Origin of the sequence: Saccharopolyspora sp. SCSIO 74807, assembly GCF_037023755.1 — a bacterium.
GTDB classification, from domain to species: Bacteria; Actinomycetota; Actinomycetes; order Mycobacteriales; family Pseudonocardiaceae; genus Saccharopolyspora_C; species Saccharopolyspora_C galaxeae.
Genome location: NZ_CP146100.1, coordinates 1,933,225 through 1,989,893, shown reverse-complemented (window position 1 = coordinate 1,989,893; position 56,669 = coordinate 1,933,225). Strand labels below are relative to the sequence as shown.

Here is a 56,669-nt window from a genome sequence, read left to right as displayed (position 1 = left end):
GCTGATCGGAGGGGCGCAGCATCGGCGCCCGCCGAGCGACCCACCGCGCGGAGCTCCGCCTGCGCTGACGAAGATCACCCGGTCAGCGGTTACCGAGAGCGATCAACCGGCGACAGCATGAGCCGGTTGCGGCACCGCCTGCTGGGGAGGATCGGGTCATCGCCGAACGAACGAACTCCGATGCCATCGAGTGGCCGGACGCCAGCCTGCTCGCGCGGTTGCGCCCGCCGACCCGGGACGCGCTGCTCGGGCTGGGCACGGTGAAGATCTTCGAGGCGGGCGAGACGATCCTGCGCCAGGGCGACGAGAGCACCCACGTCGTCCTGCTGCTGCACGGTTCGGCGAAGGTGCAGGCGGTCTCGGCGGCCGGCGGGTTCGCGCTGCTCGGCGTGCGGTTCGGCGGCGACCTGGTCGGCGAGATGGCCGCGATGGAGCAGCGCCCCCGCTCGGCGATGGTCACCGCGGGCACGCGCGCACGCACGAAGCTGGTCAAGTCCGCGGACTTCAACGACTTCCTGCACCGGCACGCGGACGCTTCCTTCGAACTCACCAGGATGGTCAACGAGCGGCTGCGCTGGGCCAACCGGCGCCGGGTGGACAACGCGCAGCACAGCGCGCCGGACCGGGTGCAGCGCGTGCTGCTGGAGGTCATGCAGACCTACGGAGTCCTGGACCGGGACGGCAGCCACCGGCTCGGCACCCCGCTGAGCCACGACGATCTGGCTTCGCTGTCCGGAGTTCGGCGCCGCACGGTGGAGAAGGTGCTGCACGGCTTGGAGAAGCAGGGCATCGTGCTGCGGCGCTACCGGCAGGTGATCGTCACGGACCTGGACGAACTGCGCCGCCTGCTGGGCGACTCGGGCTGAGCCCGCACCCGCACCGAACTCGGCAGATCAAGTGACCTGAGTCACCAAACCGTCTCCGCCGAATCGCGGAATCGGTTGATCCATTGATCTGTGCGATGTTGCTCAGGAGGTGTGGGTTCAATGCCGAACCTGACTCGCCCGCGAAAGATCGGCAGCCTCGGGACCGCGGTGGCGGCGATGGCGCTGGCCACCGCGGGCACGTCGATCCCGGCAGCCGTCCAACCAGCGGCTGCCGATCCGGCGGCCGACGAACTCCCGGTGGTCAACTCCGGGGTGGCCGCGCTGGCCAACGCGACCGCCCGGCCCGGGTCCGATCCCGCCGGTGCCAACGACTTCACCTGCAAACCCTCCGCGGAACACCCCCGGCCGGTGGTCCTGGTGCACGGCACCGTCGAGAACATGACCTACAACGGGTTCTCGCTGGCACCGCGGCTGGCCAACGAGGGCTACTGCGTCTTCGCGTTCAACTACGGGCAGGACACCGGACTCGGCGTCGGGCTGCCCGGCGCCTTCCCCACCGGGGGCACCGCGCCGGTGCCGCAGTCGGCCGCTGAACTGTCCGGGTTCGTCGACGAGGTCCGCGCCGCCACCGGCAGCGATCAGGTCGACATCGTCGGGCACTCGCAGGGCGGCATGATGCCGCGCTACTACCTGAAGGAACTCGGCGGCGCGGACAAGGTCCGGCACTTGGTGGGTCTCGCGCCGTCCAACCACGGCACCGACGTGGACGGGCTCGCGCACCTGCCCGGCGTGCCGGAACTGCTGCAGGCCGGACTCGGTGACTCGGTGCGGGACCAGATGCACGACTCCGCGTTCCTGGCCGACTTGAACGCCGGCGGCGACACCGTTCCCGGTGTCGACTACACCGTCGTCGCAACCCGCTACGACGAGATCGTGACCCCGTACACCTCGGCCTTCCTCGACGGCCCGAACGTCACGAACGTCCTGCTGCAGGACGGTTGCGAGATCAACGCCACCGACCACTTGGGCATCTCGTTCGACCGCCGCGCCGAGCAGTACGTGCTCAACGCACTCGACCCGGCCGACGCCGAAGAACCGCCGTGCGTCCCGAGCCCGCCGGTGAACGGAAATAGCAGAGAAGAGGGCTGAAGCTACACATGCACCCCGGCCTGCGCCCTTACGCGGGCACAGCTTGGTTCGGCTCCATTTCGGCCAGCCTCCGCAGCGATATCGGGTCCGCGGAGGTCAGGTAACGGTAGCTCTGCGGTGGCTGGAAAGCGGCTTCGTCACGGAGCCAAGCCAACGTGTACGGAATCGCCAACGCCTGAGCCTTGCCGATGGACAGCGCAGTGGCCAAGCCGCTCCCTGCGAAGTACTCGTCGTATTCCCGGCGTCGTACGCCTGCGTGCTGCTTGTGCTTACGCCAAATCGAATCGGGGGTGCCGGATTCCCGGCCCAACAGCGTCGCAACGCCCACGACGGACATGACCGGCGAACTGGCGTAAAGCACTAGCTCGGTGCCAATCGGGGCAGCGACCCGGGTACGACGCAGCTCGACGGTTTTGGAGCCGGTCAGTATCGCTTCGGCGAACCGCGGCCGCAACGAAAGCAGCAACGGACGCGACGTGGGTTCCACCGGGGAAATCGTGGGGGCACTCATAGCATGAGATCCTAGACTATTAGCACAGCAGTGCGAAGCGACTTGGGGAAAGTATCTCGGATATCACCTTTACGGGTGGTCGTCAGCCTCGCCCGGAACCCCACGGCGGTAGATCTCCGCGAAGAGAGCAGGGCTGACCCGCACCGGGGAGAGGAAGTTCCTGGGACCACCCATCGCCGGACCGAAGGTGTCATAATCCGCGCGCCATACCGGATTTGTGAACAGTTCCGTGTTCGAGAACCGCAAGACTTGCACCCGCCCGTCCTGATCGGCGGCCCCTTGCACGTCCGCCACCCTGAAGACACCGTAATTCCGCAGGGCAGTATGCATCTCCGCAGCGTCTCCAACATTGACCGCGTATAGGAGCGATGTACCGATAAACCGAGCCTTCCCGGTCATCTTAATATTTTCGCTCATGTACCACAGAATTCGAGCCGGGTAAGCGAGCGAGCCGTTTTTGGGGCTGCGATAATATACATGGTCCACCCCCAGGGAAAGCTGATCACCGCGCGGGGTTAACGTGCGTGGCTCACCGAACAATTCTGCACTCCACCTGGGCTGAATGGCGACAGCGAAACACGGCAGCTCACCGTCGATGACCTTTGCCGGCCAATGCGAACGTTCGAACTCCGCGACCGCATGTCGACCGAGGTTGGGTTGCAATGGCACCCCGCTGCCCACCTTGACGACATTACGGGCGGCGTTCATCTCCGCGGTAACTTCCAAGCTCGTTCCACAGCGGTTAACGATCCACGCGTACCAATGACCGTCAATGTGCCGCAATCCATCATACTCGGCAAAACGTGCAACAAGCGAAGGTAGGGCAGCGTCACTGATATCCACCACTTTGGCCCCTTGCCTACGCGCCGCTTGCCGAATCTCCCAGATGAGGTGCCGCGCCAGGGTGTCGACGATGGGGTGATCCACGATCCGTAGCAGCGGAACGTGATACACAGACCCCTCCTTGAACCCCGCGTAGCACGCGACCGCTCGCTGATCCGGGCCATGGATGATCCAGTGCGGGAACTGTGATCGAGCCAGCCACCGAAGGTGGTCTCGAAATTCTTTCTTGCGTTCCCCTTTATCGGCGTTCAAGAAGCCAAGCAGCTCATCTTCGGAGTCCGAAGCCGCCTGCACCGTCGTGTACCGTCCGTCGTGCAGAGCTTCCGGTTGGTAGGCCATGAAGTTCGCCAGCTCGTCGAGACGAGTGATCACGCGGTCCGGAGACATCACCCGAAGACCGGTGCGCTCTCGCACGATGGGACCGAACCGCCTGATCAACGCCTCATCCCAAGTGACGAAGGCTCCAGCACCGCAGACGGCCGCTTCCGCGAGCTGCCACAGGTCTCCTACGTCCTGATCGTTTTTGGGAAATCCGGGATTGTCTCGAACGACGTCGGATAACAAAAGTTCGTAAAGTTGCTCGGCTTCCCACGGTGGACCTTCCTTGCGCGGACAAGACGCCGCCGCCTTGCGAAGATTTTCCTGATCATCGGATGGGTGCCGGGCGAGATCGCGATCCAACCCTCTGGTCGTGACGACCTCCAAACGATCTACCAGGTGGTCCGCAAGCAGCATTCGCGAGTCAGCGGCACGCGGATGCTCAGGCCGGATAAACAGGTCCAGCAAGACATTCACATCAGCCACGACCGCCAGTGGGCTCAGTTCATCGTACTGAGTGAACAGGTCCGGATGCCCGTGGTCTCGCCACCATACCGTCATCGCCGCTGCATCCTTACCGCGCCCGAGCGTGGAAGCGCGCTTCGTGAATCCCAACGATCGCCAAGTATCATCCATCTCGTAGTCATCGCGACACTTCGCCCGAACCCCGAGCTTGTCCGAATGTCGCCTGCTAATCTCGGTCACGAGCAACTGCGCGACACCTCGGCGGCGATTCTCTGGGTGGACGCAGAGATGGGTCAGCGAAACTTCGTTCCGCGGAAATTGGAAGAGCGCGTAGCCGACGATCGCTCCGCCGATGACTGCGGTCAGCAAACCACCTTTCTCCGCATAACCATAGTAGGCGGCGTGCGGAAGCATTCCGAGCGTCTTCTTGGACCGGTTGCCCAAAGCAATTGACGCTTCGACCGTCTCGATGTCATCCGGGGCAACCTTGGTGATCACGATCTCGTCGGCGTTCGCTGCCATGCGATGTATGGTGACTTCAGCAAGCCGTTCTCGGGCATTTTTCGAGATCTTTCACCCGTTGAGGCCACGAGCTGAGCGCGCGCGGGTCGCGTGTAGCCAGGGGCGGGGAACCCCCCTGATCCGTCCAGGGCAACCTACGCCTCCCGCGCTGCTCGCTAGACTTCGGCGACGGCGCGGCGCATCGCGCCGCGCCCACCCGAGCGACCAGTGAAGGATCGTCGATCGCCATGTCCGAGAACGCTCCTGCCCGCCCGGCCGCGCGACCCGCGGGCAGGCGGCTCGCGATGATCGCCGGTGCGCTGCGCGGATCCGCTTCGCTTTCGCTGGCGGAGCCGGAACTGCGGGGGCTGGCGGAGCTGGTGCGCCCGGGTGATGTCTGCTTCGACATCGGCGCCGCCTACGGGATGTACAGCTTCACGCTGGCGAGCCTGGCCGGGCCCGCGGGCGCGGTGTACTCGTTCGAGCCGCAGCCGAAGCCCCGGCGCGTGCTGCGGACGGGCGTTCGCGCGTGCGGCTTGCAAAACGTGCGCGTCACCGACGCCGCGGTGGGCAGCGAACCCGGGTCGCTGGAGATGGCGCTGCCGGTGAAGTTCGGATTCGCCCCGATCCACGGGCACGCGCACGTCAACGACGGCGTGCGGCAGACCAGGCCGGACACGACGTTCACCAAGACCCGCTCCTGGCGCACCCCGATCCGCGTGGTCGACGAGTTCTGCGCGCAGCAGAGCGTCGAGCGGGTCGACTTCATGAAGGTGGACGTGGAAGGTTTCGAGCCGAACGTCGTCGAAGGCGCGGCGGCGACCGTCGAACGCCACCACCCGACGCTGCTGCTGGAGATCGAGGACCGGCACCTGTCCCGCTACCGCACGAGCGCCGCCGAGTTCACCGACCACCTGCACGGGCTCGGGTACGCGATGTACACCTGGAACAAGCGTTCCTGGGTGCGCACCGCGGAAGTCACCACCGGAACCCGGAACTACCTGTTCGCCGTCGACTCCGCCTGGGGACGCTGACCGGACGGCCGGTGGCGGGCCGGCTCAGCCGAACTCCCGCCGCACGTGTCCCAGCAGATCCGGGTAGCGCCGCAGGTGCGCGCCTCCGTTGAGGTCCATCACCTCGCCGGTCATCCATTCGTTCCGGCTGATGAACACGGCAGCGTCCGCGATCTCCTCCGGCCGTCCGGATCGGCCGAGCGGCGTGTTCGCCAGGTAGTCCTCGTGCACACCAGGAACGTCCAGGGCGGGAGCGGTCAACGGTGTCGCGACCAGGCCCGGCGAGATCGCGTTGACCCGGATGCCGCGTGCCGCCAGCTCCAGCGCGGCCACCTCGGTGAGCATCGCCAGACCGGCCTTTGCCGAGCAGTAGGCCGCCATGCCCTCGGCGGGCTGGCGCGCGTTGAGCGAGGCCAGCGACACGACGCAGCCGCCGGACGACATGTTCCGGCCCGCGTGCTTGATCACCAGGAACGCGCCGCTCAGGCACACGTCGAGCACCCGGCGGAATTCCTCCGCCGCCAGGTCCGTGATCAGCGCGAGCGTGCTCACGCCGACGCTGTTGACCACCACGTCCAGCCGCTTCTCGTGTTCGGCCACGTCCTCGAACAGCGCGCGCACCGATTCCTCGTCGGTGACGTCCACCGCGACGTCCGGGGTGTGCTGCGCGGCGGCGAGATCGGCGGTGATCACCCGGCAGCCGTCGTCGCGCAGCGCCTGCGCCGTGGCGGCCCCGATGCCCGAGGCGCCCCCGACGACCAAAGCCACTCGTTCGCCGGTCCGGTCCGCAGCACCCATCTGGACTCCTGTCTGGACAAGATTTTCGGCTGCTGCCAACATACGATCCGGCCACCTGCGTTGACCAGGGGCGAACCGGCGGATCGCCGGAAGCGCTCCGCGAGGAGTGCTCATGGCCCCCACCGCCGCGATCATCGGAGCAGGGATCAGCGGGTTGACCGCGGGCAAGATGCTCGGCGACTACGGGGTGGGCTACAGCTGCTTCGAATCGTCCGACCGCATCGGCGGCAACTGGGCGTTCGGGAACCCGAACGGGCGCAGCAGCGCCTACCGGTCACTGCACATCGACACTTCCAAGCACCAGCTGTCCTTCCGGGACTTCCCGATTCCCGCGGAGTTCCCGGACTTCCCGCACCACACGCAGATCAAGCAGTACCTGGACGGCTACGCCGCCGCGTTCGGGCTCACCGACCGCATCGAGTTCGGCAACGAGGTCTTGCACGCGCGACGAGTTCCGGGAGGCGGCTGGGAGCTCGACACCCAGCGGGGGCAGCGCAGGCACTTCGACCTGCTCGTGGTCGCCAACGGACACCACTGGGACCCGCGCTTCCCGCAGTTCGACGGGGAATTCACCGGCGAGCGGATCCACTCGCACGCCTACGTGGACCCGCACGATCCGCTCGAGCTCACCGGGAAGTCGATCCTGGTCGTCGGCATCGGCAACAGCGCCGCGGACATCGCCGTCGAGCTGTCCTCGAAGACGTTGCGCAACGAGGTGACGCTGTCCACCCGCTCCGGCGCGTGGGTGGTGCCCAAGTACATCGCGGGCGCTCCGGCGGACAAGTACTTCCGGACCACGCCGCACCTGCCGCTGTCGTGGCAGCGCAAGCTGGTCCAACTGCTCCAGCCGCTCGCCGCGGGACGTCCGCAGGACTACGGGCTGCCGACGCCGAACCACAAGCTGTTCGAGGCGCACCCGACGCAGTCCGTGGAGCTGCCGGTGCGCCTCGGCTCCGGCGACCTGGTGGCCAACGGCGACGTGGCGCGCGTCGACGGGCGGACCGTGCACTTCCAGGACGGCTCCAGCGGTCAGTTCGACGTCATCGTCTGCGCCACCGGGTACAACATCACCTTCCCGTTCTTCGACGAAGAGTTCCTCAGCGCCCCGGACAACCACTTCCCGCTCTACAAGCGGATGTTCAAGCCCGGCTTCGACGACCTCGCGTTCGCCGGGTTCGCGCAGGCGGTGCCGACGCTGTTCCCGTTCGTCGAGTGCCAGGCGCGGCTGCTCGCGGCGTGGGCGGCCGGGCTGTACCGGTTGCCGCCGATCGCCGAGATGCAGCGGGTGATCACCGCCGATGAGCGCCGGTTCATCGGGCACATGGTGCCCTCGGCGCGGCACACCCAGCAGGTGGACTACTTCATCTACGAGCACGACCTGCGCACTCGGGAACTGCCGGAAGGGCTGCGGCGCGCACGTGCGGCGGGGACCGCGCCGTCCGGTGGCGGATGAACCCGCATCCCGCGCTGATCGAACGCACACCGGCCGCGGACCGAGAAAGGGACGGAGCATGACCGAACGCCTGGAAGAAGCGGCGTCCCCGTACCGGCCGCTGACCTTCGACTCCGGCGGCGACCAGTGCCACGCCTGGCACTTCCCGGCCACCGACGACTCCTGCAGCACGGCCGACGGCCGACCGTGCGTGGTCATGGCGCACGGTTTGGCCGGCACCAAGGATTCCGGGCTACGCCCCTTCGCCGAGGGATTGGCGGCGGCCGGGCTCGACGTCCTCGCGTTCGACTACCGCGGCTTCGGCGCGAGCGCAGGGACGCCTCGGCAAACGGTGTCGGTGCAGCGGCAGATCGCGGACTACCGGGCCGCGATGCGCGCGGCCGCGAAGCTGCCCGATGTGCACGCGCAGCGCCTGGTGCTGTGGGGCGTCTCGCTGGCCGGTGGACACGTCATCACCGCGGCGGCCGGGCGCGACGACGTCGCGGCGGTCGTGTCGCTGACCCCGCTCGTCGACGGGCTCGCGGGCGGGAGGCAAGCGCTGGCCACGCATCGGCCGACCGCGCTGCTGCGCTCGTTCGCGGCCGGGATCGGCAGCAGGCTCACCGCTTTCACCGGCGGGACGCCGACGACTATGCCGGTCGTCGGCAAGCCCGGTGAGCGGGCAGCGCTTTCGCTGCCCGGTTGCTACGAGGACTACCTGTCGATCGCAGGCCCCACCTGGCGCAACGAGACCGACACCGGCATCGGCCCGGAACTCGCCGCGCACCGCCCGAACCGCCACGCGGCGCAGCTGCGCTGCCCGTGGCTGGTGCAGATCGCCGACCTCGACCGCAGCGCCCCGCCGCACGCCGCCGCAAAAGCCGCGTTCAACGGCGGCGCCGAGGTCCGGCACTACCCGTGCGACCACTTCGACGTGTGGTCCGGCCGGTCCTGGCACGAACCGGCCGTCGCCCACCAAGCAGCCTTCCTGCGCAGACACCTCATCCCGGCGACCTGACCCGCCGCTGCCATGATCGATTGCATGGGCGAACAAAAGGACCGGATGCTGCGCGGTGAGTGGTACCTCGACGAACCCGACCTGGCCGCGGACCGGCGACGCTGCTGGCGACTGCTCGACCGGTTCAACGCGACGGGCGCGGATGACGATTCCGAGCGGGACCGGATCCTGACCGACCTGCTCGGCGAGCTGGGCTCCGGCGCGGCAGTGCTCCCGCGCTTCCAGTGCAGCTACGGTTTCCGGATCAGCATCGGCGCCCCTGTCGACGACCTCCGCCGATCCTGTTGACCGCACCGGCAGGGCACACTCGCGGACATGTCGGAGTCGCCATCGACACCGGCTGGCTCCTGCACGCAGGAGCCGCATGAAGGGCCGGCACGGCAAGCAAACGGAGGGATCCGGCGTGACAGGCGGACAGGGTGAGCCCGGCCCGGTGCTCTACCACTACGGGCCCGAGGACGACCACGTCGGCGATCTGTGGCTGCCCGAGGGCTCCGGCCCCCATCCGGTCGCGGTCGTGCTGCACGGCGGCTATTGGCGGGCGTACTTCACCCGTGCCCTGATGGACGAGCTGTGTGCCGATCTGGCCAGGCGCGGATGGGCGGCATGGAACCTCGAGTACCGCCGAGTGGGCGCCGGTGGGGGCTGGCCCGCCACCTTCCGGGACGTGGCCACCGGCGTCGACCACCTCAGCCTGCTCGCCGAGCGCTATCCCCTCGACCTCGGGCGTCTCGTGTCGGTGGGCCACTCCGCCGGTGGCCAGCTGGCGCTTTGGACGGCCGCCCGTGCGGGACTCCCACCCGGGGCGCCCGGCGCGGAGCCGATCGTGCGGCCGGTCGGAGTGGTCGACCTGGCTGGGCTCGCCGACCTGCGGTTGGCGGAACAGCTCGAGCAAGGCAGCCATGCCAGTGCCGAATTGCTCGGCGGCACCCCGCAACAGCACCCCGACCGGTACGCAGTCACCTCCCCGGCGCAGCGACTCCCGCTCGGCGTGCCCCAAGGCGTCGTGCACGGCGATGCGGACGTCAACGTCGCCCCCGAGATCAGCGATGCTTACGCCACCGCGGCCCGGACCGCCGGAGACGATGTCGAACTCGTCCGGGTCCCGGGCGCCGACCACTTCGCGCTCATCGACCCTGCCGGTCCGGGGTGGGCGGCCGCGCTCGCACAGCTCGACCGAGTCGCCCGCAGCGCGACCTGACCCGGACCGCGGCGAAAACCGCTGCAGCTCCAGATGACGGGGTAACAGTGTCGCCGAGCTGGCGTAGCGCTGCCACGCTGGCTCGATGACGCTCGACATCCACAACGTCGTTATCAACTGTGAAAACCCACAACGACTGGCCGAATTCTGGACACGAGCTCTGGAGATGGACGTGCTGGAGGACCACGGCTCGTTCGTCTTGCTCGGACGCCGAGGATCGCCGGTCACCCTTGGCCTGCAGCGCGTTCCCGAGCCACACATCGGCAAGAATCGTGTCCATTTCGACATCCACGGAGAATCCCGCGACGTCGCGGTACAGCGCTTGGTCGACTTGGGAGCCGCGCTCCAAGGTGAACAGCGCCCACCGGGTCTAAATCTGGTGTGGACCGTGTTGACCGATCCGGACGGCAATGAGTTCTGCATCACCGGCTAGTGACCCGTTTCGTGGATTCCCGGGCGAACCCTGCCGCGCTGACTTTCGTGGACTCTGCGGAGCAGTTCCGAAAAGGCAACCGGCTTCGGAAACCGCCAACCCGACCCCTGTGAACTGGGTTTTGTTGTGGACCTGACGCTTCCGAAACACGAATACCTCGGCCAACGCTGTTAGCACCGGAAGGCTGACCCAAAGAGCAGTCCGGGAACAAAAAAGCGGTGCGGAGCCGACGGAAATCGGCCACCGCACCTTGGGGCCGCGGGGGCTAGGCCCCGCGACCAACACAACGGGCAACGGCGAAACCGCAGCTGCGGCCAGCAGCATGCACCGCCTCGTGGGGCGCCTGGGGATCGAACCCAGAACCCACGGATTAAAAGTCCGTTGCTCTGCCAGTTGAGCTAACGCCCCGTCCGGGTCAGCCTACAAGCACGCGGCGATCTTGTGGGGCGCGGGCGGGAGGTCGTCGCCCGGGAACGTACGGCTGCTGCCGGTGATCGGGTCGGGTCGGGGACAATGGGCGGGATGACCGCTCTTGACCTGCCCGCCGCGCCCAGCGCGTCCGGTGCCGCACCGTTGCGGATCGGCCCGTACCCGGTCGATCCGCCGGTGGTGCTGGCGCCGATGGCGGGGATCACCAACGTCGCGTTCCGCAGGTTGTGCCGGGAGTACGGCGCGGGGCTGTACGTCTGCGAGATGATCACCAGCCGGGCGCTGGTCGAACGGCACCCCAAGACGCTGGAGATGATCACGTTCGACGCGGCCGAGCGGCCGCGTTCCATGCAGCTCTACGGCGTCGATCCGCAGACCATGGGCGAAGCCGTCCGGATGATCGTGGACGAGGACCTCGCCGATCACGTGGACATGAACTTCGGCTGCCCCGTCCCGAAGGTGACGCGCAAGGGCGGCGGCTCCGCGCTGCCGTACAAGAGGCGGCTGTTCGCCGACATCGTGGCCGCCGCGGTGCGCGCAGCCGAGCCGGCGGGGATCCCGGTGACGGTGAAGTTCCGGATCGGCATCGACGACGAGCACATCACCTACCGCGACGCAGGCCGCCTCGCCGAGGAGAACGGAGCCGCGGCCGTCGCCCTGCACGGGCGAACCGCCGCCCAGCGCTACTCCGGGGAGGCCGACTGGTCGGCGATCGCCGATCTGAAGGACACCGTCCGCAGCATCCCCGTGCTCGGCAACGGCGACATCTTCAGCGCCGCCGACGCACTGCGGATGATGTCCGAAACCGGATGCGACGGGGTCGTCGTCGGCCGCGGCTGCCTCGGTCGGCCGTGGTTGTTCCGGGATCTGCAGGCCGCGTTCGCCGGTCTTCCCACCCCGGAACCGCCCAACCTCGGCGAAGTGCGCCGGGTGCTGCGCAGGCACGCCGAATTGCTCTGCGAGCACATGGGTGAGCAGAAGGGCATGCGGGACCTGCGCAAACACATGGCGCAGTACCTGCGCGGCTTCCCCGTCGGGTCGGACCTGCGACATCGGTCCGGCGTCGTCGGATCGCTGGCCGAACTCGACGACCTGCTCGCCGATCTCGATCCGGACGTCCCGTTCCCCGCCGACGCGGAAGGCCCACGCGGGCGGCAGGGCTCCGCGGGCAAGGTGGTGCTGCCGGAAGGCTGGCTCGACGATCCGGACGACCGCTGCGTCCCCGCGGGCGCTGAGATCGACCACAGCGGCGGCTGAGCCGGGAATGCGCACGATCGCCCTGTGCTCGGCGGCGCTCGCGCTGGCCGGATGCTCAGCGGCGCCGCAGGAGCCGTCGCCGCAGCGGCAGGTGCAGGATTACTTCGCGGCGAACAACGCCGCCGCGCGGCAGGGATCCGCGGCGCAGCAGGAGTTCTTCGATCGGACCCAGCACCCCGAGTTCGGCGACCAGGTCTGCGAGCTCGACGGGCTCACCGTGCAGCTCGAGCCGGCGCTGTCCACGCTGCGCCCGGACCCCGGCTACTCGCCGGACGGCGCCGGGCCGCCGCGCGGAAAGGTGTTCGTGGTCGGTGTGGAGGTGACGGTGCGCCGGGACGGGACGATCACGGGCAGGCAAGTCGGCTCGCAGCACGTCGTGCTGCTGGACGGAACGACGCACGGTTTCGCGCCGTGCCCGAGCGGATCAGGGTCGTGATGCGCGGACTGGAAACCTCCGATTTGCATCGGCGTGACAGAAAACACAGACTGCTCGGCTCCTCCGTGCGGGTGGGGCCGCGCCGTTTCGCTTCCACCGGCCCGCACGGCCCGGTACACACCAAGACAGCCCGACGACGTGAGAAGCGCTCACCAATTCGGAGCAAAGGCTGGTAAGCCGGATGAGCGAATTACAAGATGCCCGCGTCCCGGCGCCTCAAGGCACCCGCCGCAGCCGACGACACCACGGACGGGAGGTGACAGCGATGACCGGACCGCGCGACGGTTTCGCCGGACCCGATCCGCTGCGCGAAGACGTCGCGCGGGCGTGGTGCCCGGCCGCACCGCCGGAGTTCGGGCCGCGGCGCACCCGCCAGGACCTGGCCAGCGAGGGCGGCATGGTGGAGCTGCACGAGTCCATCGCTGCGCTGCTGGCCTCGCGCGGTCAGTGGCGGCAGGCCTACCACCACCTGCGTTCCGCGCTCGACCTGCTGTCCACCCAGGACACCCCGCGCGTTCCGGAACAGCTGCGGCACGAGGTCAACCGGCTGCGCAAGGAGCACGCCGAAGCCCGCGAGCAGAGCCTGCGGGACAGCCTCACCGCCAGCTACAACCGCCGCTACCTGGACGAGCGGCTGGCCGACCTGCTCGCGGTGACCGGCACCGGCGGGCTCGCCGTCGGCCTGGTCGACCTGGACTGGTTCAAGCAGGTCAACGACACCTACGGGCACCTGCTCGGAGATCGCGTGCTGCAGCGCGTCGTCGAGCTGCTGCAAGAGGCGCTGCCCTCGGGCGCGTTCTGCGCCCGCTACGGCGGCGAGGAGTTCGTGCTGGTGCTGCCGACCATCGACGCCGCACGCGCGCTCGCGGTGTGTGAGGCGGCACGCATCCGGATCGAGCGGTTTCCTTGGTCACAGATGGCGCCCGGGCTGCGCGTCACCGTCAGCATCGGCATGGCCCACGTTCCCGACACCGGCCACGAATGCGCCGAGGACACCGCGGAACAGCAGCTCATCGGCGCCGACGCGCTGCTGTACGCGGCGAAGCAGTCCGGCCGCAACGCGGTCGCCTACCGCACCGGGAACGAGGTGCACATCGCCGGGCGCAGCAGTGACCAGCACTCCGGCGCAGGCGCGCACGCCCTCGGGCACTGAACGGCCAGGAATCCGGCACGGACCGTATTTCCGCCGGTCAAGCTACCTATCACAGTTAGCGAGCTCGGCCTAGGGCAGCTGTTGCTTCGTGCACTTATTGTGAAGAAATTGTCGCCCACTATCGTCAGTTCGGGCGATCGGCCGTACTATCTCGGCAGCGTTCGGCGATACGGCTTCGGGGGGTCGGCCGCTGACGCCCAACACCAACGACGACACCGACGAGCTCGACGGTGGGGAGGGAACACAGGTGCCGCAGGACCCCCGGCACGGCCAGCATGGGCACCAGAGTCCCGACCCAGCAGGGGCGGCAGACGAGGGCGACAGCCCGCAGGCCGGCCGCAGGCGCCGCGCGTTAGGCGACGACGGAACCGGCGGGACGCGAGTCCTCGACCTGCTCAACAAGCACGGCAAGGCGCCCAGTGCGGGCACCGGCTCGCACCGCAGGGCCGCCGAACCGGAGCAGTCGGACAGCGGAGGCGGTAGGCGGTCACGCTCCGCGCCTCCGGTGCAACCCTCGCAACCTTCGGGATCCCGGAACGGCTCGCGGCCGCCCGAGACTCCGTCCGGCGAGTTCGCGCGGAACGGTTCGCAGGCGCCCGCCGGTTCGCCGCAGAACGGCGCACAGCCGCCGGAGGCGCCGCCGCGTCGGTCGGCCGGGCCGCAGCACGGGATGCAGCCAGGAGCTCCGCAACACGGATCTCCGCAGCACGACCCCCAGCCGGACGGGTACCAGCAGAACGGGCAGCAGCAGCTCGGCGCTCCGCACCACGGGCAGAACGGGCAGCAGCCCGGTCCGCAGCAGAACGGCAGCCACCCCGGGCCGCCGCAAGCACCGGCGCGGAGCCGCCAGTCCCGCAACGGTCCGCCGTCGGAGCGGCGCGCGGACTGGACACCGCCGCCGGAATCCCCGTCGCGTCCGCCCGCAGGGCACGCGCGCCCGCCCGCACCGTCGCGGCCCGGAACCGGCAGGTATCCGGAGCCCCGCGGCAACCAGCCCGCGTCGCAGGCACCACCGGCGCCGCAAGCCCCGGCGCGGCCGGCCCAGATGCCGCCCGCTGCGCCGCAGCCCGGTCCGGCGCAGCAACCGCGTCCGCAGCCCCCGCAGGAACCGCGCAACGGCACTCCGGCAGCCGCCGAGCCGAACGCAACGGAAGCGCGGACGGCCACACCGCCGCCCGCGCCGCCGCAGCCGGGTCGCCCCGCTCCCGGACCAGCGCAGCGGCCTCCGCAGGAGCAGCGGCCGCAGGCCACGCCGCCACCGCCGTCCGCAGCGCCCAGCGCGCCCGCTGCGCCGAACGACCAATCGACCAAGATCACCCAGGCGCTCTCCGGCGAGCCCGCCAAGCCGCAGCGCAAGCCGGACCAGAGCGGCTCGGGCCGACCGGCCGCGCCCGGCCGTCCCGCCGGCCGACCCGGGCGGCCCGCCCCGTCCGCTCCGTCCGGAGATCCCGAGGCGACCGCTCAGCACCCGGCGGTGCCCGCCGAAGAACCCGCCGACGGACCGGCGGAGCAGACCACCGTCGCCCCGGTCCCGCAGCCGGACAACGACGAAACGATGGTCGCCGCCCCGGTCCTCGACGAGGACGACGACGAGTTCGTCGAGGACGACGACGACGACGAGGTCCGCCAGATCGACGCGACGCTGGCCAGGTTCTCCGCCGTGCACGACCAGATCGCCGAAGAGGAAGCCGAGCGCCGCAAGAAGCTCTCCTGGCTGTTCGGGATGCGCAAGGAGCCCGAGCTCGGCCGCGACATGCCGTTCGACTTCGTCGAAGGCCGCGACGCGGGCGCTTCCCGGATGGACTGGAAGAAGGAGCAGCGCAAGCGCCGCAGCAAACGCACCTGGCAGGTCGCCGCGGTGGCCGCGGTCCTGATCATCTGCGTGGTGACCGGCATCGGGCTGATCGCGTAGGCGGTCGATCTTCCCAGCCGGACCTGGGCCGGGCGGTGGTTGGCCGCGGTGGAGCGGGGTGCGACGCTGGTAGCGGCGGGATCGGCCACGGACGAACGGCGGGCTGCGGAGCGCGGGCCGCGGCACCGCCGCCGCGGCGGAACCGAGCGCATCGACCCGAACACCGCTGGTGAGCGGTGCGCGCCCGGACGAACGGCGGCATCATGTTCGTTCACCACCGGTTCACCGTCGTGCGTCTTGTCCGATTCTTGCCGGAAGTAGGGTGACCGACATGCGTGAGGCTTACCAGGAACAGCTCGGCGAGCTCGCCGAGGAACTCGCCTCGATGTCCACCATGGTCGGAACGGCGATGGAACGCGCCACGCGTGCGCTGCTGGAGGCCGACCTGACCCTGGCCGAGCAGGTCATCGAGGAAGACGTGCAGGTCGACGACGTGCGCGCGCGTGCCGAGGAGCAGGCGTTCGGCCTGCTGGCGCTGCAGGCACCGGTCGCGGGCGATCTGCGCACGGTGATCTCCACCATCCACGCCGCCGAGGACATGGAGCGCATGGGCGACCTCGCGCTGCACGTCGCGAAGGCGGCCCGGCGCAGGCACCCGCAACCGGTGCTGCCGGAGCCGGTGCAGCCGTACTTCGACGAGATGGGCCGGGTCGCGGTCGACCTGGCCGGGCGGGCGGCGCAGGTGATCCGCTCCCAGGACGTCGATGCCGCCCGGGATCTGGAGAACGCCGACGACGCCATGGACGATCTGCACCGGCACCTGTTCAGCGTGATGATGGGTTCGGACTGGTCGCACGGCGTTGCCGCGGCCGTCGACGTGACCCTGCTTGGCCGGTTCTACGAGCGGTTCGCCGACCACGCGGTCGCGGTGGCGCGCCGGGTGGTGTTCACCGTTACCGGCAGCATGCCCACCACCAGCTGACCGTGCATCTCCGACGCCGCCCCGCGTTCCGCGGGGCGGCGTTCACTTGAGCGGGTGCAGCGCGCGGCGGCTGTCGCGCGAGTCGCAGTCGCGGCGGGTGATCGGCGGATCACGGATTCGTCCGGAACGGCGCCGAATCGGCAACCGACGTATTAATACTCGGTCTCAGCACCGGGTCGATCAACTGACGTGTGCGATCGTCGGGATCGTGAGCACCAGCGATGTACCGAACTCCGTCCCCGCCGCCGAGCCGCGGGAGGTCCGGGGTGCATAACAGCCCGACCGTGCACCGCCGCAGGCTCGGCAGCGAACTGCGCAAGTTGCGCGAAGCCGCCGGCCGCACCCACCGCGAGGTCGCCGCGCACCTGGACTGCTCGCAGGGCAAGATCAGCCAGATCGAGCTGGGCCGAGTGCCGGTGCGCACCTCGGACGTGCGGCTGATGGCCGAGTTCTACGGCGCCCCCGGCGAGCGGACCGGCGAACTGATCGACCTCGCCCAGGGCTCGAAGGAGCGCGGGTGGTGGCAGCAGTACCCCACGACCGCGCAGCGCCCCGGCTTCGAAACGCACCTCGGTCTGGAGACCGCGGCCAAAGCGGTCAGCTGCTTCGGCGCCGACCCCATCCCGGAACTGCTGCAGACCGCGGACTACAACGGCGCGCTGCTCGGCAGCGAACTGCGCGAACCCGCCGACGCCGAGAGCCAGGAACGGCTCACCGTCACCGCGACGCGGCAGCAGCGGCTGCTGGGCAACGAACCGCTCGAGCTGTGGGCGGTGCTGGACGAAGCTGCATTGCGCCGCTCGATCGGCGGGCCCGCAGTGATGCGCCAGCAGCTGGAGCACCTCGTGCTGATGGGGTACCGGCGCAACGTGACCATCCAGGTGCTGCCGTTCGGGCTGGGCGGACACCCGCTGATGGGCGAGCGGATCTCGGTGTTCTCGTTCCCCGACGACGCGGACCCGCAGGTGGTGCACGTCGGCGACCGGACCGGCTCGCGCTTCCTGGACAAGACCGCCGACACCGCGGACTACCTGGCGGCCTTCGAGCGGGTCTGCTCCGCCGCGCTGCCCCCGAAGGAATCCAGCGCGTTCATCTCCAGCGTCGCCGACGACTGGCAGAGCTGACCACCCCGGAAACGACCGCGGGCCGGCCCCCGCTGGGAGGCCGGCCCGCCGGGTGCAACCCGCTCAGCCGAAGCGACCGGAGATGTAGTCCTCGGTGGCCTTCTGGCTGGGGTTGGAGAAGATCCGCCCGGTCTCGTCGATCTCCACCAGCTCGCCCGGCTCGCCCACGGCGCGCAGGTTGAAGAACGCGGTCTGGTCGCTGACCCGCGCCGCCTGCTGCATGTTGTGGGTGACGATGACGATCGTGTACTCCTGCTTCAGCGTGGCGATCAGGTCCTCGATCGCCAGCGTGGAGATCGGGTCCAGCGCCGAGCAGGGCTCGTCCATCAGCAGCACGTCCGGCTGCACCGCGATGGCGCGGGCGATGCACAGCCGCTGCTGCTGACCGCCGGAGAGGCCGCCGCCGGGCTTGCCCAGCCGGTCCTTGACCTCTTCCCACAGGTTGGCGCCGCGCAGCGCCCGCTCGGCGATGTCGTCGAGCTGCTTCTTGTTCTTCTGCCCGGACAGCTTCAGCCCGGCTACCACGTTGTCCCGGATGGACATCGTGGGGAACGGGTTCGGCCGCTGGAACACCATGCCGATCGTGCGGCGCACCTGCACCGGGTCGACCCCGGCGCCGTAGATGTCCTCCCCGTCGAGCAACACCTTGCCGTCGACGCGGGCACCGGCGATGACCTCGTGCATCCGGTTCAGCGACCGCAGCACGGTGGACTTTCCGCAACCCGACGGGCCGATGAACGCGGTGACGCTGCGGGCCGGGACCTGCAACGTCGCGTCCTGCACGGCGTGGAACTTGCCGTAGTAGAGGTTCAGGTCCTTGATATCGAGACGCTTGGCCATGGGATCCGCCCTACTTGGTCTTGACGGCGAACAGCCTCGACAGCAGCGTCGCCGCGAGGTTGATCAGCATGATGATGAGCACGAGGGTCAGCGCGGCGCCCCAGACGCGGGCGTCGCCCGCCGCGGTCCCGGTGGCGCGCTCGGTGTAGATCACCAGCGGCAGCGAGGCCAGTTCGCCCTCGAAGAGGTTGAAGCTGATGGCCTTCGCGTAGCCCACCAGGATCAGCAGCGGCGCGGTCTCGCCCAGCACCCGGGCGAGGCCGAGCATGATGCCGGTGAGGATGCCGGACAGCGCGGTGGGCAGCACGATCTTCACGATCGTCTTCCACTTGGGCACGCCCAGCGCGTAGGAGGCTTCGCGCAGCTCGTCCGGGACGATCAGCAGCATCGTCTCGGTGACCCGCACGACCACCGGCACCATCAGCAGCACCAGCGACAGCGCCACCGCGAAGCCGCTCTTGCTGAACCCGAACGTGGTGATCCACAGCGCGTAGATGAACAGGCCGGCCACGATGGACGGCAGGCCGCTGAGGATGTCCACGGTGAACGTCGTGATCTTCGCGAACCGCGAGTCCTGGCCGTACTCGATCAGGTAGATCCCGACCAGCACGCCCAGCGGCACCGCGATGATGGCGCACACGAGCCCTTCGAGGACCGTGCCGACCAGCGCGTGGTAGATGCCGCCGTTGGTGTCGTTCGCGGTGAGCCCGTTGAACGAGTGGCTCCACCAGTCCGGTCGCAGCAGCGGTGCCGCGCCCTTCTGCACCAGCGTGAACAGGACCCACAGCAGCGGGATCACGGCGATCACGAACGCGCCGGTGAACACCACCGTCGCCAGGTTGTTCTTCAGCTTCCGCCCGAACCCGAGGTGCTGGAACGCGGGCGCGGTGGCGGGCCGTTCGACGTCAGCGGTGTCCGTTCTCATGCTTTCCCCTCGCCGCTGGCGTTCTCGATCCACCGCGCGAGCGCGTTCACCACGAACGTGAGGATGAACAGCACCAGCCCGGCCGAGATGTAGGCACCGACCTGCATGTTGTTGTTGAACTCGTTGGAGCCGAGGGCGATCTTCGAGGCGAACGTGGCGCCCGCGTCGAAGATGCTGTATTCCGGCCCGATGTTGACGCCGCTGAGGATGATCGTCAGCGCGACCGTTTCACCCAGCGCGCGACCGAGACCGAGCATCGAGCCGCCGATGAAGCCGTTGCGGCCGAACGGCCACACCGTGGTGCGCACGACCTCCCACCGGGTGGCGCCCAGCGCCTGCGCGCCTTCGATCTGCGCGGTTGGGGTGCGCTGGAAGACCTCGCGGGTGACGCCGGTGATCGTCGGCAGGATCATCACCGCCAGCACGATCCCCGCGGTGAAGATGTTCGAGCCGCTGTCCGCGGGCACGTTGCCCGCCGCGAAGATCGGCACCCAGCCGAGGTTGGTGTTCAGCCAGACCGCGACCGGCTTGAGCACCGGGGCCAGCACCGTGATGCCCCACAGGCCGTAGACCACCGACGGCACCGCGGCCAGCAGATCGACGATGTAGGCGAACGGGCGCGCCAGCGAGCGCGGCGAGTAGTGGGTCAGGAACAGGGCGATGCCGCAGGAAACGGGCATCGCCAGCACCAGCGCGACCAGCGAACTGGCCACCGTGACCCAGGCGAGGTCGGCGATGCCGAAGCTCAGGCTCTGCGGGTCGCTGGTGTCCCAGACCCGGCTGAACAGGAAGTTCACCTGGTCGGCCTGCAACGAAGGCAGCGCCCGCACCAGCAGGAAGATCCCCACCGCCGCGATCAGCGCGACGATGAAGACCCCCGAACCGGTGGCCAGGGACTGGAACACGCGGTCGCCGATGCGGACGACCCTCCTGGGCGCGTCCGCGGCGGGTGCTTCGGGAGCGGTAATGGGGGCCTCCGGTCCGGAACTGGCTGCCGGCTCGCCCTCGCGGGCACCGGCTGTACCGGTGCCCGCGGAGCGTTCGTCGGTCGAGTCGGTCACTGCTGCTCGCAGCCTCTCACTTCGTCGCTCGTGCGGAGGTTCAGCGTCAGGAGATCGCGTTGACCGCGTTCGTCACCTTCTCCTTGAACTTGGTAGGCAGCGGCACGTAGCCGGCCTTCTCCAGGTCCGCGGGGTTCGCGTTGGCGGCGACGGTCAGCGCGGCCTTGACGCCCTTGGCGGTCTCCGGGTCGTACCCCTTCGAGCAGACGATCTCGTAGGTGTTCAGCACGATCGGGTAAACACCGGCGTCCTTGTTGCCGTAGATCGATTCCAGGTCCACCCGCAGGTCGTTGCCCTGGCCCTCGATCTTGGCCTCTTCGATGGCCTTGCCGACGGTGCCGGTGTTGAGGTCCACCGGACCGGAGCCGCTGTCGATCTTGGCGATGCCCAGGCCGAGGTTCTTCGGGAAGGACCACTCGATGTAGCTGATGCCGCCCGGAGTGGACTGCACCGACTGCGCGACCTGGTCGCTGCCTTCCTTGCCCTGGCCGACACCGGGGCCGGCCTTGAACTGCTTGCCCTCGCCCTGCCAGGCGCCGCCGGTGGCGGTCTTGAGGTACTTCTGGAAGTTGTCCGAGGTACCGGACTCGTCGGAGCGGTAGAACGGCACGACGTCGATGGCGGGCAGCTGCTTGCCCGGGTTGAGCGCCGCGACCGCCGGATCGTTCCACTTCTTGATCTGGCCCTGGTACATCTTCGCGACGACGTCGGCGTTGAGCGTCAGGTCGCCAACGCCGGGCAGGTTGTAGGACATCGCGATCGGCCCGAAGACCATCGGGATGTTCCAGGCCGGGTTGTTCTGGCAGCGCTGGGCGGCCTTGGCGACCTCGCCCTCCTCTGCGTCCAGCGGCGAGTCGGAGCCGCCGAAGTCGATCTGCCCGGAGTTGAAGGCGGAGACGCCCTTCCCGGAACCGGACTTGGTGTAGCGCAGCTCCTGGCCGGGACACTTGACGCTGTAGTCGCGCGCGAAGACGTCCATCGCGTTCTTCTGCGCCGACGAGCCCTCGGCCGAGACCGGCTTGGTGCCGCACTCCACGTTCAAACCGGCCAGCGCCGGATTGACCTCGTTCTGCGGGATGTTCTGGTCACTGCCGCAGGCGGTGAGCACGAGCGTGCCCGCCGCGAGGAAGCCGAGCGCAGCAGTGTGCCGCTTCATCTTCACTTCGTTCCTCCAGCAAAGGGAAACATCGTGGACGCGGCGCGCTGCCGCTCGTATCCGAACGCTAAGCAGCCGGAGTGGACTGCCACCGTGCACAAGGTGAACGAGAAGTGAACATGGCACGCTAAGTAAGCAGCGCCACGTACCAACGGGTGACAGGTCATTTCGCCGTGATCCTGTCGTTTGCTCCGAGTGATCTCCCGGAGCCCGGCAGGCACCGCGCTACCGGGCCGGACGGCGCTCAGCGCCCGAACTGCACGTCGACATCCCACTTCTCGAACCCGAGACGCTGGTAAACCTTGACCGCCGGGACGTTGTCCGCCTCCACGTAGAGCAGTACCCGCGGGCACCCGATGTCCTGCAAATAGCGCATCCCCGCTACCGTGAGCGACCGGCCGAGCCCATTACCCTGCGTGTCCGGATCCACGCCGACGACGTAGACCTCGCCGGCGCCGTCCGGATGCACCTTGGTCCAGTGGAAGCCGAGGAGCCTTTCCTGCGCGTCCACTGCGAGCAGGAAACCGGCCGGATCGAACCAGTCGGTGCCTTCCTTCTCCCGCAGGTCGTGCTCGCTCATCTCGCCCTGCTCGGGATGCCACCGGAACGCACGGTGATTGACGCGCACGACGTCGGCTTCATCCTGACCGGGGCGGAATGCACGGATCGTGACGCCCTCGGGCAGTTCCGGCGCGGGCAGCTCGGCCCCGCCGACTTCCACGCCCATCCGCCACAACTCGCGCGGGCGCGCGAAGCGGAACCGCTCGGCCAGCGCCAGCGCACCGGGATGCTCGCCGTGCGACCAGATCCGCAACTTGCCGGTGTCGGCCCCGTCCATGGGGGCGGACGGCAGGTCCGCGCGGTCGAGCAGCGCCTCGACCAGCTGCGTCCCGGCGCCTTGCCGCCGGTGTTCCGGGTGCACCGCCAGTTCGGCGACCAGCAGGCCGGCGTCCTCGTTCTCGGTGTCCAGATGCGCGTAACCGGTGAGCGTGCCGCCCGCGTCGCGCACCACGTAGTGCTCCGAGCGCACGTCCGCCTGCACCGGTTCGATCTGGTGCACCACGTCCCGGTGCGCTCTCAGCCGCAGGATCACGTGCTCGCCGGCAGGCGCCACGCCGTCCGCCTGCTCAGCCGCCGCGAGCAGGTCGATCACCTCGGCCACCTCGGCCTGGTCCAGTCCGTTCCGCCACGTAAGCTGCACGGCCCTGACGTTACCCACCTCGCGCCGCGAGTTGGCACGAGCGGGATCGCGCAGCGGTCGCGGAGGATCGGCGGGCGGCACGACCGCGATCGGATGCACCGCAGATCATTCCGAGCCGCCGAGCGCGCTTTCCCCGCGCGCCGGGAAACCCGTTCAGCGCTGCGAAGAAGCGACGATGGCCTCGGCTTCGGCGACCGCGGAGGTTTCGTCCCGCGTCGCCGGACGCTGCCCAGCCTTCTGCGAACCGCGCGACGGGCGGACGAACTTGTAGCCGACGTTGCGCACGGTGCCGATCATCGAGTCGTACTCCGCGCCGAGCTTGGCCCGCAGCCGCCGCACGTGCACGTCGACCGTGCGGGTGCCGCCGAAGAAGTCGTAGCCCCACACCTCCTGCAACAGCTGTGCGCGGGTGAACACCCGGCCCGCGTGCTGGGCCAGGTACTTCAGCAGCTCGAACTCCTTGTAGGTCAGCTCCAGCGCGCGCCCCTTGAGCCGGGCGGTGTAGGTGGCCTCCTCGATCACCAGGTCGCCCACCGACAGCGAATCGTCCGAGGCGGCGTTCTCGCCGGTGCGGCGGGTGGTCAGCAGCCGCAGCCGGGCGTCCACCTCGGCCGGGCCGGTGCCGGGCAGCAGCACTTCGTCCACGCCCCACTCGGCGCTGATCGTGACCAGCCCGCCCTCGTTGACCACGGCGATCAGCGGCGCGTCCCCGGAAGCCAGCACGCGGCACAGGTCACGGGCGGCGACCAGGTCGGAGCGGGCGTCGACGAGCACTGCGTCGTGCGCGCCCGCGGACTGCATCGCGCCGGGATCCGCGGGCAGGAGGCGCACCCGGTGCGGCAGCAGCGCCAGCGCGGGCAGCACGGCATCGCCGCATCGCTCGCCGGTCAGCAGCAGAAGTTCCGAACTCATGAATGGGCCTCCCGTACCAAGGCCGGCGCCGAGAGCGCCGGCGCACGAAGGCCGCTCGGCACGCGCGAGGGGCCGGACGACCCGGCTTCGTTGCCTGTGGATGCCCAGCAGAATAACTGACGCGAGAACGAAAATCCCAGGTGAAGCTGCTCGGGTCACAAATGTGAAGCGCGCGGGAAGCCGTGTGAACGCCGCGTTTCGAGCGGCGCGATGCCCCCACGGCGGCACGGCGCGAGCTCGATGCGGGCGCCGTGCACCGCGAGTTCTGCACAGCGGTGCGACTCGGCAGCGCGGCCGGTGATCCGGATGTTGCCGAGCACACCTGTCGGCCCGGGCGGTGGAGGTGCGAAGGTGAGCACCGCCCGATCACGCCCCGGACCCGGCACAAGATCACCAGCACAGCGGCCTGGTCCACCGACCCGCCTGCCCCCGACAGAACGGACCGCTCGCGGTGAAGAAGCTCGCCATCACCCTCGTCATCGTCCTCGGCCTGCTCGTGGCCGCCGACTACGGCGCGGCGTCCTTCGCCGAGTACCAGGTCTCGCAGCAGATGAAGAAGCAGTTGAAACTCGCCGAGGACCCCTCGGTGCGGGTGCACGGCTTCCCGTTCCTGACCCAGGCGGTCGCGGGCGATTACAAGGACGTCGAAGTCGCTGCGAAGGCCGTGCAGGCGGGCCAGCTCAAGGAGCTCGGCGTGGAGGCGAACCTGCACCACGCGCGGCTCCCGCTGAACGACGTGCTCGCGGGCAAGGTGCACAAGATCGATGTGGACGAGCTGGTGGGCCGGATGAAGCTGAAGGCTTCCGACGTCGGGCGGATCATCGGCATCACCGACCTCACGATCAACCCGGCGCCGAAGGACGCGCTGGACGAGTCGTCCGGCGACGGCGGCAGCAGCAGCTCCGGCGACGGCAGCGGTGGCACCGGCCAGGGCGGCGCGACCGACTCCAGCCGGGCCGCGGTCGCGCTCGACGGCACGATCGGCATCGCGGGCACCAACGTGCGCGTCAAAGTGATCGCGGTGCTGTCGCTGCTCAACGGCCAGCTCAAGATCGAGCCGAAGAAGCTGGACCTGGCCGACCGGTCGCTGTCGGAGATCCCGATGGGCGACGTGTTCGAGGAGTCGATCCTGCAGCAGTTCACCACCACGCTGGATCCCGGGATGCTGCCGTTCGAGGTGACCCCGACCGCGGTCCGCGTCGAGCGCGGCGCGCTGGTGATGGAGGGCAAGGCCGACAACGTGACGATCGGTCCCGGCGGAGTGAGCACCGGATGATCGGCTGGTGGGCGCTGCTGGCCGCGGTAGCGGTGACGCTGGTCATCGGGTTGGTGTGGCGAGCCCGCGAGGGCCGGGTGCGGACCGCCGGGAAGACCGCGGCGGGTGCGGGCGTTGCAGGAACCGTGCTCGATCAGCTGCCCGACGGCCTGCGCGCGCGGCTCGGGGACCTCGACGGTTCCGGGGTGACGCTGCTGCAACTGTCCACGACGTTCTGCGCGCCGTGCAGGCACACCCGCATCCTGCTGGCCGACTTGGCCGGGCGCACCGAAGGGATGCGGCACGTGGAAGTGGACCTCACCGATCATCCCGAGTGGTCCACGCCGCTGGGCGTGCACCGCACGCCCACGACGCTCGCGCTGGACTCGGACGGCCACGAGCTGTTCCGGGTGGGCGGCGTGCCGCGCCGCGACGAGCTGGCCGCCGCGCTGCGGCCGCACCTGCCGTGAACGCCGCGAGCGCTGCGCCCGCTGCGGTCCGGGTGCTGACCGTCCGGATGCTGGGAGCGGCGGCACGCCCGTGCTCGGCAGCCGATCCGCACGACCCGGAGCTGCTCCGCCAGGGCTCCCGTGACCTGCCGTTTCGGCGCGGATGCGGACCAACGCAGCAGCAGCGCTCGATCTCAGCAGGTGAACGCGCTTCCCGCCGATCGGTCGGTGCGGGTATCCTCCGCCCCGTGCACGTACTGCTGACCCGAAGGCGCGCGGTGGATTTTTGCCGCGTGGGCAGCAGCCTGTGTTGGCGGCACTGACCGGGCGAGGAACGACGTAGCCGCAGGGCTCGCGTCCCCGCCGCCGGACCTGGCGGTCGCAGCAAGCGAACCGCTGGTTCACCAGCCAGCCGCCGACGGAGGAGTTCCATGCCCGCCACGCTCGACCCGCGAGGGGTCCGCTTCACGGCCGCGATCACGAGCGTGATCCTGGCGGTGGGGCTGGTCACCGGTAGCTGGCGGGTGCTGGCCGCGCAGACCGTGCTGTTCGCGCTGTGCGCGTTCATCGGCATGGGCCTGAACCCCTGGGGCGCGATGTTCCGCAGCGCGGTGGCGCCGCGGTTGCAACCGGTGCCGGAGCAGGAGCGCGAAGATCCCGCACCGGTGCGGTTCTCGCAAGGAGTCGGGTTCGCCTTCGCCTTGGTGGCCACGGTCGGATACGCCGCTGAGTGGACCGCGCTCGGCGTGACGGCCAACGTGTTCGCCCTGGTCGCGGCACTGCTCAACGCCGTGTTCGGCTTCTGCCTCGGCTGCCGGATGTACCTGGTGCTGCAGCGTTTCACGCCGATCGGCCGCGTCTGAACCTTCACCGCCGGACGACGTCCGCCGGAAAGCTTTCCAGCAACGAGACAACGAGAAGGAGTCGCTCGATGAGCCGTGCAGATGTCCTGGTCTCCACCGAGTGGGCCGAGCAGAACCTGAACACCGACAAGGTCGTGTTCGCCGAGGTGGACGAGGACACGACCGCCTACGACGGCGGCCACATCCCCGGGGCCATCAAGCTGGACTGGCGCAAGGACCTGCAGGACCACGTGCGCCGCGACTTCGTCAACCGGGCGGGCTTCGAGAAGCTGCTCTCGGCGAAGGGCATCGCCAACGACGACACGGTGATCCTCTACGGCGGAAACAACAACTGGTTCGCCGCCTACGCCTACTGGTACTTCAAGCTCTACGGCCACTCCGATGTGCGGCTGCTCGACGGCGGCCGCAAGAAGTGGGAGCTGGACGGCCGCCAGCTGGTCAAGGACGAGCCGAACCGCGCGGCCACCAGCTACAGCGCCCAGGAGCAGGACTCCTCGATCCGCGCGTACCGCGAGGAGGTCGTCGACGCCATCGGCGCCAAGAACCTGGTGGACGTGCGTTCTCCCGACGAGTTCGCGGGCAAGCTGCTCGCCCCGGCGCACCTGCCGCAGGAGTCGGCGCAGCGCGGCGGCCACATCCCGCAGGCGATCAACGTGCCGTGGAGCAAGGCCGCCAACGAGGACGGGACGTTCAAGTCCGACGATGACCTCAAGCAGGTCTACGGCGAGGCCGGCCTGGACGACGGCAAGGACACCATCGCCTACTGCCGGATCGGGGAGCGTTCCTCGCACACCTGGTTCGTGCTGCGCGAGCTGTTGGGCCACCAGAACGTGAAGAACTACGACGGGTCCTGGACCGAGTACGGCTCGCTGATCGGCGTGCCGATCGAGAACCCGAGCGAACAGGGAGCGTGACATGAGCCTGGATGGATGCGGTGCGCCGCAGCAGACTTCTACCGCGGTCGCCGAGGACACCGACCAGGTGGTGGTGACCGGAAAGGTGCGCGCGGGCTCGGCCGCGGTCGGCGGCGCGTTCGTGCGGCTGCTGGACGCCTCCGGGGAGTTCACCGCCGAGGTGGTCTCCTCGCCGGAGGGCGACTTCCGGTTCTACGCGGCGCCCGGTTCGTGGACGGTGCGCGCGCTGCACCGCGAGGGCAAGGGCCAGTCCGATGTGGCGGCCTCCGGCCCCGGGGTGCACCCGGTGGACATCGCCGTGGCCTGACGGCGTAGCCGAAAGGAGCCGTGCCCGCCCGGGTGCGGCTCCTTTCGCATGTCCGGGCCCGGGTCGATCGAGCGTCGAGTCAGATCACGCGGGAGCGCAGCAGGGCGAAGGCGCGCTCGTCGCGGTCGGCGCGGGCCGGTTCGGAGCCGTCCTGGCAGCCGACGGTCACGAAGTCCACGACGTCCCAGCCGGTGCGGGTGAACAACCGCCGCAGCCCCGCCTCGGAGAAGATCCAGAAGTTCGTGGCGTCGTCGTTCGCCTCCGCCGGATCCAGCAGGTACGCCACCGGCTGCGCCTGCAACGGCGTGCCGTCCGGGGCCTGCCTGGCCACGCGGGTGGACAGGAAGCACAGCTCGGCGCGCTCGGCCAGCGCTTCGAGCACGTGGAACGGGTTCTTCAGGTGGTAGAGCAGCCCGAGGAAGAACACCGCGCCGTAGCGCGCTGCGGGCAGCTCGAACCGGGCGTCCAGGTCGACCTCGTGCACCTGCACCGATGACGAGAGCTCGTGGACGAGCCGCCGGGCGCCGCGCAGCCCGTTGAAGTTCGTCGGCGGGTTGTCCAGCACGTCCACCCGGCAGCCCAGCTCGTGCTCCAGGAAGAACCCGAAGTCCCCGTCGGCCGCGCCGATGTCGGCGATCCGCGCGCCGGCCAGCGAGTCGAACACCTCCCGCTGCGGCCCGGACAGCAGGGCGTCCAGGTGGAAGACGTTGGCCATCGTGTCGTACGGATACCAACCGAAGTCCTCGGGCGCGATCTCGTCCTTGCGCGCGAGCAGGTCGGTGCGGAACGCGAGCGCGCGCTCGCGCACCGTCTCGAAATCGGTCATCAGGCCCGGTTCTCCCCAGCGCTAGCGGTAGGCACTACCTCGCAAATCATGCCGGACGCCACACTCCACCGGGCGTTCGCGGTGGTTATCCTTTGGCGCGTGGAACTCATACCTTTCCTGCACTACGGCCTCGTCACGCTGCTCGGGATCGCCACGATCGCGGTCCTGTGGTTCGCCGGGTACGTGGTGTACCGGCTCTACAGCGACTGACCCGCACCCGCTCCGGCGCTGGTGGCGCGGGTAATCTGCCGGGGATGACTGCGACACCCGACCGGCCCGAGCCCGGCAGCGGCGACGCGGCCGTGCAGGCCGCCGCCGAGCGCGCCGAGAAGACCCGCCACCGCAACGTGCCGAGCTTCGACGACCTCCCCGGGGTCGGCGACACCGCGAACCTGCGGGAAGGCCCGGACCTGCACAGCGCCTGCCTGCAGCTGCTGCCGCTGGTCGGTGTGTGGCGCGGCGAGGGCGAGGCGGCGCACCCCTCGCAGGACGAGACCTACCGGTTCTTCCAGCAGGTCACCTTCGCCCACGACGGGCGTCCGTTCCTGTTCTACGAGAGCCGTTCTTGGCGGCTCGACGGCGAGGGCGGGCAGGTCGTCGGTCCCGACGTCCGCGAGGTCGGCTTCTGGCGCCCGCAGCCGGACGACGTGATCGAGCTGCTGATCGTGCACCACACCGGCGTGTCCGAGATGTTCTTCGGGCGGCCGAAGAACAAGACCACGTGGGAGCTGTCGACCGACGCGGTGATCCGCACGCCGACCGGCGACGACGTCACCGCCGCGAGCAGGCTCTACGGCGTGGTCGAGGGCTCGCTGGCCTACGTCGAGGAACGCGCCACCACCGAGCACGAGCTCCAGCCGCGGCTGTCGGCGAAGCTGGAGCGCATCGTCGGCTGATCCTCGACCCGGAGCGAACGGACCGTTGGTCCCAATAGATTGGGCGAACAGGCCGTTCACTCCTGGAGGAATTGCGTTGCGGCGGGTCAGTACTGGGACTCGTAGAGGTCCGTTAGTTCGGCGTGCAGCTGCGGGTCGGTGTTGATCGAGGTGCCGTCGAGGGTGTGCACCGGCGTGATCAGCCGGACGCTGGAGGCCATCCACAGGCCGTCCGCATTGCGCAGCTCCTCCTGGCCGAACGGCTCGATCCGCGTTTCCCAACCGGCCTGCTCCGCGGCGCGGAACAGCGCGTCCTGCGTCGTGCCGGGCAGGATGCCCGTGCTCGGCGGCGGAGTGCGCAGCGTGCGCCCGCGAGCGAGCACGACGGTCGAGGTGGGGCCTTCGAGCACGGTGCCGTCCGTCGCGGTGAAGATCACCTCGTCGGCGTCGCGGCGGCGCGCTTCCCGGATCGCGGCCATGTTCACCGCGTAGGACAGCGTCTTCGCCGACAGCAGCAGCCACGGCGCACGCTCCTTCAGATCGGGCGCGTACCCGCGGTCGAGGGTGATCGCGGCCAGGCCATCGGCGCGTTTGCGCAGCGTGTCCGGGCCGACGGTCATGCCGAGGGCGAACCCGTGCGGCGTCTCGTCGCCGTCCACGCCCCGGCTGCACACCAGCTTCAGCGCCATCTCGCGCTCGTCCTGCCAGGGCCAGGCGTCGATCACGGCCTGCGCCGCGCGTTCCCAGCCGGCGCGTTCCGGCGGGTCGAAGTCCAGCATGTCGGCCGAACGCCGCAGCCGGTCCAAGTGCGGGCCGAGCGCACGGGGCTTGCCGTCGACGACCAGGATCGTCTCGAAAACACCGTCGCCGCGGGTGACCGAGAGGTCGTCGGCGCGCATCAGCGGCGCCTCCGGATCGGCCAGCGTTCCGTCCAGCAGAGCCAACACGCGCATGGTGGGCAGCCTAGGAGCCCCGCACGGCGCCGCAGCAACCGGCCTCGTCACCGCTGCGCAGGACGGTCGCGCCGGACGCGGCACCGGCTTTCCGGCAGGTCCGCCCGGACAGTACCCGCGAGGCATACGATCGGAACCGGCAAGCCGAACCCGTCGAGCACAGGAGCCAGCAGTGGGTGAGAAGGCATCGCTGCGCACCACACTGCACCGGCACGGCATGCGGGTGACCCCGCAGCGCCAGCTGGTGCTCGACGCGGTGCGCGAACTCGGGCACGCCACGCCGGAGCAGGTGTGCCGCAGGGTGCAGGGCACCGCCGAGACGATCAACATCACCACCGTTTACCGGGCGCTGGACGTACTGGAGGACATCGGCCTGGTGCGGCACACGCACCTCGGGCACGGTGCCCCCACGTACTCCGCGGAGGAGCACGAGCACGTGCACCTGGTGTGCCACCGCTGCGGGGAGGTCGACGAGGTGCCCAGTGAACTGCTGGCGGACCTCGCGGACCTGCTCGACCAGCGGTGCGGGTTCGCGCTGGACGCCACGCACCTGGCGCTGTCCGGATCCTGCCGCGGCTGCCGCGGCACCCGCGGCGCCGATCACCGCGCGGCCGAGGAGGCACGATGAACTCACCCCTGCTGGAGCTGCCCGGAGCCGTCGCGGCTCCGGAAGAGGCGTCGCTGGACTCCTCGCTCGACGTGGGCGTGCCGTGGCACTTCGGCGACCCGTTCGCCGAGCAGCGCTCCGCGGCCCGCTCGGCGGTGCTGGTGGACCGCTCGCACCGCCAGGTGATCGCGGTGCCCGGCGAGGAGCGGTTGAGCTGGCTGCACCTGGTGCTTTCGCAGCACCTCACCGAACTGCCCGAGGGACAGGGCACCGAGGCGTTGGTGCTGGACAGCCAGGGCCACATCGACTGCCACCTGATGCTCGCCCACCACGAGGGCGCCGTGTACCTCGACACCGATGCGGGTGCGCAGGCGACCAGCGCGCTGCCGACGATCGGTGTGGACGGCAAGCAGACGCTGCCGGAGTACCTGGAGGCGATGCGCTTCTGGTCGAAGGTCGAACCGCGGGACGCCACCGACGAGTTCGCGCTGTTGAGCGCGATCGGTCCGGACGCGGCCGAGCTGCTGCGCAAAGCCGGCGTGGACGCGGTCCCGTCCGCGCCGTGGGAGGTGGTGGGCCTGCCGGGCGGCGGCTTCGCCCGCCACGTGCCGTTCCGCGGACTGTTCACGGTGGACCTCGTGGTGCCGCGGAAGTCCTTGGTGGATTGGTGGATGCGGCTGACCGACACGGGTTTCCGCCCAGCGGGCACGCTCGCTTACGAAGCGCTGCGCGTCGAAGCACTGCGCCCGCGTGTCGGCCTGGACACCGACGAACGCGCCATCCCGCACGAGATGGGCTGGATCCACACCGCCGCGCACGTGGCGAAGGGCTGCTACCGCGGGCAGGAAACCGTGGCCAAGGTGCACAACGTCGGCAAGCCGCCGCGCCGGATGGTGCTGCTGCACCTGGACGGGTCGGTGGAAGTCCGCCCGGAGACCGGGGATCCGGTGTTGCACGGGGAGCGCAAGGTCGGCCGGATCGGCTCGGTCGTGCTGCACCACGAGCTCGGGCCGGTGGCGCTGGCGCTGCTGAAGCGGACCGCGCCGGTGGACGTGGAACTGGTCGCCGGGGACGCCGAGCAGGAGCGGGCGGTCGCGGCGGCGGTCGATCCGGACTCGGTGCCGCCGGACTCCGGGGAACCGCCGGGGCGGCTGGCCGCCCGGGGGCTCCGCGGTCACTGAACATCGGGCGGCCACTGAACATCGGGCGGTCACTGAGCACCGGGCTACCCGTCGTCCGTCCCATTGACCGGTCGGGAAAGCTCGCCGCGCGTCCGGAGCAGCACGATCACGGGCCGTGGTGCGGGCGCAATGTCAACCGGATGATTGGCGGATCAGCCCAACGACGCGGCGGGCGCGGATGTGCCAAGATCACCCCATGACTCGGTCGCCCGCACCGCCGGGCACGGTCCTCACCGTCGCCCCCGTCCAGGTCCGGCAGGACACCGCGCCGCGGCCCGCGGCCGAGGTCGCGGCCGCCGCCGAGGACTGCGCGCGGGTCGGCGCGGCCGTGGTGGACCTGGTGCCGGACGCCGGGCTCGCGGAAACCGTGGCCGCCGTGCGCGAACGCACCTCCCTGCTCGTGCGCATCACCGCGCACGCCCGCGGGGAGACGCTGACCGGCCTGCTCGACGCCGGGTCGCACATCATCTCCTGCCCGCTGAGCGCTCCCGCCGAATTCGCCGCGGATCTGCGCGAAGGCGCCCGGGAACGCGGCATCGCCGTGCACCACGAAGCGCGTTCGCCCGCGGACTTGGCCGCGCTGCGGGAAGTTCCCGCACCGACGCACGTGGTGCTGGTGTTCGGCGCGGGGCTCACCGGCGACGTCCCGGGTTTCGCCGCCGCGCTGGGCCAGCTGCCCGAAGGAACCTCGTGCACCGCGACCGGCTTGGGCGAAGCGGGCGTCCCGGTGCTGCTGACCGCGCTGGCCGCCGGAGCTCATGTGCGCACCGGCATGGCCGACCACGCCGGGTACGCCCCCGGGGTGCGGGCCAAGGACGACGCGCAACTGGCGGCCCGCGCCGCCGGAGTCGCCAAGATCGCACAACGACCGCCGCTGCCGCCCGCGCAAGCCGCTCCGATCCTCGGAGTCGGGACTCCGGGATCCGGGATTTCGGGAGCCGGGACTTGATGCGGCCGCACTCGCGCGCCAGGCACACTGGACGCAGCCGCCTCGCCGACAGCCGCGGTGTCCCTCCGGCACCCGGCGCCGGTGGGCACGACCGACGGAGGATGGGCACGTGATCGAAGTCCGCCCCGGTGGGCGCCGCCGGATCGACCGGGTGCTGTCCCCGGCCTACACCGACGGGATCGAGCAGCACGATCTCGGCGAGGTCCGCGAGTTGCGCGACGAAGCCGCGCAGGAGGAGACGGACCTGTCCTACCTGCGCAGGATGCTGCACGCGCGGATCGACATCGTGCGCGCCGAGCAGCGCAGGCGCCGCGAAGGCGGCTCGGCCTCGGTCGTGGAGCAGCTCGCGAACATCCTCTCGGACAACGCGGTCGGCCCGGCCACCGGTTCCGGCCGCTACCAGACCACCGAGCCGTCGCGGGCCGAGGCGCACCGCAGGCACGTCGAGGCGCTGGTGTCCGATGTGGATCTGTCCGACGTGATGTCGCTGTCGGACGCCAAACTGGACACCGCGCTGCACGCCTACACCTCCGAAGAGGATTCGGTTTCGCAGCGCCGCCGCGAGGTGCAGGCGGTGGTGGACCGGCTCAACGCCGAGATCGCCCGCCGCTACCGCGAAGGCGCCGCATCCGTGGACGACCTGCTGGCCGCGGAGCGGGACCGGCGTTGACCGCAGCCGTGCCGCTGGTCGAACTCGTTCGCGGCGGGCTGCGCGAAGGGGTGCACTTCGGTTCGGCGGTGCTGCTCGAAGCCGACGGCTCGGTCCGGTGGTCGGCGGGTTCGGTGTCCGCGCCGATGTACCCGCGTTCCACGGCGAAGCCCGCCCAAGCGCTGGCGATGCTGCGCGCCGGGCTCGAGCTGCCCGACGACGCCGACCTGGCGCTGGCGGCCGCTTCGCACAACGGCGAACCGGAGCACACCTCGCGCGCCGCGGGAATCCTGCGCGCGAACGGGCTCGCGGAGGACGCGTTGCGCTGCCCGGCCGACCTGCCGCTGCACGAACCCACTCGCGCCGAGCGCATCTCGGACGGCGCCGGCGAGCGACGGCTGGCGATGAACTGCTCCGGCAAGCACGCGGCGATGCTGGCGACGTGCGTGCAGCGCGGGTGGTCCACCGCGGACTACCTGGATCCGGCACACCCGCTGCAACGCGGCGTGCGGGACACCATCGCGGAGCTGTCCGGCGACGAGATCGACCGGACCACTGTGGACGGCTGCGGCGCACCGCTGTTCGCGATCACGTTGACCGGTCTCGCGCGGCTGTTCCGCTCCCTGGTCACCGGCGACGGCCGCCGGGTCGCCGATGCGATGCGGGCGCATCCGTGGCTGGTCGGTGGAACCGGTCGGGAGGACACGGAGCTGATGCGGGCCGTGCCGGGCCTGCTGTCCAAGGCGGGCGCCGAGGGCGTGCTGGCGCTGGCGTTGCCGGACGGGCGCGCGGTGGCCGCGAAGATCTCGGACGGTGCCGCGCGGGCGCGGCTGCCGGTCGCGGTCGGGGCGCTGCGCGCGCTCGGCGTCGAGCGGGGCGCGCTCGCCGGACTCGCGGAGGAACCGCTGCTCGGAGGGGGCGAACCGGTCGGCACCGTGCGGCTCGTCCCCGGCGCGCTGGACTGATCACCGGCGAGTTCAGGCAGCGGCGGTCGACGGGACGAGCGCGCACAAGGACGGCTGGTCCGCCGTCCGGCGATCAGTTGAAGCGTTCGCGGGCGGCGAACTCCGCCCAGAAGTCCCGCAGCGCCTCGTAGCGCTCGCCGACCTCGCCCGCGTCACCGGCCTCCATCGCGTCGATGATCGCGTGCACGTCCTCGGCCGAGGTGTCCGCGTCCAGGTCGGCCTCGTTCATCATCTGCACCAGGCCGCCGTAGTCCAGCTCCACCGCCGAGTGCGGGTGGAACCGTTCCAGCCAGCGCCCGGTCTCACGCAGGATCTTGGTCGGCCCCTCGTCGCCGATCGAGTCCCGGGCGACCGAGTGCGCCCGCGCGACCCTGCGCCGCGCGTCGGCCATCGCGGCCCGCCAGAACACCCGCCGGTCCCCGTTGTCGGCGACGGTCCGCCGCTCCGGCGGATCGACCACCACGAACCACGGCAGCGGGACCGTCCAGGTCGACGAGAGCACGTGCACCGCGCTGCTGGACAGCTCGCTGACCACGGCGCTGGCCCTGGTCCGGGCCTTGTCCACCGGCACCGCGACCGCGGCCGCGCGCAGCGGCACCTCGGCGGCACCGAGGAAGCCCACCAGCGCGGCGGCCGAACGGCCGCGCAGGTCCAGCGGGCACACCAGCGGCCCCGGGCCGACGCTCGCCGCCGGGTTGCTGGGCACCGATTCCGGGTCGAGGACGAGGACGTCGCCGGCGCCCTGCGCGGCACCGCTGGAGTCCTCGCCGGGAAGCAACCTGGGCGGGGCGCAGACCTGGGTCCGCAACCATTGGTCCTGTTCCCGCGTCGCGGCACCGGTGACGTCGAGCGCGCCGCGCTGCACGGTCGCGGCGAGCTGTTCACGGGTGGGCGAGTCGAACGACGACAATGGTTCGTACACCCGCAGATAGGCGACGAACGGCTCTGGCACGCGAGTATCGTGCCATGCGCGCTGCGGCGGCCGGTGACTACCCGCCGCACGTCGGAGCCGATGGCGACGCGGCGCGCGGGCCGATGGCGACGCCTGCGCGATCTGCGGGCTGGATCACCCGCGACACGGAGACGTGGGGTGGCACCACGTCGCGTAGAACCGCATCGGCACGGTACGGTAGTTACAGGAAAAGTTGTCGAGATCATGCGGGGCCGCCGTTCCCCTGGCCGCCCCGCACACCCTGCGCGAGGGGGTCGAGCCATGGGGCGCGGCCGGGCTAAGGCCAAGCAGACGAAGGTGGCCCGTGAGCTGAAGTACAGCTCCCCCACCATGGACGTCGATGCATTGCAGCGCGAGCTGTCCTCGGATTCGCCTGGCGAGTGGTCCGAGGAGGACCGCGCCGACGCATACGACGACGGGTACGACGACTACCGGCGTTGACGGCACGAAAACACCGAGTGGACGAGCACCGTCCACTCGGTGTTCTGTGTCGGCAGACGACCTGATCGCATCCGGGTCCGGATGGTGCCGAGCCGGGTGGAGCCACCACTCGTTCGACATCGTTCGCGGTGGGCGGGCCTGCGGTTGCGCTTGATCGCCGCAAGCGCTCCGCCGGCCGGGCGTAGCAACTCCGACGATCAACCGAACACGCAGTACCAGCGAAGTGCGCCGGGAAACCGGCGCACTTCTCGTTTGCGCTGCGGAAGAAGTGCCCGGTCCGGGACCGGGCGGAGCCTGGGGATGCTCGGGCGCCTACCAGGCCCGGAAAAGGACTGTGAAGTGAAAGGGGCCGGTGTGCGGGCCGCCTCTCGGCGGATGGCGCTGTAAGGCTCCAGCCGAACGGTATTCCCTACAGGCTTGGTGATGGAGCCCGGGGGCACGCGCACACCGGCCACCCCGAACAACGAGTGCGGCGCCCCGCAGAATTCCCGCCGGCGCCGCAGATTTCGGCGAACGGCTCAATGCATCCCGTGCACCACCGCGTGGCCGCGCCCGCGGGCGATCATCCACTTGTTCACCGGCACGGTCAGCACGAACGCCACCGCCAGCGCGAAGGCCAGCGATGCCCAGAACAGCGCGGTCGTCGGACCGGCGTCCATCGCGCCCGGCACCACCACCATGACCGCGTTGTCCACGACCTCCATCACGAAGATCGAGAGCGTGTCGGCGGCGAGCGCCACCCGGACGGCGCCGGCGAAGCTCACTCCGGAGCGCAGCACGCCCCGCATGGTCAGCGCATAGCCGAAGACGAACGCGAGGACGACCGACAGCACCACGGTGCCGACGTTGTGCAGGCCCGCCGCGGTCCCGATCACCATGCCCAGGATCTCGCCGATCGCGCAGCCGGTGAGGCAGTGCAACGTCGCCGACACCGCCATCCGCCAGGACGAACCGGGCGCGGCGTGGTGCTGGTGGGACGTGTCCGGCTGCTGAGTCATCGCTGCTCCTCGGAAGAGGTCTTTCCCGGCGATCGCCAGTTGAAACGATACCCCCAGGGGGTATATTCCAGGCGATCGGCGCGGACTCGGCAGGCGGAGCGGGGATCAGAACCGCGGGTGGTTACCGCGCAGCACGACGCGCTGGTCCTCGGCGGCTTCCTCGACGGTCGGCTGCTTGGCGACCTCGCCCAGCACCCACGCGGGCACGTGCCGGGCGGTGAGCACCGCCAGCGCCCGGTCCACGTCCTCGGCGGTGACGACCGCGACCATGCCCACCCCCATGTTGAAGGTGCGCTCCATCTCCTCGGTCTCCACCCGGCCGCGCTGCGCGATCATCCGGAACACCGGGTCGGGCGTCCAGGTTCCGCGGTCCAGCACGGCGGTCAGCCCGGACGGGACGACCCGTGCCAGGTTCGCGGCCAGTCCACCGCCGGTGACGTGCGCGAAAGTGCGCACCTCCGCTTCGGCGGCCAGGGCCAGGCAGTCCTTGGCGTAGATCCGGGTCGGCTCCAGCAGCTGCTCGCCGAGCGTGTGGCCGAACTCCTCGACGTGGCCCTCCAGCGGCATCCGGGCCAGTTCCAGCAGCACGTGCCGGGCCAGCGAGTAGCCGTTGGAGTGCAGCCCGGAGGAACCCATCGCGATCACCACATCGCCCGGGCGCACCTTGTCCGGGCCGAGCATCGCGTCGGCCTCGACGACGCCGACGCCGGTGGCCGAGAGGTCGTACTCGCCGGGCGCCATCATGCCGGGGTGCTCGGCGGTCTCCCCGCCCAGCAGCGCGCAGCCGGCCTGCACGCAACCCTCGGACACGCCCTTGACCAGGTCCGCGATCCGCTCCGGCTCGACCTTGCCGACGGCGATGTAGTCCTGCAGGAACAGCGGTTCCGCGCCGCAGACCACGAGGTCGTCGACGACCATCGCGACCAGGTCCATCCCGACGGTGTCGTGCTTCTGCATCGCCTGCGCCACGGCGAGCTTGGTGCCGACGCCATCGGTCGAGGACGCCAGCACCGGCTCGTTCCAGCGGTCCAGCTTGAGCTGGAACAGTCCGGCGAAACCGCCGAGGGAGCCCAGCACCTCGGGCCGGGTGGCCCGCTGCGCCCAGGGCCGCATCTGCTGCACGGCCTCGTCACCGGCTTCGATGCTCACCCCCGAGGTCGCGTAGGTGGCCTTGGCTTCCTCGGCGGCTTGCGACCCCGCGAGCAGGTCTTCGGACACGACTGACTCCACATCTGATGTGAGTTTGCGGTTGGGTGGCGGGAAGTCCGGCGACGCGTTCGGCGGGGCGCTCCGGGCGCGGGCGCCCGCCCGTTGCTTACCACAGGCGCGGGCGCCTGCATCCGGTCCCGCCGCGAGGTTTCCCGGATTCGCCGATCGATGCACGCGGCCGGACGCGAGCGCACCACGCTACGCGGCGCGCCACCTCGGCCGGGGCCGGGGAGTCACGGCCTGCGCAGCGCGTCGGCACCGCCGTAGCCATTGGGCAGCACCGGCTCGGCGGGGCCCGCCACGCCGCGTTCGGTCTCTTCGGAGGAGTTCTCCAGCAGGTACTTGCCCAGCCGCGCCTCTTCCGGGAGCGGGATCGGGTAGTGCCCGTCGAAGCACGCCGCGCACAGCCGGTTGCGGGGCTGCTCGCTGGCGGCGATCAAGCTGTCCAGCGACACGTAGCCGAGGCTGTCCGAGCCGATCGAACGCCGGATGCCGTCCGCGTCCGAGCCGTTCGCGATCAATTCGGCGCGGGAGGCGAAGTCGATCCCGTAGTAGCAGGGCCACTTCACCGGCGGCGAGGCGATCCGCACGTGCACCTCGATCGCGCCCGCTTCGCGCAGCATCCGCACCAGGGCGCGCTGGGTGTTGCCGCGCACGATCGAGTCGTCCACGACGACCAGACGCTTGCCGCGGATCACCTCGCGCAGCGGGTTGAGCTTGAGCCGGATGCCGAGCTGGCGGATGGTCTGCGAGGGCTGGATGAAGGTCCGGCCCACGTAGGAGTTCTTCACCAGCCCGTTGCCGTAGGCGATCCCGGATTCCTGCGCGTAGCCGACGGCCGCGGGCGTGCCGGACTCCGGCACCGGGATCACCAGGTCGGCGTCCACCGGGTGCTCGCGGGCGAGCCTGCGGCCGATCTCCACGCGGGTGCTGTGCACCGAGCGCCCGGAGATCGTGGTGTCCGGGCGCGCCAGGTAGACGTACTCGAACACGCAGCCCTTCGGCTTGGGGTGGGCGAAGTGCTGCGAGCGCAGCCCGTCGGCGTCGATGGCGAGCAGTTCGCCCGGCTCGACCTCGCGCACGAACGAGGCTCCGACGATGTCCAGGGCCGCGGTTTCGCTGGCCACCACCCAGCCGCGTTCCAGCCTGCCGAGCACCAGCGGGCGCACGCCGTGCGGGTCGCGGGCGGCGTAGAGGGTCGACTCGTCGGAGAACACCATCGAGAAGGCGCCCTGCACGGACGGGAACAGCTCCAGCGCTGCCTGCTCGATCCCCTTGTCCGCGGCGCGCGTGGCCAGCAGCCCGCACACCAGGTCGGAGTCGGTGGTGGCGCGTTCGCAGCCGGACGCGGGCGCGGAGGTGTTCGCCGCGATGGTGTCCGCGCCTTCGGCGACCAGCCGTTCCCGCAGGTCGGCGGTGTTCACCAGGTTGCCGTTGTGGCCCAGCGCGAGTCCGCCGCCGCCCGCCGTGGTGCGGAAGGTGGGCTGCGCGTTCTCCCACGTCGCGCCACCGGTCGTGGAGTAGCGGTTGTGCCCGACGGCGACGTGGCCGCGCAACGTGGCCAGGACCTGCTCGTCGAAGACCTGGCTGACCAGGCCGAGGTCCTTGTAGACCAGCATCTGCGAGCCGTCGCCGACGGCGATGCCCGCGGCTTCCTGGCCGCGGTGCTGCAGCGCGAACATGCCGTAGAAGGCGAGCTTGGCTACTTCTTCACCGGGCGCCCAGACGCCGAAAACACCGCATTCCTCGTGCGGTACGTCCTGCTCGTAGGGATCGGTGTCGGGCTTCGAGGCGGGTGCGCCGGGCGCACTGCTCGGGTCTGGCCGGTCGATGACCACCGAGAACTCCTTGCGGACGGAATCGGAGTTACACCCAAGTGTAAACGGAGCCCGACGGCGTGGTGACCGGCCACCTGCGCCAATCTCCCCGGAACGGCCCGCTGACCTGGGAATCCGTGAAGCGGATCACGGCGATGTGAAGCCGGTCATCGCCGCGGCGAATTCGGAGGGAAGCTGCCCGCTCACCGTGCGCGTTCCATTTCCGACGGACCGCCGACGCGGCTGCATCGGGCGACCGGTCCGTTCACTCGGTGCGGAACACGGCGGTCATAGCCGGCGCAGGCGCTCGTGCACCCGGTTCAGGAGGTTCAAGTCCCGGCAGGGCTCCGGGTGGATCCGGCCGGACCAGGACAGGCGGCGGTCGAGCTGCGCGGCTTCGGATGCTTGCGGGACGCGACGGTCCAGGGGCATCGCGGGCTTCTCGTGCTTACCCATGGCGGACGCTCCCGCAGGTGCGCCGAGCGGGGCCGGGGTGTTCGGGGGCACCACCACCGGCCCCGCCGACCCACTGCCCCGGCACGATGCGCTGGGAGGACCACGACGCACCAAGGCAGCGGAAGCCGCGCCCGCATCCCAACCGAGCCACGGGGAGGACGGGCCGGAGACGGGAACAGCCCGGCGGTCGGCTCTGCACTGGAGGCGATTGCGGCATGGCCCAACCTTCGCCCCGATGAGCCGTCGAAGTTTTGCCTCGCAGGCAATCACTCGGACGGGTGGCTGCTATACCCGCAGACCCGCGCGGTAGGCCATGCCGCGCAACTCGCGGCCGGAGGCATCTCGCTTCGACTTCGCCAAGAGCTCGGCGAGGACGGCGCGCATGAACGGGTGGCGGTGAATGCGCGTGGGCGAGATCTGCTCTGCGTTGCGCAGCTTCAGCACCGCATCGTCGCGACGGTTCGGCAGGTGGGTGAGCGCGCGCCCGTACTCGCGCCAGTACGCCGCCTTCCGCGTCGGCGACGGCAACGCCTCCGGATCGACGTCTTCCGCGATCCGCGCTGCCTCGGCAGGTTCGTCGGCCTCCAGGGCGACCGACATGCGCCACACGCCTACGTTCGACGGGCCGAACCCGAACCACATCGCGTTGCCCTCACCGGTCCGGGATGCCAGGTCGGCCGCGTGCTCGAGCGCCGAAAGCCGTCCGGCGTGATCACCTCGAGCAGCCGTCACGAGCGAGGACGTGAGCGCGACCATCCCGGTCAGCTGCATCGCCGCCGATGTGGCGGTGCCGGGATCGGCCGCCGCCAACGTCCGCGAAGCAAGATCTGCCCCACCCGCTCCGAGCAGGCCGAACGCGGTTCCGAACGCGCTCACCGCGTGGTAGGCGGGTTCTTCCAAGCGCTCCGCCGCACTCCGCGCCAGCATCGACGCCTGCCAGGACAGATCGAGGTTCGCGCCGAGATCCCCGAGCCATGCCTGGGTGCCCTGCACGTGCGTCAGGACGGCCAACCGCAGCAGCGCACGCTCATCCCGCCCGGTCTCGAGCGTGGTGTGCAGATCCTTGATCAGCGCGGGAAGCCTCGCGCCCACGAGGCCGTAATCGCAATCCCGCTGAGCGTTCAAGACCTCGGCGGTCCTCGACGCGAGGGCGTCAACGGGCGCAACCGCACCGCCTGGCTCGCCCATGCTCGCCTGGAGCATCGCCAGCCGTACGGCGTTGAGTCCGCGGTCCTCTTCCGGCTCACCGCTGTTGGGAACCGCGGTGCGCATGATCTCGCTCGGCGCCACGTCCAGGGCTTCCGCGAGCCGGGTGATCAACGAACGGCGGTCGAGCGCGCGATCGCCGGACTCCAGCCGCGACAGGTACGACGTGGAAATCCCCGCGAGCCCGGCGATCACCGCGAGGCTCTTGCCTCTCGCCTTGCGGATCTCGCGGAGCGTCTCACCTGGTGCTTCCGCCATCCGAACACACCCCGCTTCACCGAAAGGTCCGCCGCGCACCGGCGGAGAGGCACGCCCAGAGTGCCAGGCGCGGTCATCACCGCTCCAGCAGTTCCACGCTGGCGGCCATGACAGTCGCTCCCGCAGGTGTGCCGAGCGGGGCCGGGGTGTTCGGGGGCACCACCACCGGCCCCGCCGACCCACTGCCCCGGCACGATGCGCTGGGAGGACCACGACGCACCAAGGCAGCGGAAGCCGCGCCCGCGATCCAGGCAGGCCGCGGGGAGGACGGGCCGGAGACGGGAACAGCCCGGCGGTCGGCTCTGCACTGGAGGCGATTGCGGCATGCACTTAATGTCGCTGCTTGATCACGAAGAGTGAAGTAGTTGCGCGGCCATGCGCATAACCGCGCATCGGGAGCTATTGAGCGGCTGCCGCGTCGGCGAAAGCCTTGCGGTATTCGCCCGTCCACGCGGCACCTTGCTGGTCTGCGGGCAGACCGTTCAGCCCCTGTTCGAGATGATCGGCCGCGACGTCGAACGAGGCCAGCGACATGTGCGCCAAGCCGAGGTTGAGCCGGTGGAAAGTCGGGTTGAGCCAGTAGGCCGTTCTGGGCGCGGGATGCCGGGCCGACTCCTCCAGCAGACCGTCGGCCACCTCGAGCATCCGTCGTGCGCCGTCGCGATCCCCGAGCCGTCCCGCGCCGTGCGCGGCCTGCGCGGCAGCTCCGAGACGTTGATGGACGCTCGCACCCGGCGTGTGGTGCTCGGCCAGGAACCAGCGGGCCACACCGCGCCAATTGCCTCGCTGGCGGGCGACGTAGCCGCGGAAGTTCGCGGCCTGCGCCGCGAGCACACCGTCCCCGATCTCGTCAGCCGCCTGTTCCGCATCGGCCAGCCAGCGCAGGGCTTCCTCGTCCTGACGAGTCTCGGCGTACAGCCACCCCGCGAACTGCACCCACTCGGCAACGACCTCGGCGAGCGCACCGCGATGCGGTCCGGTCGCCTGCCGCACCAGGTCCGTGACCATCCGGACCTGCGCCAGCGTCGCCGGAATCAGCGGTCCCGGACCCATGGTGTCGTCCAGGCGCCGCTGTGCCGCGAGCACGCTCGCCAGCGCGGCGACCGCACCACCGTCCAACTTGTGCGGACGTTCCCGCACTCGACCGAGGCGATCGCGGTCGTCCGAGGTGAGCACGTCCGGCGCGATGTCACCGGTGGCCAACCTCCGCAGCTCACCGCCCGAGCCGAGGAGTTCGTCCAAGTGGCCCGCGGTGTTCGGCGACGGGCGCTGCCGATCGTTCTCGTACCGGGACAGGTTGCCCTGATCAACGTGCACCTGTCGCGCAACAGCCGGTTGGGACAGGCCGGCGGCCAGCCGAAACCGCCGGAGGGCCTGCCCGAAGGTCTCGGACACGGTGATCCTCTTCTGCCGAATCTCCGCCGATCCTCGGCGGAGAGATCAGATTACCGAGCGCGGTGCTTCTTGGACAGCGTGTGATCACCACGAGCCAATGCGTGCTCAGGACGCCGGGACCTCGCGGAGGGCGCCGAGGACTCGGCGGTGCGTGAGCCAGCCGGAGAGTTCGCGACCGGACTCGTCGAGCACCGGCAGCGCGCCGCCGGGCGCCGAGGCCAGCGCGTCCAGCGCCTCGGCGAGCGTGGCGCGGTCGGTGATCAGCGGTGGGAGTTCGGCCAGATCACCGGTGAGCCTGCGAGGGTCCTCGCCGCCCGGTTCGAGCCGCTGCGCGCCCAACGCTTGCGCGACCGCCCGGGTCGTCACGCAGCCCCGGTACTCGCCGTCCGGGTCGACCACCGGCAGCACGCCGTATCCGGACAGCGCGAGCTGTTGCGCGGCATCGGAGAGCTCCGCTTCGGCGCGCAACGCCTCCGGCAACGGCTGCACCACCCCGTGCACGCCGCGGCTCGTCAACGGCCAGGTCGCGCGGCTGGCCTCCAGGTCGACGCCGCGGCGCCGCAGCTTCAGCGTGTAGATCGTGCCCTTGCTCATCGCGCGGCTGACCAGCGTCGCGATCACGATCGCCGCCATCAGCGGCAGGATGATCGAGTACTCGCCGGTGAGCTCGAACAGCACGATCACGGCCGTGATCGGCGCCCGCGCCGCCCCGGCGAAGGCAGCCCCCATGCCGATCATCCCGTAGACACCGGGTGCCGCCGTCGCGCCCGGCATCAGCTCGTGCACCACCGCGCCGAACGCGGTGCCCGCCATGCCGCCGATGAACAACGACGGCGCGAACACCCCGCCGGAACCGCCGACGCCGATCGTCAGGCTCGTGGCGAGCATCTTGCCGACCACCAGCAGCAGCAGGAAAGCGACCGCGTACTTCCCGCCGATGGCGTTCTGCAGCACCGGGTAGCCCACGCCGTACATCTCCGGCAGCACCAGCAGGATGCCGCCGACCAGCAGCCCACCGACCGCCGGGCGCAGCCACTCCGGCCCGCGCCACAACCGGTCGCAGAGGTCCTCGACCAGGTACAGCACCCGGCTGAACCCGATCCCGAGCGCGCCCGCGAGCACGCCCAGCAGCACGATCAGCAGGTACTCGTGCGAACCCGTCAGCGACAGCTTCGGCAGCTCCAGGAACGCCTCGTTGCCCAGCACGGCCCTGCCGATGACGCTGGCGGTCACGCTGGCGACGACCACGGCGGCGAACGAGTCCACCGCGAAGCTGCTCAGTATCAGCTCCATCGCGAAGAACGGGCCGGTCAGCGGCGCGTTGAAGGTCGCGGCGATGCCGCCTGCCGCGCCGCAGGCGACCAGCACCCGCAGCCGCGACTCCGGCAGCCGCACCCTGCGGCCGAGCGAGGAACCGAGCGCGGAGCCGATCTGCACGATCGGCCCTTCGCGGCCGACCGAGCCGCCGGAGCCGATGCACAGCGCGGAGGCGAGCGCCTTGACGAAGCTGACCTTCGCCGGGATGCGGCCGCCGTGCTCGGCGACCGCGTACATCACTTCCGGCACCCCGTGCCCGCGCGCTTCCGGCGCGAACCGCTGCACCAGCGGCCCGTACACGAGTCCCGCGATGACCGGTGTGAACAGCACGAACCACGGCCCGAGCGCGGGCAGCCACGGGTGCGCCACCCCGCCCGCGACGGAGTAGTCGGCGGTTCCGGACAGCACCCGGGTGAACGACTGCACCAGCCAGCGGAACACGATCGCGCCGAGTCCGGCGCCGACGCCGATGACCACGGCGAGCGCGACCAGACCGGACGTCCGCTCCCGCAGCCACGTCCCGATTCCGTGGCGGTCAGGCAGTGCGGGACGGCGGGATTCGTACGTCGCAACCACTCTTGCATGATGCAACAGTTGCCCATGGCACGAAATGTAAGATGCGGAACACCGGGCAGCACCGGCCCGGCGGCGGCTCCGGTACAACGGAGCCCATGCCCCGCCCCGACGTCGACGACGAGCTGCCGGTCGAGGACATCGACGCGGTCACCGACGCGATGCTCACCGCATCCCGGCTGCTGGTGGCCGCCTCCGCGCGCTCCATCGCCGCGGTGGACGACTCGCTCACGCTGCCGCAGTTCCGGCTGCTGGTGGCGCTGCACGGACGCGGCCCGCTCAAGCACGCGGCGGTGGCCGAGCTGCTGGGCGTGAACCCGTCCACGGTCACCCGGATGATCAACCGACTGGTCACGTCGGGCCTGGTGGACCGGCAGGTCAGCCCCACCTCGCGGCGGGAGAGCGCGGTGTCGGTGACCGCGGCCGGGGCCGACGTGGTGCGGGAGGTCACCGAGCACCGGCGCACCGAGATCGCGCGGATCGTGCGGCGGATGCCCGCCACGGCGCGGCGCGGGATGGTCGACGCGCTCACGGCCTTCACGCAGGCGGGCGGAGAACCGCCGGTCAGCAGCTCGCCCTACGACGCCGCCGACACCTACGAGCGTTGATCGGCTTCAGCCCTCGACGCGGACCAAAGGCAGCCACGGGGTCAGGTCGGCCCGCGAGCCCGAGGCGCTGACCAGTCCGGATTCGACCGCTGCCGGGAAATCCAGCCTGCCGGTGGCCAGCAGCAGCCAGGTGCGCGCGTCCGTCTCGATCACGTTCGGCGGGGTGCCGCGGGTGTGCTCCGGTCCGGCGACGCACTGCACGGCCGCGAACGGCGGTACGCGGACCTCGACGGTGCGGCCGGGCGCGACGGCTTCCAGGGTGCGCAGGCTCAGCTTCACCGCGGACGCGGTTTCCGCGCGGGACGGGCGCTGCGCCGCGTCTTCGGCCCAGGGGTCCGCCAGCCACGGCGCTACGGCGGCCACGGCGGCGCGCATCTCGTTCGGATCGACCCGTCGACGCGGAGGCATGGCGCAAGCTTACGAGCAGCACCGCAGCGCACGGTCCGGGCCGCCCGAAGATCACAACCAGCCGAGCTTGACCGCCTGCATCCCGGCCTGGAAGCGCGTCTCCACCCCTAACCGCGCGACCAGCTCCCGCACCCGCCGGTGCGCGGTGCGCGCGCTGAAGCCCATCAGCCGTCCGATCGTGTCATCGGTGGCACCGGAGGCCAGCAGCGACAGGATCCAGCGCTCTTCCTCGGAAGGCTGCTCGTCGCCGCTGATCACCCGCTCGCCGGAGGCGAACGGCGCGGCGAACCGCCACAGGTCCTCGAAGATCCGCATCACCGCGACCAGCAGCGCCGAGTGCCGGATCACCACCGCGCTGTCCACGGTCTGCTCGGTGGTGGTCAGCGGCAGCAGCGCCACCTCGTTGTCGACCAGGATCATCTTCGCGGGGGCGACGTGCACGACCCGCGCCTGCTCGCCCAGCGAGACCAGCTTGGCCGTCAGCTCCAGCTGCGGCGGGCGCGCCAGCGCCGCCCGGTCGTAGAGCACCTGGTACTCGACGCCTTCGGCGAGCTTGCGGGATTCCAGCGAATCCAACGCTCCGGTCGCGGCGTAGGGCGGTTTCGCCACGCCCTGCACCAGCTCTGTCGCGCTGCGCTGCAACTCGTAGGCGGCCCATCCGACGCGGCGCGCACCGTGCACGACCTGCAGGACTCCGCCCGCTCCGGACCGCGCCTTGGCGACCCGGGCGACCGAGGCCACCGCTTCGCGCGCCTCGGCCTGGGCTTGCACGGCCTGTTCGGCGACCCGCGGGGCCGCCCGATCCGGCGTGCGTTCAGGCGCCTCGGTGAATCCGGACAACACGGCACAACCTTCCATGACGCGCCCGGACAACTCCGGTCTGGACCAGTGTTGCTGCGAGCATCGAGCCGGTCCCCTCCTGGGAGGGAACGTATGCACCGGGAGACCCGGCTGGGAACCCACTTTTGCGGGATGACGACGTTCGACCTTCGGCTAACCCCGTTCGGCGGCGGGAATTCATCCCCCGAATGCAGCAGCGCAGGCACATTTCCGGCACCGCTTCAGCGCGCGGCGCACCGGTTCCGCCGGGAACGGCACGGCGGGCCTTTCCTCAGCAACGAGGAACGGCCCGCCGAGGTGACGATTCACATTCACAGTTCTCCGGTTTGCAGCAGATCCGGGGTCGTACCCTCCGGCGCCCCGTTGATGACGCCTGCCGCGGCGGTGCCCTGCAACCCCGAGATCACGTCCGCCGGAGCGGCGTCCGGACCGGCCTCCAGGAAAAGCGCGCCGACACCGGCCACGTGCGGGCTGGCCATCGACGTGCCGCTGAGCGTCGCCGTTCCGCCGCCGGGCGCGAGCGAGAGGATGTCCACACCGGGCGCGTAGCCCTCGACCGTGGCGCCGAAGTTCGTGAACTCCGCGGAGGAGTCGTCGCGATCCGAAGCCGCCGTGGTGTAGACGCCCTCCGCGCTGGCCGGCGAGGTGTTCTCCGCGTCCTGCGACTCGTTGCCCGCCGCCACCGCGAGGAACACGCCGGAATCGACCAGCCCGGTGGCCGCCTCGTCCAGCGCCGGATCCTTCGCACCGCCCAGCGACATGTTCGCCACCGAAGGGCCGTCGGCGTTCTGCGCCACCCAGTCCATGCCCGCGACGATGTCGGCGGTGGTGCCGCTGCCGTTGTCGTCGAGCACCTTCACCCCGACCAGCTCGGCCTGTTTGGCGACCCCGTAGGTGGCGGAGCCGATGGTGCCCGCGACGTGCGTGCCGTGGCCGTTGCCGTCGGTGCCGTCGCCGCCGGTGGCGTCGTGGCCGACCGAGGCGCGGCCCTGGAAGTCCGGGTGGTCCGGGGCGATCCCGGTGTCGATGATGTAGGCGGTCACGCCCGCACCGGTGCCGTTGGTGTCGTACTGGCCGTCCAGCGGCAGGTTCGGCTGGTCGATCCGGTCCAGGCCCCAGGAGCCGGCCTCCGCCCGGGGCTGGGGGTCGGTCTGGATGTGGAAGTTCTGCGAGACGCCTTCGACGTCGTTGCTCTCGCGCACGCGCTGCAGCTGCTGCGGGCTGAGCGTGGCCGAGAAGCCGTTCAGGCTGTGCGCGTAGAGGTGTTCGGCGCGCACGCCGAGCTCCCCGGCGACGGCCGCGGCGTCCTGGCCGTCTTCGAGGTTGACGATGTAGGAGTCGGCGGTTCCGTCCGCCGAGATCACCTGGTCTTCCGGGTGCATGGTCAGCGGTGCGAGGGTCTGGTCGGGTGCGGCGCTCGCGGGAGCTCCGGCGAACGCGAGCGCGGCGGCCGCGAGGCCCGCGCCCGCTCCCGCCCACCGGCGCCGGACTGGCGATTCGGACATGGTTGCCTCCCCTTCAGCGTCATCCGGGTGGGGCCGGATGAAATCTGATGGTGCTGTTCCGACGAAAGCACGGAAATGCAGCGAACCGGGCGGTTTGGCGACTTGTCGCCAAACACTTGCGCCGGAAGGGTAACGGCGTTCCGCATCTTTTTCGGATCACCCGATAACATGCCGGGTGATTTTCACCCGAACGGCCTTGCGCAGCGTTTTCAATTGGAAATTGACGCCGTTGCCGCGCCCGCCGGAGAGCCGCACGCAACGCGTCGGATCTGCGCGCGAAACGCGCCCGCAATTAGGGGATAATGTGCTCATCGCTCACTCGATCGGCCGCATCCGCCGCGACAGCGCGCGATCGAGCGGGCCGAATCCGCGCACCGATGAGGTTCGCGGCAGCACGAACGGAATGCGCTCAGGTCGCCGCGACCCAGCGGCGCAGCTTCAACCGCACCGCCTCGACGTACTCCTCGGGCAGCTCGGCCGCGGAGTCCTCCGCGGGGACCGAGTCCGCCTGCCGCTCACCGCCCGCCGGGGCGACGCCGTACTCGAGGCCGTAGTACAGGTACAGCGCGTGCTCCTGCTCCAGCAGCAGATCGCCTTGCTCGAGAGTGACCCGCGGTGCCTGCCGCACCGTCTCCTTGAGCACCGAAACGGTCAGCGTGTCGCCGTCGAACGCGGCGCCGTCCAGCGGCACGAAACTCTCGTTCGTGCCGAAGAGTCCGGTTTGGACGGTGATCCAGGCGGGCTGCTCGGTGGCTTCGTCCAGGAACAGCTGCCCGACGATGCCGACCCGCTGCCCGGCCGGGTCGAACACCTCGCAGCCGAACAACCGCAGTGCTTCCCGCTGACCGATCATGCCGACCGCCTCCCGAACTCGACCGCACCGGCTGCCGCCGAACGCGCCCGCCCGGCCGAGCAGCGGCCACTCCCGCCCAGTCTGCCCCCGCCGCCGCGGCACCGGCACCTCGGAACGGCTGATCCCGCCGCGCGGAAAACTCCTGCCGCACGGGCGAATCCGCACCGCCCCGCAGCACCGCACCGTCCGACCTGGACCGTCCCGGGGGCGCCCGCCGGAGGCATCGCGGGGACGGGTAGAACTGACACGCTCCCGGGTACCCGAGCGCGGGGCCCGAAGGCAACTCACCGACCACGAAGGACGCCAGCATGTCAGAGCAGCCCGGTCAGGCCGGCCCGCCGCCGATCACCGACGAGATGCGGGAACAGGCCCGGCAGACGCCGAACAGCTGGCTCTACATCGTCGACCCCGGCTACCAGGACTCCGGGGAGGACGTGCCGCCGGAAGGCGTGATCGGCGCGTACCACATCGACGCCGACGGCGAGATCGACGAGGACTTCCAGTTCAACGACGAGTACGAGCCGTCGGACGTGTCGATCGAGCTGCCGGAGCCGGTCAACGAGCTGGAACGGGTGCTGCAGCGGATCGCGGGCGGCGAGGCGCCGGAGGACGAGCTGCCGCCCGCCGTGCTGGCCGCCGAGGTGCTGCTCTACGACCCGGAGAACGGCGAGGGCGAACTCGCCGTCTACGCCGCCGAGCTGGACGACGGCAGCCAGCTGGTGCCCGCCTGCACCTCGCAGGAGCGGGTGCCGGAGAGCTGGCCGGGCACCCGCCGCGTCCCCGGCGACGCGCTGCCGCAGCTGCTGGCGGGCCTGGACCTGGGGCTGAACCTGGACGAGACGGTGCGCGCGGTCATCCCGCACAGCACGCTCGTGGACGACTCCGCGAGCTGACGCACCGGCGCGCGGATGGTGGTCGGCAGCCGCGTGGATGCCTAGCCTCGGCGGTGTGAGCAACGATCACCACTCCGGCAAGCCCGGTCGCATCGGCGACTACGCGCTGCTATCCGATCTGCGCACCGCCGCGCTGGTCGGCATCGACGGCTCGGTGGACTGGCTGTGCCTGCCGCGGTTCGACTCGCCGTCCTGCTTCAGCCGGCTGCTCGGCGACGAGCGGGACGGGCATTGGCAGATCGCACCGGCCGGGCCGGTGCGCGAGGTCCGGCGCCGCTACCGGGACAACTCGCTGGTCGTGGAGACCGATTTCCACACCGACGACGGGGTGCTGCGGCTGGTCGACAGCATGCCGCCGCACGAGAAGAACCAGTTCGACCAGCCGTGCCTGGTGCGGATGCTGGAGTGCGTGTCCGGGTCCGTGCAGGTCCGGATGCGCTGGATCGTGCGGTTCGCCTACGGCGACTCGGTGCCGTGGGTGCGGCACGTGCGCCAGACCAGCCCGGAGCACGACGAGTACATCCTGGCGATCGCCGGTCCGCACACCGCCGTGCTGCGCGGCGATCTGCTGCCGCAGCGGGTCGCGCACGAGCGCGCGCACGAGCTGGTGTTCGCGCTCGAAGCCGGGCAGCGCCGGTCGTGGGTGATGCAGTGGTCGCAGGACCACGAGGAAGTCCCGCCGCCGATGGACCCGGTGCAGGAGACCCGGGACAGCGAGGACTTCTGGCAGGAGTGGACCGGCAAGATCAATTACACCGGTCCGCACGCCGGCGCGGTGTACCGGTCGCTGGCCACGCTCAAGGCCCTCACCTACGCGCCCACCGGCGGCATGGTCGCCGCGCCGACCACGTCGCTGCCCGAGACCGCTGGCGGCAGCCGCAACTGGGACTACCGCTACTGCTGGTTGCGGGACGCCACGCTGGTGCTGCTGGCGCTGGACAACTTCGGCTGCTCCGACGAGGCCGAGGCGTGGCGCCGGTGGCTGGTGCGCGCCGTCGCGGGCGACCCCGCGGACGCGCAGATCATGTACGGCGTGGACGGGCAGCGGCACCTGCTGGAATGGGAGGTCGACTGGCTTTCCGGCTACCACGGCGCACAGCCGGTCCGGGTCGGCAACGGGGCGTACCGGCAACTGCAGCTCGACGTCTACGGCGAGGTCATGGACGCGCTGCACCTCGCGCGGGAACGCGGCGTGCGGGAGAACGCCGACACCTGGGCGCTGCAACGGGGCATGATCAAGCACCTGGAAAAGGTCTGGCAGCAGCCGGACAAGGGCCTGTGGGAGGTGCGCGGGCCGGACCGGCACTTCACGCACTCGCGGGTGATGGTCTGGGTCGCGTTCGACCGCGCGGTGCGCGCCGCTGAGGAGGACGGACTGCCGGGTCAGGTGCAGCGCTGGCGCGAGCTGCGGGACGCGGTGCACGCCGAAGTCCTGGAGCACGGCTGGAACGACGAGCTCGGCGCGTTCACCCAGTACTACGGCGGCACCACGCTGGACGCCGCGACGCTGCTGATGCCGTCGGTGGGTTTCCTGCCCGGCTCCGACGAACGGGTGCGGAGCACGATCCGCGCGGTGGAGCGGGAGCTGCGCCACGGCGTGCTGGTGGACCGCTACTCGACCGACGAGGAGGCGAGCTCGGTGGACGGCCTGGCCGGGCGTGAGGGCTCGTTCCTGGCCTGCTCGTTCTGGCTGGTCGACGCGCTGGCGCTGAGCGGGCGCAGGCAGGAGGCCGAGGAGATGTTCGACGAGCTGGTGCAGCTGTCCAACGACGTCGGCCTCTTCGCCGAGGAATACGACGGGCGAACCGGCCTGTTCGCGGGCAACTTCCCGCAGGCGTTCTCCCACCTGGCGCTGGTCAATTCGGCCGCCGTGCTCTACGGCGGGCACACTCGGGGCGAGATGAGCAGGCGAAACGGAGGGGGATCGCGGTGAGGGCGGCGACGGTGGTGCCCGGCAAGCCGGACCTGGCGGCGGTCTCCGAGCTGCCGGACCCCGCTCCGCGGCCGGGCGAGCTGCTGGTGGAGGGCTTGCTGACCGGGGTGTGCGCGACCGACCACGACGTCACGCACTCCTCGCACGGGGCGTTGCCGCCGGGGCAGGACCGGATGGTGCTGTTCCACGAATCCCTCGGCCGCGTGCTGCACGCCCCCGCGATCAGCGGTTTCCGCGAGGGCGACTACGTGGTCGGCGTGGTGCGCAGGCCCGATCCGCGGCCGTGCGAAGCCTGCGCGGCCGGGCAGTGGGACTTCTGCCTCAACGGCGAGTACACCGAGTGCGGCATCAAGCAGCTGGACGGTTTCGGCGCGCAGCGCTGGACCATCGAACCGCGGTTCGCGATCAAGGCGGGCGGCGGGCTCGGCGAGCTCGCCGTGCTGACCGAACCGGCCTCGGTGGTCGCCAAGGCGTGGGAGCAGGCCGAGCTGATCGGCCGCCGCGCCTACTACTACCGGCCGCGGCACGCGCTGATCACCGGCGCGGGCGCGATCGGCCTGCTCGGTGCGCTGCTTGGCGTGCAGCGCGGGCTGGACGTGCACGTGCTGGACCAGGTCACCGACGGGCCGAAGCCGGAGCTGGTGCGTGAGCTCGGCGCCACTTACCACACGACGCTGGACGACCTGGGTTGCGAACCGGACGTGGTGATCGAGGCGACCGGTGCCGGTGAGGTCGTGTTCGACGTGCTGCGCCGCACCGCGCGCAACGCGGTCACCGTGCTCACCGGCATCGCCGGGCACGAGCGGACGCTGCCGGTGCCCGCCGGGGCGATCAACGACGAGCTGGTGCTGGACAACGACGTCGTGGTCGGCAGCGTGAACGCGAACCTGCGGCACTACGAGCAGGCCGTGGGCGCGCTGCGGGACGCCGACCACGGTTGGCTGCGCAAGCTGCTCAGCCGCCGGGTTCCGCTGGGCGACTGGACCGACGTGTTCACCCGGCACGACTCCGACGTCAAGGTCGTCGTCGACCTGCAGGCTTGAGCCCGCCGACACGCCCGCGCACCACCCGATCAACCCACGCTCTGCCGGAGTGAACGGCCTGCTCGCCCAATCTATTCGGACCAGCAGTCCGTTCACTCCATGGCCGATCGCTTCCGGCGGATGACGTCCGCGCGTGTCGGCACCCCGGCAAGCTCCGAGTGCAGCGGTCAGGAGACGTGGTCGGCGATGAAGGCGCGGATGCGCTCGGTGGAACAGGGGCGGGCGAAGAAGAAGCCCTGCCCGGTCTCGCAGCCGATGTCGGCCATCCGCCGCGCCTGCGCGTGCGTCTCCACGCCCTCCGCGGTGACGGTGAGCCCGAGCGTGTGCGCCAGGTCCACCAGCGTGCCGACGATCCGCGCGTCCACCGGGTCGGCCCGCTCCGGATCGCGCAGCCCGGACATGAACGACCCGGCGATCTTGAGCTCGTGCACCGGCAGGTGCCGCAGGTAGGCCAGGTTCGAGTAGCCGGTGCCGAAGTCGTCGATGGCGATCCGCACGCCCATCTTGGCCAGCGTCCCCAGCGCCTCGATCGGCTCGTCGGCGGTGCCCATCACCGCGGACTCGGTCAGTTCGAGCTGCAACCGGCACGGTTCCAGCCCGGTTTCGCGCAGGATCGACTGCACGTCGGAGACCAGGTTCGGGTCGCGGGACTGGCGCACCGCCAGGTTGACGCTGACGAACGGGGCCGGCTCGCCGAACTCCTCGTGCCACTGCTTGGCCTGCCTGCACGCCTGGCGCAGCACCCAGCGGCCCAGCGGCACGATCAGCCCGGTCTCCTCGGCCAGGGCGATGAACCGGTCCGGGCCGAGCCTGCCCAGGTCCGGGTGCCACCAGCGGGCCAGCGCCTCCACCCCGACCACGCCGAACTCGCGCAGGCCCACCAGCGGCTGGTACTCCACGAAGAACTCTTCGCGCTCCAGCGCGGCGGGCATGGTCGCCGAGAGCCGGTACTGGGCGACTTCGGTGGCGTTGCGCTCCGGGTCGAACAGCGCCCACTGGCCCTTGCCCTCGGCCTTGGCCCAGTACAGCGTGACGTCGGCGTCGCGCATCAGCTCCGCGGCGCTCTGGTTCGCGATGCAGCGCTCGACGATGCCGATGCTGGCCGAGACGGACAGCTCGTGGCCGCCGATGCGGATCGGCTCGACCAGCGTGTCCAGGATCTCGTCGGCGATCTCGATGGCCTGCTCGGTGCTGGCCGAGTCCTCGATGAGGATCACGAACTCGTCGCCGCCCATCCGCGCGACCATCCGGTCGGCGCCGTGCACCGACAGCGCCAGCCGTTCGGAGACCGCGACCAGCAGGTCGTCCCCGACGTGGTGGCCGAGGCTGTCGTTGATCACCTTGAACCCGTCGAGGTCCATGTAGCACAGCGCGACCCGGTGCTCGGGCTTGCGATCGCGCATCGCGGCGGTGAGCCGCTCCAGGAACAGCGCCCGGTTCGGCAGCCCGGTCAGCGGGTCGTGCATCGCCTGGTGGCGCAGCCGGTCCTGGAGCATCTTGCGGTCGGTGACGTCCTCGATCATCGCCACCTGGTACAGCGGGAGACCGTCCTCGCCGCGCACCAGCGACATGATCAGTTCGGTCCAGGCGCGGCTGCCGTCCGGGCGGATGAACTGCTTCTCGATGCGGTACTGGTCGCGTTCGCCGCGGACGAGTTCTTCGTAGAGCCGCCAGACGCCCTCGGAGTCGGCCGGGTGCAGCAGGTCGTGCGTGGTCATCCGGCGCAGCTCCTCGGTGGGGCGGCCGAGGATGCGCCGCAGCGAGGAGTTGACCTCCAGGATGCGGCCGTTCATGTCCGCGATGCTGATGCCGATCGCGGCCTCCGCGAAGATCGCGCGGAAGCGGGCTTCGCTGGTGCGCAGCGCCTGCTCCACCGCGTCCCGCGCGTCGAGCACCGCCTGCCGGATGGCTTCCTGCTCGTCGAGCGTGCGCTTGCGCGCGGCGTGCACGAAGCCGGTGCACAGCGAGCTCTGCAGGGCGGACACGCGCTGCCTGCGGCCGGAGTCCTCGGGCAGGTTCAGCTCGGCCAGGAACCGTTCGCCGAGCAGGTCGACGCTGCGCGCCAGGGACTCCGCGCTGGTGAAGTGCACGGCCACCAGGTCGTCGCCCACGACGTGCGCGGGCGCGGGGTCGAACGGCTCGGACAGCAGGGCCGCGACCAGTTCGTCGGTGTAGCCCAGCAACCTGCCCTCGACCTCGGCGCTGGTCATCGGCACGTAGCTGGTGCCCATCAGGGACTGCGCCCAGACCGCAGCGAACCGGCGGCGATCGGTCCTGCTCACCGTCGAGTCCGCCGGTCGAGCGCTCGGCACCGGCGCGGTCCACCCGGTCATGCCCGTGGCGCCCCTCCACTCTCGGTCTTGGTACGGCGAATCCGCCCGGACCTCGTCGGTCATGCGGCGGCCCCTGGTCGTTCGGAGCATACGACCGGCTCCGCCGGGGGGTCGAACAGTCGCCACATCCCCACCCAGGGTAGTCATCCGCGTTGAACCAGCAGGGCAGGTTGGCCCAACGCGCGTGCGCCACCCGGCCGCAGCGAGTCGCGCACGAGCCGATGCTCACTCGTCCGGTGCAGCGCGGGTCGCGGAAAAGATGCGCGCCGTGCGGTCTGCGGTTGAGATGTGGATCGGCGTTGTCCGGATTGCGCCATTGTGGTTGTTTTCCCACCCCGAGCCCGCGTAAGCAGTAAACGCTTCGCGATGGCGATCCCGGTACCGCCGGTGGCGGTCCCACCAGGCGACTACTCCCCGAGAGGTCCTGCTTCGATGACGCATCCGAGTGGACGTGCTCGCAACCGCGGGCTGATCTCCCTACTCTCGATCACCTGGGCCGGTGCTCTGCTGCTCGCCGCGCCCGCGCACGCCGGCAGTTCCCTTACCCGAACGGAGCAGGCGATGAGCTCTGCACAAAACGATCACGCGATGGGCTCGCAGATCCGCAAGCACGAAGGCGGCGGTGAGCAGGCCGCGCCGGAACGCGCGCTGCCGCTGGCCGCGGTCGAGGGCATCGACGTCAGCGGCCACCAGGGCAACGTGGACTGGCCGGCGTACTGGGGCCAGGGCAAGCGGTTCGCGTTCGTCAAGGCGACCGAGGGCACGACCTACCGCAGCCCCTACTTCGCCCAGCAGTACAACGGTTCCTACGACGTCGGCATGATCCGCGGCGCCTACCACTTCGCGCTGCCGGACGTCTCCAGCGGCGCGGAGCAGGCGAACTACTTCGTCGACCACGGCGGCGGCTGGTCGCCCGACGGCAAGACGCTGCCCGGCGCGCTGGACATGGAGTACAACCCGTACGGCGACACCTGCTACGGGCACGACCCGGGGTCGATGAC

The 56,669-nt window shown here is 70.4% G+C and carries 55 protein-coding genes, 1 tRNA gene and 2 pseudogenes (1 of these 58 running past the window's edge); 32 read left to right on the top strand and 26 right to left on the bottom strand.

What is annotated here, in order from left to right; genetic code table 11:
- Window positions 1-218 precede the first annotated feature (218 nt).
- Entirely contained in the window at window positions 219-866 is a 648-nt protein-coding gene (locus V1457_RS08950) for a Crp/Fnr family transcriptional regulator (protein WP_338602364.1), read from the top strand.
- A 120-nt stretch (window positions 867-986) separates the two neighbouring features.
- Window positions 987-1,976 (top strand): alpha/beta fold hydrolase, encoded by a 990-nt coding sequence (locus tag V1457_RS08945; protein WP_338602361.1) that lies wholly within the window; start codon window positions 987-989, stop codon window positions 1,974-1,976.
- A gap of 28 nt (window positions 1,977-2,004) precedes the next feature.
- Here the strand turns inward: V1457_RS08945 and V1457_RS08940 are convergent, their stop codons facing one another.
- The 3 genes and pseudogenes from V1457_RS08940 to V1457_RS30570 form a co-directional block, all read right to left on the bottom strand.
- Entirely contained in the window at window positions 2,005-2,463 is a 459-nt protein-coding gene (locus V1457_RS08940; protein ID WP_338602358.1) for a hypothetical protein, read from the bottom strand.
- A 1,742-nt stretch (window positions 2,464-4,205) separates the two neighbouring features.
- Entirely contained in the window at window positions 4,206-4,295 is a 90-nt protein-coding gene (locus tag V1457_RS30575) for a hypothetical protein (protein ID WP_407074777.1), read from the bottom strand.
- Window positions 4,261-4,527, bottom strand: a pseudogene (locus tag V1457_RS30570) (GNAT family N-acetyltransferase); the annotation flags it as partial. The gene V1457_RS30575 and the pseudogene V1457_RS30570, both read right to left, overlap by 35 nt.
- A gap of 335 nt (window positions 4,528-4,862) precedes the next feature.
- On the opposite strand from V1457_RS30570, the gene V1457_RS08930 reads away from it, so the two are divergent.
- Window positions 4,863-5,648: an FkbM family methyltransferase gene (locus tag V1457_RS08930; RefSeq protein WP_200068842.1), complete on the top strand. Its 786-nt coding sequence runs from the start codon at window positions 4,863-4,865 to the stop codon at window positions 5,646-5,648.
- Between the two features lie 24 nt (window positions 5,649-5,672).
- On the opposite strand, the gene V1457_RS08925 is transcribed toward V1457_RS08930, so the two are convergent.
- The gene (locus V1457_RS08925) at window positions 5,673-6,425 is read right to left on the bottom strand and encodes an SDR family NAD(P)-dependent oxidoreductase (protein ID WP_338602349.1); all 753 of its coding nucleotides are present in this window, start codon (window positions 6,423-6,425) and stop codon (window positions 5,673-5,675) included.
- 112 nt (window positions 6,426-6,537) lie between these two features.
- On the opposite strand from V1457_RS08925, the gene V1457_RS08920 reads away from it, so the two are divergent.
- From V1457_RS08920 to V1457_RS08895, 6 genes and pseudogenes are all read left to right on the top strand, one after another.
- Entirely contained in the window at window positions 6,538-7,878 is a 1,341-nt protein-coding gene (locus V1457_RS08920) for an NAD(P)-binding domain-containing protein (RefSeq protein WP_338602346.1), read from the top strand.
- A gap of 58 nt (window positions 7,879-7,936) precedes the next feature.
- Window positions 7,937-8,875, top strand: a complete 939-nt coding sequence (locus V1457_RS08915; RefSeq protein WP_338602343.1) for an alpha/beta fold hydrolase — start codon at window positions 7,937-7,939, stop codon at window positions 8,873-8,875.
- Between the two features lie 12 nt (window positions 8,876-8,887).
- Complete coding sequence (locus V1457_RS08910) at window positions 8,888-9,163, top strand: maltose acetyltransferase domain-containing protein (RefSeq protein ID WP_307849912.1); 276 nt, start codon at window positions 8,888-8,890, stop codon at window positions 9,161-9,163.
- A pseudogene (locus V1457_RS08905) lies at window positions 9,145-9,240 on the top strand (MBL fold metallo-hydrolase); the annotation flags it as partial. The gene V1457_RS08910 and the pseudogene V1457_RS08905, both read left to right, overlap by 19 nt.
- Window positions 9,241-9,278: 38 nt before the next feature.
- Window positions 9,279-10,076, top strand: coding sequence for an alpha/beta hydrolase (locus V1457_RS08900; RefSeq protein ID WP_200068838.1), 798 nt, complete (start codon window positions 9,279-9,281; stop codon window positions 10,074-10,076).
- A gap of 85 nt (window positions 10,077-10,161) precedes the next feature.
- The gene (locus V1457_RS08895; RefSeq protein WP_338602336.1) at window positions 10,162-10,509 is read left to right on the top strand and encodes a VOC family protein; all 348 of its coding nucleotides are present in this window, start codon (window positions 10,162-10,164) and stop codon (window positions 10,507-10,509) included.
- A 335-nt stretch (window positions 10,510-10,844) separates the two neighbouring features.
- On the opposite strand, the gene V1457_RS08890 is transcribed toward V1457_RS08895, so the two are convergent.
- A tRNA-Lys gene (locus tag V1457_RS08890) sits at window positions 10,845-10,917 on the bottom strand.
- Between the two features lie 114 nt (window positions 10,918-11,031).
- On the opposite strand from V1457_RS08890, the gene dusB reads away from it, so the two are divergent.
- The 6 genes from dusB (at window position 11,032) to V1457_RS08860 (ending at window position 17,742) form a co-directional block, all read left to right on the top strand.
- The gene (dusB, locus tag V1457_RS08885; RefSeq protein WP_200068836.1) at window positions 11,032-12,195 is read left to right on the top strand and encodes a tRNA dihydrouridine synthase DusB; all 1,164 of its coding nucleotides are present in this window, start codon (window positions 11,032-11,034) and stop codon (window positions 12,193-12,195) included.
- Between the two features lie 7 nt (window positions 12,196-12,202).
- The gene (locus V1457_RS08880; RefSeq protein ID WP_295142315.1) at window positions 12,203-12,631 is read left to right on the top strand and encodes a hypothetical protein; all 429 of its coding nucleotides are present in this window, start codon (window positions 12,203-12,205) and stop codon (window positions 12,629-12,631) included.
- A gap of 265 nt (window positions 12,632-12,896) precedes the next feature.
- Complete coding sequence (locus V1457_RS08875; RefSeq protein ID WP_200068834.1) at window positions 12,897-13,784, top strand: GGDEF domain-containing protein; 888 nt, start codon at window positions 12,897-12,899, stop codon at window positions 13,782-13,784.
- Window positions 13,785-14,031: 247 nt separating this feature from the next.
- Window positions 14,032-15,696, top strand: coding sequence for a hypothetical protein (locus V1457_RS08870; RefSeq protein ID WP_338602330.1), 1,665 nt, complete (start codon window positions 14,032-14,034; stop codon window positions 15,694-15,696).
- A 271-nt stretch (window positions 15,697-15,967) separates the two neighbouring features.
- Complete coding sequence (gene phoU, locus V1457_RS08865; RefSeq protein ID WP_200068832.1) at window positions 15,968-16,618, top strand: phosphate signaling complex protein PhoU; 651 nt, start codon at window positions 15,968-15,970, stop codon at window positions 16,616-16,618.
- Between the two features lie 266 nt (window positions 16,619-16,884).
- The gene (locus tag V1457_RS08860; RefSeq protein WP_295146041.1) at window positions 16,885-17,742 is read left to right on the top strand and encodes a helix-turn-helix transcriptional regulator; all 858 of its coding nucleotides are present in this window, start codon (window positions 16,885-16,887) and stop codon (window positions 17,740-17,742) included.
- Between the two features lie 63 nt (window positions 17,743-17,805).
- Here V1457_RS08860 and pstB read toward each other — a convergent pair whose 3' ends face one another.
- From pstB to V1457_RS08830, 6 genes are all read right to left on the bottom strand, one after another.
- On the bottom strand, window positions 17,806-18,582 hold the full coding sequence (gene pstB, locus V1457_RS08855; RefSeq protein WP_200068831.1) for a phosphate ABC transporter ATP-binding protein PstB: 777 nt from the start codon (window positions 18,580-18,582) through the stop codon (window positions 17,806-17,808).
- A gap of 10 nt (window positions 18,583-18,592) precedes the next feature.
- Window positions 18,593-19,507 (bottom strand): phosphate ABC transporter permease PstA, encoded by a 915-nt coding sequence (pstA, locus tag V1457_RS08850; protein ID WP_200068830.1) that lies wholly within the window; start codon window positions 19,505-19,507, stop codon window positions 18,593-18,595.
- Window positions 19,504-20,475 (bottom strand): phosphate ABC transporter permease subunit PstC, encoded by a 972-nt coding sequence (pstC, locus tag V1457_RS08845; protein WP_338604906.1) that lies wholly within the window; start codon window positions 20,473-20,475, stop codon window positions 19,504-19,506. Before pstC ends, pstA begins: the two co-directional genes overlap by 4 nt.
- Before the next feature lie 139 nt (window positions 20,476-20,614).
- Complete coding sequence (pstS, locus tag V1457_RS08840; RefSeq protein ID WP_200068828.1) at window positions 20,615-21,730, bottom strand: phosphate ABC transporter substrate-binding protein PstS; 1,116 nt, start codon at window positions 21,728-21,730, stop codon at window positions 20,615-20,617.
- Between the two features lie 238 nt (window positions 21,731-21,968).
- Window positions 21,969-22,925: a mycothiol synthase gene (gene mshD, locus V1457_RS08835; RefSeq protein ID WP_338602324.1), complete on the bottom strand. Its 957-nt coding sequence runs from the start codon at window positions 22,923-22,925 to the stop codon at window positions 21,969-21,971.
- Window positions 22,926-23,078: 153 nt separating this feature from the next.
- The gene (locus V1457_RS08830; RefSeq protein WP_338602320.1) at window positions 23,079-23,837 is read right to left on the bottom strand and encodes a response regulator transcription factor; all 759 of its coding nucleotides are present in this window, start codon (window positions 23,835-23,837) and stop codon (window positions 23,079-23,081) included.
- A gap of 451 nt (window positions 23,838-24,288) precedes the next feature.
- Between V1457_RS08830 and V1457_RS08825 the strand changes: the two genes are divergently transcribed.
- The 5 genes from V1457_RS08825 to V1457_RS08805 all read left to right on the top strand — a co-directional run bounded on the left by V1457_RS08825 (window position 24,289) and on the right by V1457_RS08805 (window position 27,625).
- A complete protein-coding gene (locus V1457_RS08825) occupies window positions 24,289-25,113 on the top strand; it encodes a DUF2993 domain-containing protein (protein ID WP_338602317.1) in 825 nt (274 codons plus the stop codon).
- A complete protein-coding gene (locus V1457_RS08820; RefSeq protein ID WP_338602313.1) occupies window positions 25,110-25,562 on the top strand; it encodes a thioredoxin family protein in 453 nt (150 codons plus the stop codon). Before V1457_RS08825 ends, V1457_RS08820 begins: the two co-directional genes overlap by 4 nt.
- Window positions 25,563-25,972: 410 nt before the next feature.
- A complete protein-coding gene (locus V1457_RS08815; RefSeq protein WP_200068824.1) occupies window positions 25,973-26,404 on the top strand; it encodes a DUF4395 domain-containing protein in 432 nt (143 codons plus the stop codon).
- Window positions 26,405-26,472: 68 nt separating this feature from the next.
- Window positions 26,473-27,318: a sulfurtransferase gene (locus tag V1457_RS08810; RefSeq protein WP_200068823.1), complete on the top strand. Its 846-nt coding sequence runs from the start codon at window positions 26,473-26,475 to the stop codon at window positions 27,316-27,318.
- Window position 27,319: 1 nt separating this feature from the next.
- A complete protein-coding gene (locus tag V1457_RS08805) occupies window positions 27,320-27,625 on the top strand; it encodes a DUF1416 domain-containing protein (RefSeq protein WP_200068822.1) in 306 nt (101 codons plus the stop codon).
- Between the two features lie 79 nt (window positions 27,626-27,704).
- Here V1457_RS08805 and V1457_RS08800 read toward each other — a convergent pair whose 3' ends face one another.
- Entirely contained in the window at window positions 27,705-28,451 is a 747-nt protein-coding gene (locus tag V1457_RS08800; protein ID WP_200068821.1) for a methyltransferase domain-containing protein, read from the bottom strand.
- Between the two features lie 254 nt (window positions 28,452-28,705).
- Here V1457_RS08800 and V1457_RS08795 point away from each other — a divergent pair, with 254 nt between their 5' ends.
- Window positions 28,706-29,347 carry an FABP family protein gene (locus tag V1457_RS08795; RefSeq protein WP_200068820.1) on the top strand — a complete coding sequence of 214 codons (642 nt, stop codon included), beginning with the start codon at window positions 28,706-28,708 and terminating at the stop codon, window positions 29,345-29,347.
- A gap of 86 nt (window positions 29,348-29,433) precedes the next feature.
- Here V1457_RS08795 and V1457_RS08790 read toward each other — a convergent pair whose 3' ends face one another.
- Entirely contained in the window at window positions 29,434-30,279 is an 846-nt protein-coding gene (locus V1457_RS08790; RefSeq protein WP_338602307.1) for an aminodeoxychorismate lyase, read from the bottom strand.
- Window positions 30,280-30,496: 217 nt separating this feature from the next.
- On the opposite strand from V1457_RS08790, the gene V1457_RS08785 reads away from it, so the two are divergent.
- From V1457_RS08785 to V1457_RS08765, 5 genes are all read left to right on the top strand, one after another.
- Window positions 30,497-30,907 (top strand): transcriptional repressor, encoded by a 411-nt coding sequence (locus tag V1457_RS08785; RefSeq protein WP_200069341.1) that lies wholly within the window; start codon window positions 30,497-30,499, stop codon window positions 30,905-30,907.
- Window positions 30,904-32,067, top strand: coding sequence for a folate-binding protein (locus V1457_RS08780; RefSeq protein ID WP_338602303.1), 1,164 nt, complete (start codon window positions 30,904-30,906; stop codon window positions 32,065-32,067). Before V1457_RS08785 ends, V1457_RS08780 begins: the two co-directional genes overlap by 4 nt.
- Before the next feature lie 196 nt (window positions 32,068-32,263).
- The gene (locus tag V1457_RS08775; RefSeq protein ID WP_200068817.1) at window positions 32,264-33,016 is read left to right on the top strand and encodes a 3-keto-5-aminohexanoate cleavage protein; all 753 of its coding nucleotides are present in this window, start codon (window positions 32,264-32,266) and stop codon (window positions 33,014-33,016) included.
- Window positions 33,017-33,125: 109 nt separating this feature from the next.
- Complete coding sequence (locus V1457_RS08770) at window positions 33,126-33,686, top strand: aerial mycelium formation protein (protein ID WP_295151046.1); 561 nt, start codon at window positions 33,126-33,128, stop codon at window positions 33,684-33,686.
- Entirely contained in the window at window positions 33,683-34,630 is a 948-nt protein-coding gene (locus V1457_RS08765) for an asparaginase (protein WP_338602298.1), read from the top strand. The genes V1457_RS08770 and V1457_RS08765 overlap by 4 nt, the downstream gene beginning before the upstream one ends.
- A gap of 73 nt (window positions 34,631-34,703) precedes the next feature.
- On the opposite strand, the gene V1457_RS08760 is transcribed toward V1457_RS08765, so the two are convergent.
- Window positions 34,704-35,582 carry a hypothetical protein gene (locus V1457_RS08760; protein ID WP_200068814.1) on the bottom strand — a complete coding sequence of 293 codons (879 nt, stop codon included), beginning with the start codon at window positions 35,580-35,582 and terminating at the stop codon, window positions 34,704-34,706.
- Window positions 35,583-35,843: 261 nt separating this feature from the next.
- On the opposite strand from V1457_RS08760, the gene V1457_RS08755 reads away from it, so the two are divergent.
- Complete coding sequence (locus tag V1457_RS08755; RefSeq protein ID WP_200068813.1) at window positions 35,844-36,023, top strand: DUF3073 domain-containing protein; 180 nt, start codon at window positions 35,844-35,846, stop codon at window positions 36,021-36,023.
- A gap of 518 nt (window positions 36,024-36,541) precedes the next feature.
- Here the strand turns inward: V1457_RS08755 and V1457_RS08750 are convergent.
- The 7 genes from V1457_RS08750 to V1457_RS08720 form a co-directional block, all read right to left on the bottom strand.
- Window positions 36,542-36,961 carry a DUF4396 domain-containing protein gene (locus V1457_RS08750; RefSeq protein WP_200069340.1) on the bottom strand — a complete coding sequence of 140 codons (420 nt, stop codon included), beginning with the start codon at window positions 36,959-36,961 and terminating at the stop codon, window positions 36,542-36,544.
- Between the two features lie 165 nt (window positions 36,962-37,126).
- The gene (purM, locus tag V1457_RS08745; protein ID WP_200068812.1) at window positions 37,127-38,239 is read right to left on the bottom strand and encodes a phosphoribosylformylglycinamidine cyclo-ligase; all 1,113 of its coding nucleotides are present in this window, start codon (window positions 38,237-38,239) and stop codon (window positions 37,127-37,129) included.
- Window positions 38,240-38,463: 224 nt separating this feature from the next.
- Window positions 38,464-40,068 carry an amidophosphoribosyltransferase gene (purF, locus tag V1457_RS08740; protein ID WP_295141740.1) on the bottom strand — a complete coding sequence of 535 codons (1,605 nt, stop codon included), beginning with the start codon at window positions 40,066-40,068 and terminating at the stop codon, window positions 38,464-38,466.
- Between the two features lie 267 nt (window positions 40,069-40,335).
- Entirely contained in the window at window positions 40,336-40,503 is a 168-nt protein-coding gene (locus tag V1457_RS08735; RefSeq protein WP_200068810.1) for a hypothetical protein, read from the bottom strand.
- A 285-nt stretch (window positions 40,504-40,788) separates the two neighbouring features.
- Window positions 40,789-41,967, bottom strand: coding sequence for a helix-turn-helix transcriptional regulator (locus V1457_RS08730; protein ID WP_338602288.1), 1,179 nt, complete (start codon window positions 41,965-41,967; stop codon window positions 40,789-40,791).
- A gap of 399 nt (window positions 41,968-42,366) precedes the next feature.
- Window positions 42,367-43,362, bottom strand: coding sequence for a helix-turn-helix transcriptional regulator (locus V1457_RS08725; protein WP_338602285.1), 996 nt, complete (start codon window positions 43,360-43,362; stop codon window positions 42,367-42,369).
- A 105-nt stretch (window positions 43,363-43,467) separates the two neighbouring features.
- On the bottom strand, window positions 43,468-45,255 hold the full coding sequence (locus V1457_RS08720) for a chloride channel protein (RefSeq protein WP_338602282.1): 1,788 nt from the start codon (window positions 45,253-45,255) through the stop codon (window positions 43,468-43,470).
- 95 nt (window positions 45,256-45,350) lie between these two features.
- Between V1457_RS08720 and V1457_RS08715 the strand changes: the two genes are divergently transcribed.
- Window positions 45,351-45,860 (top strand): MarR family winged helix-turn-helix transcriptional regulator, encoded by a 510-nt coding sequence (locus V1457_RS08715; protein ID WP_200068806.1) that lies wholly within the window; start codon window positions 45,351-45,353, stop codon window positions 45,858-45,860.
- A 6-nt stretch (window positions 45,861-45,866) separates the two neighbouring features.
- On the opposite strand, the gene V1457_RS08710 is transcribed toward V1457_RS08715, so the two are convergent.
- From V1457_RS08710 to V1457_RS08695, 4 genes are all read right to left on the bottom strand, one after another.
- Window positions 45,867-46,268: a sterol carrier family protein gene (locus V1457_RS08710; RefSeq protein ID WP_200068805.1), complete on the bottom strand. Its 402-nt coding sequence runs from the start codon at window positions 46,266-46,268 to the stop codon at window positions 45,867-45,869.
- A 51-nt stretch (window positions 46,269-46,319) separates the two neighbouring features.
- Window positions 46,320-47,111 (bottom strand): DNA-binding response regulator, encoded by a 792-nt coding sequence (locus V1457_RS08705; RefSeq protein WP_295149668.1) that lies wholly within the window; start codon window positions 47,109-47,111, stop codon window positions 46,320-46,322.
- Between the two features lie 308 nt (window positions 47,112-47,419).
- On the bottom strand, window positions 47,420-48,613 hold the full coding sequence (locus V1457_RS08700; protein WP_338602276.1) for a S8 family peptidase: 1,194 nt from the start codon (window positions 48,611-48,613) through the stop codon (window positions 47,420-47,422).
- Window positions 48,614-49,022: 409 nt separating this feature from the next.
- Complete coding sequence (locus V1457_RS08695) at window positions 49,023-49,466, bottom strand: PRC-barrel domain-containing protein (protein ID WP_200068802.1); 444 nt, start codon at window positions 49,464-49,466, stop codon at window positions 49,023-49,025.
- Between the two features lie 308 nt (window positions 49,467-49,774).
- On the opposite strand from V1457_RS08695, the gene V1457_RS08690 reads away from it, so the two are divergent.
- Genes V1457_RS08690 through V1457_RS08680 form a run of 3 tightly spaced genes read left to right on the top strand, consistent with a single transcriptional unit; the run spans window position 49,775 to window position 53,335 of the window.
- On the top strand, window positions 49,775-50,359 hold the full coding sequence (locus tag V1457_RS08690; RefSeq protein ID WP_338602271.1) for a type VII secretion system-associated protein: 585 nt from the start codon (window positions 49,775-49,777) through the stop codon (window positions 50,357-50,359).
- Between the two features lie 55 nt (window positions 50,360-50,414).
- Window positions 50,415-52,292: a glycoside hydrolase family 15 protein gene (locus tag V1457_RS08685; protein ID WP_338602268.1), complete on the top strand. Its 1,878-nt coding sequence runs from the start codon at window positions 50,415-50,417 to the stop codon at window positions 52,290-52,292.
- On the top strand, window positions 52,289-53,335 hold the full coding sequence (locus V1457_RS08680; protein WP_200068799.1) for a glucose 1-dehydrogenase: 1,047 nt from the start codon (window positions 52,289-52,291) through the stop codon (window positions 53,333-53,335). The genes V1457_RS08685 and V1457_RS08680 overlap by 4 nt, the downstream gene beginning before the upstream one ends.
- A gap of 167 nt (window positions 53,336-53,502) precedes the next feature.
- Here the strand turns inward: V1457_RS08680 and V1457_RS08675 are convergent, their stop codons facing one another.
- Window positions 53,503-55,617, bottom strand: coding sequence for an EAL domain-containing protein (locus V1457_RS08675; RefSeq protein ID WP_338602263.1), 2,115 nt, complete (start codon window positions 55,615-55,617; stop codon window positions 53,503-53,505).
- A gap of 612 nt (window positions 55,618-56,229) precedes the next feature.
- On the opposite strand from V1457_RS08675, the gene V1457_RS08670 reads away from it, so the two are divergent.
- Window positions 56,230-56,669: the 5' portion of a lysozyme gene (locus V1457_RS08670; protein WP_200068798.1), read on the top strand. The gene runs 268 nt beyond the window's last position; the window shows 440 of its 708 coding nt (coding positions 1-440); the start codon lies at window positions 56,230-56,232; the stop codon falls past the right edge of the window.

Bases quoted from the DNA above. Each gene is read 5' to 3' on its own strand.
- V1457_RS08775 (WP_200068817.1), top strand. From the start codon at position 32,264: ATGACTCGGTCGCCCGCACCGCCGGGCACGGTCCTCACCGTCGCCCCC.
- V1457_RS08780 (WP_338602303.1), top strand. From the start codon at position 30,904: ATGAACTCACCCCTGCTGGAGCTGCCCGGAGCCGTCGCGGCTCCGGAA.
- V1457_RS08735 (WP_200068810.1), bottom strand. From the start codon at position 40,503: ATGGGTAAGCACGAGAAGCCCGCGATGCCCCTGGACCGTCGCGTCCCG.
- V1457_RS08930 (WP_200068842.1), top strand. From the start codon at position 4,863: ATGTCCGAGAACGCTCCTGCCCGCCCGGCCGCGCGACCCGCGGGCAGG.
- V1457_RS08785 (WP_200069341.1), top strand. From the start codon at position 30,497: ATGCGGGTGACCCCGCAGCGCCAGCTGGTGCTCGACGCGGTGCGCGAA.
- V1457_RS08755 (WP_200068813.1), top strand. From the start codon at position 35,844: ATGGGGCGCGGCCGGGCTAAGGCCAAGCAGACGAAGGTGGCCCGTGAG.
- V1457_RS08830 (WP_338602320.1), bottom strand. From the start codon at position 23,837: ATGAGTTCGGAACTTCTGCTGCTGACCGGCGAGCGATGCGGCGATGCC.
- V1457_RS08945 (WP_338602361.1), top strand. From the start codon at position 987: ATGCCGAACCTGACTCGCCCGCGAAAGATCGGCAGCCTCGGGACCGCG.
- dusB (WP_200068836.1), top strand. From the start codon at position 11,032: ATGACCGCTCTTGACCTGCCCGCCGCGCCCAGCGCGTCCGGTGCCGCA.
- V1457_RS08815 (WP_200068824.1), top strand. From the start codon at position 25,973: ATGCCCGCCACGCTCGACCCGCGAGGGGTCCGCTTCACGGCCGCGATC.
- V1457_RS08690 (WP_338602271.1), top strand. From the start codon at position 49,775: ATGTCAGAGCAGCCCGGTCAGGCCGGCCCGCCGCCGATCACCGACGAG.
- V1457_RS08920 (WP_338602346.1), top strand. From the start codon at position 6,538: ATGGCCCCCACCGCCGCGATCATCGGAGCAGGGATCAGCGGGTTGACC.
- V1457_RS08875 (WP_200068834.1), top strand. From the start codon at position 12,897: ATGACCGGACCGCGCGACGGTTTCGCCGGACCCGATCCGCTGCGCGAA.
- V1457_RS08880 (WP_295142315.1), top strand. From the start codon at position 12,203: ATGCGCACGATCGCCCTGTGCTCGGCGGCGCTCGCGCTGGCCGGATGC.
- V1457_RS08695 (WP_200068802.1), bottom strand. From the start codon at position 49,466: ATGATCGGTCAGCGGGAAGCACTGCGGTTGTTCGGCTGCGAGGTGTTC.
- pstB (WP_200068831.1), bottom strand. From the start codon at position 18,582: ATGGCCAAGCGTCTCGATATCAAGGACCTGAACCTCTACTACGGCAAG.
- V1457_RS08750 (WP_200069340.1), bottom strand. From the start codon at position 36,961: ATGGCGGTGTCGGCGACGTTGCACTGCCTCACCGGCTGCGCGATCGGC.
- V1457_RS08925 (WP_338602349.1), bottom strand. From the start codon at position 6,425: ATGGGTGCTGCGGACCGGACCGGCGAACGAGTGGCTTTGGTCGTCGGG.
- V1457_RS08895 (WP_338602336.1), top strand. From the start codon at position 10,162: ATGACGCTCGACATCCACAACGTCGTTATCAACTGTGAAAACCCACAA.
- V1457_RS08810 (WP_200068823.1), top strand. From the start codon at position 26,473: ATGAGCCGTGCAGATGTCCTGGTCTCCACCGAGTGGGCCGAGCAGAAC.
- V1457_RS08710 (WP_200068805.1), bottom strand. From the start codon at position 46,268: ATGCCTCCGCGTCGACGGGTCGATCCGAACGAGATGCGCGCCGCCGTG.
- V1457_RS08820 (WP_338602313.1), top strand. From the start codon at position 25,110: ATGATCGGCTGGTGGGCGCTGCTGGCCGCGGTAGCGGTGACGCTGGTC.
- V1457_RS08730 (WP_338602288.1), bottom strand. From the start codon at position 41,967: ATGGCGGAAGCACCAGGTGAGACGCTCCGCGAGATCCGCAAGGCGAGA.
- phoU (WP_200068832.1), top strand. From the start codon at position 15,968: ATGCGTGAGGCTTACCAGGAACAGCTCGGCGAGCTCGCCGAGGAACTC.
- V1457_RS08910 (WP_307849912.1), top strand. From the start codon at position 8,888: ATGATCGATTGCATGGGCGAACAAAAGGACCGGATGCTGCGCGGTGAG.
- V1457_RS08790 (WP_338602307.1), bottom strand. From the start codon at position 30,279: ATGCGCGTGTTGGCTCTGCTGGACGGAACGCTGGCCGATCCGGAGGCG.
- V1457_RS08800 (WP_200068821.1), bottom strand. From the start codon at position 28,451: ATGACCGATTTCGAGACGGTGCGCGAGCGCGCGCTCGCGTTCCGCACC.
- V1457_RS30575 (WP_407074777.1), bottom strand. From the start codon at position 4,295: ATGACTACGAGATGGATGATACTTGGCGATCGTTGGGATTCACGAAGC.
- pstA (WP_200068830.1), bottom strand. From the start codon at position 19,507: ATGAGAACGGACACCGCTGACGTCGAACGGCCCGCCACCGCGCCCGCG.
- V1457_RS08700 (WP_338602276.1), bottom strand. From the start codon at position 48,613: ATGTCCGAATCGCCAGTCCGGCGCCGGTGGGCGGGAGCGGGCGCGGGC.
- V1457_RS08795 (WP_200068820.1), top strand. From the start codon at position 28,706: ATGACTGCGACACCCGACCGGCCCGAGCCCGGCAGCGGCGACGCGGCC.
- V1457_RS08915 (WP_338602343.1), top strand. From the start codon at position 7,937: ATGACCGAACGCCTGGAAGAAGCGGCGTCCCCGTACCGGCCGCTGACC.
- V1457_RS08715 (WP_200068806.1), top strand. From the start codon at position 45,351: ATGCCCCGCCCCGACGTCGACGACGAGCTGCCGGTCGAGGACATCGAC.
- V1457_RS08805 (WP_200068822.1), top strand. From the start codon at position 27,320: ATGAGCCTGGATGGATGCGGTGCGCCGCAGCAGACTTCTACCGCGGTC.